The sequence below is a fragment of the Cupriavidus sp. CP313 genome, from assembly GCF_054072015.1.
The window spans coordinates 1-55,118 of the sequence record NZ_JBSVZB010000045.1 but is presented as its reverse complement, the minus strand read 5'-3'; the positions used below and the strand labels follow the sequence as shown (position 1 = coordinate 55,118).

The following is a 55,118-nucleotide window of genomic DNA, read 5'->3' as shown; positions in this document are numbered from 1 at the left end:
GGCATGGCACGAGGCTCGCAGGAAACGGTTCCTGCCTTCACTATAGACATGGTCACCATGTCAACGAGGCGCTCGTCTCCCTGGCGGTCGTACCTCAGCCAAGGACCATGCACCGTCGGCTTCCGGTCAACAGAAGTGGTCATTGGACATCAGTAGCTGGATGGTCGACAATCGCCGAACGTGCACCGCCGATCTGGCCGAGCCTGGACCACGTTAGTTGCCCAAGAAGGGAGCGCACCATGGCGACCCTATCCCTTTCGAGCGGTACAACAATCGACGAGATTGCGGACCGCATCTATCGCATCTCCACGCCAGTCGAGATCCCTGGTGGTGGCGGATTCAACCAGTACCTGATCGACGACGACGAGCCGCTGCTCTTTCATACCGGTCTGCGCAGGCTGTTTCCGGTTGTCGGGAAAGCAGTCGAGCGGATCATGCTAATCGATCGCTTGCGCTACAGACCGTTTGCACCGATACACCCAGTTCCCGCGCAATGACCATATTAGAGTGGCCTTCGTGCGCCCACAACGCGATTCGCGCGCGCATCACATCCCGAACGGGGGCGTATGCATGGGCTTGGGATGCTCAGAACTCGTTATCCAGTTCGTCGATCTCTTCGGGCTCCTGCCGTGCCGCCTCCATCCATTCCTGGATTTCCGGCAACGCCATGATCGTATGGCAATAGGTTTCCGAGACGTCATCAAGCTTGACCTCGTAGGTGCGAAATCGGGTCACGACCGGCGCGTACATGGCATCGGCCATCGTGCGCGTGCCGAACAGATAAGGTCCGCCGTAAGCCGACAGGCATTCGCGCCAGATGGCGGTGATCCGATCGATATCGCTCTGGGCGCGCGACCAGACCTTAAAATCGGAGCGGTGGGCGCGCAGGTTCATCGGCAAGGCTGCGCGCATGGAGTTGAACCCCGAATGCATTTCGCCGCAAATCGCGCGACAGTGGGCACGGGCAATGCGGTCCGCGGGTAGAAGCCGCGCCTCCGGCCGCACTTCGTTCAGATACTCGGCAATGGCCAGGGTATCGCAGACTGTCGCACCCTCGTGCTCCAGGCGCGGGACAAGGGTCGAGGGCGAAAGCAGCAAGAGTTCCGCGCGGCTGGCCGAGTCTGTCATCGGCACCAGGATCTCCTCGAATTCCAGCCCACTGAATTTCGCCAGCAACCAGGCGCGTAGCGACCACGCGCCATAGTTCCTGCTGTTGATGGTCAGGGTTGTCTTTGACATGGCGAAATCTAAGAGATAATGGAGTGACTGAGTGACATCGACGCAACGTCATGCATATCGCTGCGTGGCTGCCGATGTGCGTTCTGTGAGTCACCCCCATGATTTACCAGGCATATCAGCTGTTGGCCGACCTGATGGCACCACTGCAGGCGGCGACCGACTCTGCAGCCGCTTCCTGCACTGCCTCGTCAGGGCTTGCGTCCCGGCGACAATTCGCGCGGGAGTGGTGCGCACTCCTGGAATGGAGCGCACTCGTGCGGCTGCGTCACGAGCGCCCGTCCTTTGGCATCCACGCGGTCCGGGTCGACGGTGGTAGCGTCGCGGTGAGCGAAGAGGTGGTGCTCGCCACGCCGTTTTGCTCCCTTCTGCATTTTAGGAGGGACGTTGCGCCTGGACAACCGCGCGTGCTGCTAATCGCGCCCCTGGCGGGCCATTTCGCCAGTTTGCTGCGCGCAACGGCAGCCACGATGCTGGCCGACCACGATGTCTATCTCACCGACTGGCGTAATGCGCGCGATATCCCTTTGTCCTGCGGGCCCTTCAGCTTTGACGACTTCGTCGCCCAGTTGATCGGCCTTCTCCGCTGGCTCGGTCCAGGAACCCATGTGGTGGCGGTCTGCCAGCCGACCGTGGCCACCCTGGCCGCCGTCGCGCTGATGTCCGAAGACCGCGATCTCGCGCTGCCGCGCAGCATGACGCTGATGGCCGGGCCGATCGATACCCGCATCAATCCGACCCGCATCAATGCACTGGCGGTGCGCACTCCACTCGCGTGGTTCGAGGCCAACCTGATCGACACCGTGCCGACTCGCTTCGACGGGGCGATGCGGCGCGTCTACCCCGGATTCGTGCAAGTGTGCGCGTTCATGTCCATGAACCTGGATCGGCATATTGCTTCGCTGAACCATGCTTACCGGTACAAGCTGGAAGACGAGACAGCCAAGGCCGAGGCGATCCGTGCCTTCTACACCGACTATTTCGCGACGATGGACCTGCCGGCCGAGTTCTATCTTGAGACCGTGGATCGGGTGTTCCAGCAGCACGCCCTGCCGCGTGGCCGCTTGACGGTGGCGGGCCGGCACGTGGATCTGAGCGCCATCCGGCACACGGCGCTGCTGACGGTCGAGGGGGAAAACGACGATATCTGCGCGGTCGGTCAGACCGAGGCGGCGCAGGAGCTGTGCAGCAAGCTGCAGTCCAATCTGAAATCCCACTATGTCCAGACTGGCGTCGGACACTACGGCGTGTTCGCCGGCCAGCGTTGGGCGACGCAGGTCTATCCGGTCCTGCGCAAGCTCATCCACGAAACGGAACAGCGCTGCGTGGAGGCCGCCCGGCCGGTGCACGGCTGATGGCCATGCGTGAGCCGGTCCGCTCTCCCCGTCCCACATCAGGGAAGCGTCAGCCCATTGCAGGCCGCTAGGCGTATTGCTGGATTTGGTCGCGGACGATGGGAAGAACTTCGGCGCTCCGCTGCAAAAGTCGGATCCTGAAACGCAGCGGCTCCTCCGTCCGGGATTCGCCCCGTCGCTGCCCCATACTTGCCGCGTGGTTGGATAATTAAGCACCGCAGAAAGGCTGCGGCAACGGCAGGAGCCGCGGGACGGGACAAGAGGCCCCACGCGGCCGAATGTAAGCGGATGTAAGATCTCTATATCAGGCGGTACGTCTGGTGACTCCCACCGATCAGCATGGCCCACCAGCGATACTGCCTTCTCCGCCAACGCGATTCGAGCGACGCTGGCAAGCGGGGGACGAGGACATGCGCGCCGCCCTTGGCCACAAGGCTTGGCTCAGGTCCCTGCCTGCCGATACGGGCTTCGTGGTCCGTAAGATGGTGTGCGACCGAGACGGCAAAGTCCGTCCCAATGCCGCCACGTCGGTGACTCGGATCGTGACGCCCCGTCCGGACAGGGGGACGCCTCTGCAACTCCACGGCATCCTGCGCTCGGCTGGCGCAATTCCGCCGCGACGCCCCGCGGCTAAGGCGCGTGAGAAGATGGCCATGAGGCCCCGCCAGCGGCGCGGCGCTTGATGTTTGGCGTTGCAGCAATGCCTGTCCGACATATAGTGAAATTCTGGCCCGTTTATGACTGCACGCTCCGCCCGCGGTGACACCTGTTGCCATAGAGAGGCGCGGCAAGTCGAGCCCGGCAGCATGCCCATCGCCGTGAGCAACACAGGGCGGATGACGTTGCCAGCCGAATCGTGTGCGCGTTCCTCCGGGAGTCTTCATGCTGTACCAGTTCGTCGAGTATCAGCGCGCGCTGCTCGCGCCATTCACCGCATGGGCGGCGAGCGCAGCAAACGCATTCGTCGATCCGGCCAGCCCCCTCGCACATGTCCCGGGCGCATCGTGCTTTGCTGCTGGCTATGAGATGCTCCACCGGCTTGGCAGAACCTGCGAGAAGCCCTCGTTTGGCATCACCGCCATCCGGCGCGACGGTCGCGTCATCCCGGTGGCTGAGCAGGTCATCGTGGAAGGGCCGTTTTGCCGCCTGCTGCGCTTCGCACCCGACACGGCCGCGCTTGGCCCTTGCACCGCTCCGACGCCAGCGGTGCTGGTCTGTGCGCCGCTGGCGGGCCATCATGCCGTCCTGCTGCGTGAAGTCGTGCAGGCCTTGCTGCCGGAGCATGTCGTGTATGTGACGGATTGGAACGATGCGCGTCGCGTGCCGGCGGCCGAGGGACCGTTCCATCTCGATGACCATGTGGCCCACCTTCAGGCCTTTATCCGTCGGATCGGGGCGGAAGCGCTGCACGTGCTGGCCATCTGCCAGGCCACTGTGCCAGCGCTGGCTGCCATTTCCCTGTTGGCGAGCGCGGGTGAAGCGACGCCCAGGAGCCTCATCCTGATGGGCGGCCCGGTCGATGCACGCCGCAGCCCGACTGCGCTCGGACGTCTGGCCGCGCGCCACTCTCTCGCGTGGTTTGAGCGTAACCTGATTTATGCGGTACCGCAGTCCTACCCCGGTGCCGGACGCAAGGTGTGCCCAAGTTTTCTGCAACTTACCGGCTTGGCGGCGGCACAGCCAGACTGTCTGGGGGAGGCTTATTGGGACTACTGGCTGGATCTCGTTCGCGGCGACGCCGAGCGTGCCGAGGAGCACCGGCGTGCCTGCGATGCCTACCACGCGGTGCTCGACATGGCGGCCGAGTTTTATCTGGACACCATCCAGATCGTGTTCCAAGAATTTCAGTTGGCGCGCGGCAGTTGGCAGGTGCGGGGCGAGGCAGTGCGGCCACAGGACATCCGTACCACCGCGCTGCTGACCATCGAGGGCGAACGGGATGAGATTTCCGGCCAGGGCCAGACCCAGGCTGCGCACGATCTGTGCCGAGGCATCGCCGCATGCGACAAGCGGCACCTCACGGCCCGCCAGTGCAGTCACTATGATCTGTTCTGCGGGCCTCGCTGGTGCACCGACGTCTACCCCCGCATCCGCGATCTGACCGGGCACGACACTTAGCATCGCCAGCCCGTGGGCAGGCGCAAGCGATCACCAGTCAAGTGTCCGAGCTTCGCGCCCCGCGCCAACGATGCGGTCGCGCGACGCGTCAATTTACGCCCGCGGCATGTCGGCCGCCTCGCCATGCCTTTCGCTGCCATATATGACGTCCCTGACGAACGGGTAGATTTGCGTCGACCAGCGTCGTCCCTTGAAGGCACCATAGTGCCAGACACCGGTCTGCACATAGTGGGACTTCAGGTGGAGCGGCAAGCCGCTGCACAGCTCGTGGGCCGCCGCCGTCTGCCCAACCGCGCAAATGTCGTCCAACTCGCCTTCGACGGTCAGCAGCGCAGTGCGCCGGGTGGCACGCGGGTCCACGCGTCTGCCGTGTACCACCAATTGCCCCAGCGGCAGCGCGTGTTGCTGGAAGACCTTGCTCAAGGTGTCCAGGTAAAATTCCGCCGGCACATCCATGGTCGCAAAATAGTCCTCGTAGAAGGTGCGGATCGTCTCCCCTTTCGCTGTATCGTCCTGTACCAGGTACTGGTAGCAATTCATCAGCGAGCCAGCATGCCGCGCAGGATTCATGGACAGAAAGGCGGTCACTTGCAGGGAGCTGGGGTAGACACGCCGCCCCGCCCCGGCAAAGCGTAGCGGGACGACGTCGATCAGATGTTGTTCGAACCACGCCAGCGGGGTGCGCACCGCCAGTTCGTCCACCCGGGTGGGACGGATACGGGTATCGTTGGGGCCGGCCATGAGCGTCATGCTGCGCGGTTGCGCCGGGTGCCCGTCCTCCGCCATCAGGGCGATCGCCGCCAGCGTAGCCACGGTCGGCTGGCAGATCGCCACCACGTGTGCGCCCGGACCGAACCAGTCGAGAAAGTCCATCAGCAGGCCGACGAAGTCATCGAAGCCGAAGGACCCGTGCGAGACCGGCACATCGCGCGCGTTGTGCCAATCGGTGAGGTAAACGTCATGATCGGGCAGCATCGTGGCGACCGTTCCCCGCAGCAGCGAGGCAAAATGCCCCGCCAGAGGGGCGACCAGCAGAACCCGCGGTTGGCTGAGCGCAAGCGCCTTCCTAGAATGCAGAAGGGAGCAGAACGGCAGGCTGCGTTCGGCCACTTCGCTAACCGCCACCGCCTCGCCCTCGACCTGCACGGTGCGGATGCCAAACGGCGGCCGCTCGTGCCGCAGGCGCACCAGTGCAAGCCATTCATAGAGCGCACAGATCTGCCTGGCACCTTCCGGCGCCGTGCAGGACGCGGCGAGCGCGCCGGTGGCCGCCTGCAACGGGCTCTCCGCAAGGCGAAACCGACTCATGATAGCTAATTACGATGGATTGTCTTGCTTGATAGCGTGACATCCCGAGGAGCTGGAAGTTCGCCATGCCAAGGGCTCTTTGACCATCAACAGCAGGAACTACGGCGCCTGCTCGCTGCGCGGCTGCGGAGCAGACGTACTGATTGCATTTGCGGTTGCTCCTTGCTGCCGAGAACGGTCACGCCTGGCGCAGACAGCCTGGCGAGTGCCCAAGGCCTCAAGGCGGAAGGCAGGTGGAACGCAATGGCAGAGATGAAGACACCACGCAGTAACGCATTTTCGAACACAGGGCTGGCTTGGTCGTCGAGCGCCCTACACTGCGCGAACGAGCAGCCAGTTCACTCGCTTGCCACACCCGGCGAGCGGCTCGACCGCCTCGTGCGTGCCGCCGTCGCCGCTGCCACCGGCGGCGTCTCACCGGCGACGCTTTGGCTGGCCGGCCTGGATTGGGCCATGCATCTGGCGGTCTCCCCGGGAAAGCAAACTGCGCTAGTGCTTCAGAGTCTGCAGCGCATGCAGGACTGGCTGACGGGTTCGCCGCCGGCCCTCGCCGCGGCCGGCGACCCGCGCTTTAGCGAAGCGGACTGGGAACGCTGGCCTTTCGGCTCGCTACGTGACACGTTCTTAGGCATGCAGTCGTTTTGGCATGAAGCCACGACGGGCCTGCAGGGAGTTTCTCCGCATCATGAAAACATCGTCAATTTTGTGGCGCGACAGTGCACCGACATGCTATCGCCGAGCAACTTCTGGTGGCTCAATCCCGAAGTGCTGCGCGCTGCCGCCGAAACAGGCGGCGCCAATTTCGTCGCGGGGGGTGGGCAATGGCTGGACGACCAGCGGGACATCCTGGCAGGCTTTGCCCCAGGCACCTCTCGTCGGCGATGCCCCCCGCCCCTACGCGTCGGCAGGGACATCGCCACGACCCCGGGCCACGTGATTTTTCGCAACGCGTTGTTCGAGTTGATTCAATACGCGCCACAGACCCCGGCCGTGTGGCGCGAGCCGGTGCTGATCGTACCCTCGTGGATCCTGAAGTATTACATCCTGGACCTTTCGCCCCACAACTCCTTGGTGCGCTATCTGGTGGCGCAGGGGCACACGGTCTTCATGATTTCCTGGTGCAACCCTGGCAAGGAAGGCCGGGACCTCGGCCTGAGTGACTACCTGGAGCGTGGGCTGTTCGCCGCGATCGAACAGGTGCGCGGGATAGTCGCCAACGTGCCCATCCATGCCGCCGGCTATTGCCTCGGCGGAACGCTGTTGGCCATTGGCGCCGAAGTCCTGGGCCGCGACGGCGGCCCCAAGGCAGCCGAGCTTAAGACGGCGACGCTGTTTGCGGCGCAGACCGACTTCAGCGAGCCAGGCGAATTGGGCCTGTTCATCGATGCGAGCGAACTCGCCTATCTGGAAGCGCTGATGTGGGAACAAGGCTATCTGGACGGCCTCCAGCTGGCAAACGCCTTTCAGCTACTGCACTCGCGCGATCTCATGTGGTCCCGGTTGGCTAGTGAATACCTGCTCGGCCAACGCGCGCAAGCCACAGACCTGATGGCCTGGAACGCGGACACCACCCGCCTGCCTTATCGACTGCATAGTGAAACGCTGGAATATCTGTACCTCAACAACCGCCTGGCCGAGGGCAAGTACTGCGTGCACGGGCGTCCGGTGGCACTTGCCGACCTGAGTCTGCCGATGTTCGTGGTCGGCACGGAACGCGATCATGTGTCGCCCTGGCCATCGGTCTATAAGCTGCACCTGCTGACGCGCGCCGAGATCAGTTTCCTGCTCAGTTCGGGCGGACACAATGCAGGCATCGTTGCCGAGCCGGGCCATGAGGGGCGCTATTATCGCTTCCGCACACGCGGCGAGGGCGCCCCCTATCTGAGTCCGGCCGAATGGTTCGCGCAGACACCGGTCTCCGACGGCTCGTGGTGGCCGTGCTGGCAACACTGGCTGGCTGCACATTCCACTGAGAAAATCTCCCCGCCCGTCCTCGCCATGCGTGTGGGAGAGGCGCCGGGCAGTTACGTGCTCGAACCTTAGGTGATGACGCAGGCCTGAGGGCGGCTCGTAGCCGTAGCGGCGGATCCCGCCGCTGGACCTGCCCGCACACTACCGGTACACCAGCACAGCAATCGTGCAGTGCGTCAGCACCTTCTGTGTCTCGCTGCCCACCAGCAGTCCCACAAGGCCACGACTTTCATGTGATGCCATGAAAATCACATCGCAGCCGTGACGGTTGGCGGCCTCGATGATCTCCTTATACGGCGCCGTCGCCGCCGCCGTATCCGTTCTGCAGGCAACCCCGGCCTGCGCGGCCGTCACGAACTGATTCAGCCTCGCCCTGGCCTCGATCGCTGCGTGTTCCTCGAACGCCTTGCGGGTCTGGTGGCCGGCGTCAGCGGATGTCAGGAAGGGATACTCATCCATGCAAGTAAACGCCGTGATCTTTGCGCCAACCGCCGTCACCCCCGAGCCGCGCCGCAGTCCGCGACCCGGCCGAAAACGCCTCATGCTTGATGATTGGTCTGTCTTACCGAAAAGTGCCATCTTGATCCAGTCCCAACTGGCGGCTATCTTGCCACGGAGATGGCGTACATGTAACCGCGGTCGTTGAAGGGAGGCCCCAATGAGTGCAGGCTTGCAGATCCCTGGCTACCTCTATGGCACGTCCGCCGTGCCAAGCTCGCCCATCACCCTGGCGGAATTCGAGCTGATGAAGAAGAGCGTGCTGTTCGGCGACGATGACGTGCTATCAGTATGAGATTGGGCGCCGGCACCATCGAATCGCGAAAAACCGGACTGACGGTGTGGCCTCGACCAGTATCGTCCCGTTCGGGGATCTGTTTTTGCTGATCTATCCCATCACGTTCTCCCTCAAGCCGTTTCTTCAGAAGAAGGGCCATACGAGCGACGAGGTGGAGAAGATGCACGCGGCGTGGGTCAAATCCTGCCTGCTCCAAGTGACGCTGTGGAGTCAGCCGTATGTCAAGGACAAAGAGTTCTATTTTCGCCAACCCGTGTCCGCTCGCCGTTTCGTCAAGCCTGCTGCTATGACCCGCAGGGCGCCCCGGCCTCGCTAACGACTGATCTTCAAGCCCCAGCGGTTGAGCTTGCCGACGTCCACGGCTTCCAGGTCGGCCACCCGCAGTTTCCAAGCGCCTTCCAGTGGTTGGCCGCGCAGGGCTTGCAAGGTCGGTGTGTCGGCAACCCGGAAGCCGCGGACGAGATTGTCCTGGGAGCCGCCGCTGCGGTTGTGCAGCACCACCTGCGTGCCGGTGGGGGAGACCAGCGTGACCGTGAGATCGCCGATGTAGGTGTGGGTGATATCCACCGACACTTGCAAATCCTGAATCTGGCCGCTTTCGGTCGTGCTGAGCGTGCGTTCGATGCCGGCTGGATTGTTGTCGGGAATCGCTGCGCCCGGTGCCTCCTGGGCTTCGACCACGGTGCCGGCTCGAGTGGTGATTTCGAGTTCCCAGCGGTGCAGGGTGCCGCGATCGGAGGTGGCCAAATCCTGCACCCACAAGACCCAGTCGCCGTCAATGGGTTCTCCGGAGAGAGCCGAGAGGGCCGGGGTCGAGGCAGCGTCGTAATCACGCCGGATGTTGTCGGCAGAGCCGCCATTGCGGTTATGTAGCACCACCTGCCGACCCGAGGGAGAAATCAAAATGAGGCGCAGGTCGCCGATGAAGGTGTGGCCAATGTCCACACTGACTTTGATGGATGCCAGGCTGCCGGTATCGCCAATTTGGATGGTATCGCGCGTGCCGTCGATGTCGTTGTCTGGGATGGAGAGAGCCGGCGCGGAGGACTCGCGCACAGTTTTCCCCGTTGCGCCCTCCAGCCGACGCAACGCCTCGGTCACCGCCTGGAACGCATTCACCCGGCCGAAGCCGAACCACTGGGAATGCCCATCGCCGTTGTAGGTGCCGAAGCGGTTGCCAAGTTGCGGATCCGGGTTGTTGTCAAGGATCTTGTCGGCTGTGGCTTGCAATATGTCCCGCACTTCCTGCGCAGTCAGGAGGGGATTGGCAGAGAGGATCAAGGCGGCCACGCCGGCCACCGTTGGGCAGGCGCTGGAGGTACCGCCGAAATCGTGCGTGTAATCGGTGCTGGAGTACCCGCTCGGTCCGACTCGGTCGCTCGTGACGATGCCTCTTCCGGCGACCGGAACGGTGACTTGGGGATAGGTGCGCGGGGCTCTGTTGTTGCTCGGCGCGCTTACGGCGATTTCCCGGCCCCAGTTGCTGTAAGCCGATTTGGTTGCCAGGCTACTGGATGCGGCCACGGCGACGACATCCTGGTGGGCGGCGAAGCCGGCCAGCCATTGCGTTGGACCGCTCGGTTGGTTGTTCGGCCAGCCGGTCTCGGTCACCGTGCCCCTGACCGGACGGTTCTCGTTCCCTGCGGCGAAGACCACCACACAGCCTTTTCCGCCGCGCCCGACGGTGGCTACCCGGTGCAGAGCGTTGCGCATGCGCATGCTCAGGCTGAAATAGCGGGCGGCCACCCCCCAACTACACGACATGACGCTGGCACCATGGTCGATGACCCAATCGCACAGGTCTTCGATGGAGGTGTCGTCGATGAACCCGCTGGTGCGGATCGGCATGAGCGCGCAGCCCGGTGCAACGCCTACCACGCCCGTACCGGTTTCTTCGGCCACCGCGACACCGCAGCAGGCCGTGCCATGGTTGTCATCCTCCAGCTCCGGCAGGGGTTCGAAGTCCTGCCCGGCGAAATCCCGCGGCGCGACGATCTTGCCCGGCCCTTGGAAATCCGCGTGATTGAGGTCACAGGAGTCATCGGCCACGGCCACGATGACGGAGCGCTCGCCGCGGGTCAGGTCCCACGCATGCACCGCGTCGATATGCGCGGCGGTCGACAGCAATGGGCCTCCGGTGTTGAAGAGATGCCATTGGTCGGGAAATAGCGTATCAGCTGGTGCATAGTGGCTTCGGGACGCAATCGCGACATTCGGCTCGCTGACTAGCACCTTGTCGTTCTCCGCGAGCCGGTTGGCGATCTTGATCGGGTTTTCGGTGGCCTGAGGTCCGACCCGGAAGACATAGGCGCGGGACACGCCGCGGAGTTCCTTCACCAGTGTCAGCCCAAGGCCGGTGGTGATTGTCTGGATTTCGTCGTCGGAAACTTCCGGCTTGAACTGCACCGTGATCTGGTCGGTGAGATACAGCTTGGCCTGGGGGTCATCGGTGGGAGCGTAGACATGGGAGGCGAACTCCACATCGCTGCCGCGGCGCACCCGCTCCATGACCGCATCGCGTTCCTCTGCGTCCACGGAAAACTCATCGAGATTCTGCCGACGCAGACGGCGACGATGAGTGGTAGGGTAATCCCTCGCGACCTTCTCTTGGGCAATGCCACGTTTCATCCGCACAGTGAAACGGTCGGGCAACTGAGCGACCGCAATTCTCTCGCCTGCCCGCCAGAGATAACGGCCCAGTTCTTCGCAGGGGTTTTCTTCAGCCATGATGCTGTCTCCTCCATCTTACCAATGCCGTAGTGTCACTCTTCGCGCTTGGCGGAGCCCCCGTTCGGCCCTCATGGCGAGTCAATTCCCCAGAACTTCGTGATGTAGAAGCTAGAGCATATCCCGGCGTCTCGTATGAAGGACGCAACCTTGCCGCACTGGTTTTCCGCATTGCCTGGAGCGATCGGCGTGCCGTGCCCCATGCCGTTGACCAGCACCGATTCGACGAGGACCTTGCCAGTGCTGTCCTTGTATAGCTTGTGCTCATGGCCATGGATCGTATCCTGGCCATCCGGTGTCTGATCGATGCCCAGCACGTTGGTCCACTGATCCACCAGCTCTCTCTGGTCTACCGGGTTGACGGTGGTGTCGCTCGTGCCCTGCCAGATCGAAATGCTTGGAAGCCGTCCGTTGTGATTTGATGCATTGCGCACCAGATTGCCCCAGGCGGCGGGCGTCAAGTCCTTCATTGGCGCAACTTGGCCCGTTAGACTGACCCCGCATTGATCCAGCGCTTCAGACACATTATTCGCGCATTTGTATGGAATACCGGCGATGATCGCGCCGCCGGCGAACACTTCCGGATAGGTCGCCAACATGACTGCGGTCATGCCGCCGCCTGCAGAGAGGCCAGTGACATAGACCTTCTCCGGGTCGATGACGGCACTGGCCACGAACTTGCCAATCATGTTCCGTATCGATCGCGCTTCGCCTTTGTCGCGCTCGTTGTCGCCGGCCTCGAACCAGTTGAAGCATTGTCTCGAATTGTTGGCTTGCTGTTGTTGTGGCAGCAGCAGCGCGAAACGGTGCTTGTCAGCGAACTTGATCCAGCCCGTCTCGTCATCGTAATCTGCCGCCTGTTGCGAGCACCCGTGGAGAGCGACTACCAGCGGGCGAGATGCACCGAGATTTGGTGGCAAGTACGTGCACATCTTCAGATTGCCGGGGTTAGAACCAAACTCGGTCACTTCGGTCAACGGCTGACTGCAAGCTTTCGGACAAAGGAACGGGAACCAGCTGCAAAAAAACTGAGCGTGAGCCCTTATCGGCAGCGCCAACAACAGCACAAACAGGAGCGTGCCGAGCCGGCTGCTACCATTTTTTTTGCGGGGAGACACTTGAGACACAGCCAGAGTTGCATCCATCGTGAACTCCGCTCGAAGGCTTGACTGCCCTGGTTCTGGTCACGCAATGACAAGACTCGCCTTGCAGCCAATGGACAACTGGCGCAGGCGTTGGGCACGTTCCTGCCTAGCCTCCGTGCAACCAGAACTCTAATGTAGACGTGCAAATAGGGGGCGCAAGTAGAAGAACGTAATTTGAGAGTTGCAATATTCTTAATTTGTAACATTTATGATGCAGAGCAGACCAGCAGCTCTCTTTTAAGCGCACCACGGGCCTGGATGTAGAGGCTCCGATAGATTGTCTCGTGCGACACCTGATAGTCCTTGTTGACCGCATACACGTGCTTAAGCCAACCCGCAACACCTACGGCGTTCTCGAGCCATGCGTAGATCGCGCCAACACACACTGAAGACCGACGACCGTACGAACATCCGAGATGCCGTATCGATCCGTGAACGCCCTGCCACAGCAGCGGATCGCGCGATACCCGGGCACTGGGAAGGCGATTTGCTGTTCGGCAGCGCCAACAGCCAGATTGCAACACTCGTCGAACGCCGGACCCGGTTCGTGATGCTGGTAAAGATTGCCAGCAAGGACTCCGAGGCTGTAGTCAACGCCCTGATAAGGCACGCCGGCAAGCTGCCGCAGGAACTGTACAAATCGCTGACTTGGGATCGTGGCACGGAGATGGCTGGTCACAAGCGCTTCACTGTCGCGACCGACATCAAGGTCTACTTCTGCGATCCTCAGAATCCTTGGCAACGCGGCACGAACGAAAACACGAATGGGCTCTTGAGACAGTACCTCCCGAAAGGAACCGATTTCTCGGTCTATTCGCAAGCCAAGCTCAACGCCATCGCCAGGCGGCTCAACGAACGCCCGCGCAAGACACTAAACTTCGATACACCGGCTGAACGATTCCATCAAGCTGTTGCATCGACCGGTTGAATCCGCAGTCGGCAAGAGCCGGTGGCCGTTGAGGCGCAGTCCAGCGAATTCGCGCTTCGCGTCACGGCAGTCTCGCCATTTCCGGTTCTAATGCGGGCGAGGGCTAGCCGAGTTTGCTGCTAAGTCGTTGATTCTCCAGAAAACGCAGTCTCATGAATTCCGGTTCCTCACACTGTGCGCCAACGCACAGAAGTGTTCTCTGGCGAGATTGAAGATCGACGTTGGCCGGTCGACGAAGGCAGGCATTCATTGCCCCCTCCCGCGAAGCTCTCTGGGAGCATGCATTATGAATGAACGGCGAGTTATCATCGGGGCTATCGGGGGAGACAAGCAGAAAGGAGCAGCGCAAGAGTTCGGCCGTGCTGTCGCTCAGGCGGGGTGCATTCTGCTTACGGGAGGTGGTGACCAGGACGACGATGAGGTTGAGAACGCGACGGTCCATGGCGCACTGGCGGCACAACGAGACAAGTCGGCAGTGGCACGTGCAGTAGGGATCCTGCCGGCTGAAGGCGTTGCGTGGGATTGGCGCTCTCCGACTCATTTGCTCTTGTACACAGGGGCTCCTCACAACGTGCGCAACGTAGTCAACGGCGTAACACCTGATGTCTTGGTCGCCTTCGGCGGGAGCCGTGGAACGTTGGCCGAATTGGGTTTCGCCGCCGCCGCTGGCAAGCAGCTGTTCTTCTACGGCGGCCAGAAAGGCGGCGCAGTGGCTCGTCTAAGCCGAAATCTGGCGAAGTACTTTGGCGCCGGCAGTAACGCCGAGCACACTGATCTCTATCTTTGTCAGCCAATCGCTGCCTTTCCCGGAGCATGGTCGAAATCCTGGACGGCTGCGGAAGTTCTTGCACTGATCACGGGCGCTCTCCAGACAGCCAGTGACTGGCGCGGCAGCGTTCAGGATTTGGTGCAGTGCTGTGTGCAGCAAGTCAGCGTCAAGGGACCGCTGCTGGAAACGGGATTTCCTGGCTTGCCGGGACACCCCGAGGCCAGCCAACACTTTGAGGCCGCCATTCGCCAGATATCCGGAGCGCCGTGAGGGTAAGACGCAAAAATGAGTAAAACCGCCATTCGCGAGCCTCTTGACAAGGCATCGACGTATATTGCCGTCGTCGTGGCTATGATCTGGTTCGCTCTGAAGGATGGTAGTCTCCGTATACCGACCGGGCCGCAGGAGTTGTTTGCGATGGCAAGCGAAATTGTCGGTTTTGCTGCATCGGCCGTTTTTGCTTTTCGGTTCCTTTTCGAGAAAAGACTCTGGCGATGGCGAGTCTTCCGGGGACGGCTAGTGCGCTTTCCAGACCTCAGCGGCACCTGGTATGCGAGTTCGGAATCGCTGACTTACCGAGACCCACCTTTCCGGTCGATAGTCACTATCAAACATGACTTCGACCGACTTTATTATGGAGAGTTTCGCCTACGCGAGGGGGAAATTGTCAGCGTATCAGAGGTCGAAACGTGGAGCCTTGAGCGCATAGAGCAAGCAGATACTGTGCGTCTTTTCGTCGTCTACACGAATAAACCTGGCTTCGATAAGTACAAGGCGGAGCATGGCGCTATGCACCAAGGTTGCGTTGAACTTGACCTGCTGCACGAACAAGAGCACAAGAAAGAATGGATTCTAAAGGGGAAATACTGGACAACTAAGGAATGGGCCCCGCTCGCGAACGTTGAGTCAGCGCAGCAGCACTATGCGCGGTCGTCGGCACCGCAAATCGGTGGGACGCAAGGAAAGATCCAGATGCGATGGCGTCAGCCTGAATTGGCTTCAATGACGGATGAAGACGCGCTGATCTATCTGCGCGAGGATCCCACGCTGGCTGGCTCCGGACCTGCCAGCTCGTAGTCCGGGCACCGCGTAAGAGCGCCGGATCGTCGGGCTGGACCTTGGCTGCAACCCGCGACTGTCATAATGGCCGGCAAGCCGAACCTAATCGCCAGCCAGTTAATCGCCGTTTCCCCTCCGATTGCTGCCTTTCACAGCACTGATAGCTGAATGTTGCAAACGGGGGTCGCTTTGAGACCGTCACCCTACCCCGTGGATACGCGCAGAACCAAAAAAAGTTCATCGCCGATCTGCGGTTGACTGAGGGTCGCAGAACAACCCAAAGCGAGCGGCCTGGGCCTCGCTCTTGGCGGCCGTGGTGTGTTGCACCGGATTCGATTCCACTTCGCAGACAGGGACTCAGGTTTCGAGATCACGTTATAGTTCGAATTCGGGTCTCGTCATGTCAGCGAAGATTCTCCGTATTGAAGCGTGCTCGATCGCGTCGGTCTGCAGTTGCAAAGCGGCGCATAGAGCGCGTCAGTGTCTCGTGATGCGAGACGCAGTATTCAGGCTAATATCCGGCCGCGATTCAACATTGAGGATGGAGTACGAGAATGAGCGGGGACGTCCTCCAAGAGCAGAGTCCCGGTCGATGGCGTGCACTGGTGCTGCTCGCCGTCACGCTTGTCCTGTCCATGACGCCGTGGTTCTCGGCCGCCGCAGTGATTCCTCAACTGCGCGCGGAATGGGCGCTCTCCGTAAGTGCGGCCGCGTGGCTCACCATCGCGGTTCAACTCGGCTTTGTGTGCGGCGCACTGGTCTCGAGCCTACTCAACATCTCCGATGTCGTGCCGCCGAGGCATGTGATCATTGGGGGAGCGGTCGGGGCTGCCACAGCGAACGGACTGCTGGAGGTCGCAAGCGGAGCAGGCGTCGGAATCGCATTGCGCTTCGCAACAGGCTTTTTCCTCGCCGGCGTCTACCCGCCGGCCCTCAAGCTGATGTGCACGTGGTTCCGCAAGGGGCGCGGTATCGCGCTAGGGATTCTCGTTGGAGCAATAGTCGTCGGCCAAGCGATGCCCCATCTCATCAACGGACTCGGTGGACTGAACTGGCGGCTGGTCATCTACGTAACCAGCGTGCTGACCCTCGCGGGAGGCGTAATCACAGTGTTCGCGGTGAAGGAAGGCCCTTTTCCCTTCCCCAGGGCGAGGTTCGATCCCACGCAAACGTGGCGGGTATTCGCGAATCGCGGGGTTAGGCTCGCTTCGTTTGGATACTTCGGCCACATGTGGGAACTGTTCGCAATGTATGCGTGGTTCTTGGCGTTCTTCTCCGAAGCGCTGGTAGCCAAGGGAATCAGGGTTGGCCCGGCCGCGGCCTACGCGACATTCGCAGTTATCGCCGCTGGGGGGGTGGGCTGTTGGGTCGGTGGCATCCTCGGAGATCGGTGGGGCAGGACTAGGACGACCGCCCTCATGATGGCTATTTCTGGGACTTGCTGCGTGCTCATTGGGTTGTTGTTCGACTCGTCCCCCTGGCTGCTTTTCCTTGTTGGCCTAGTGTGGGGGTTCACCGTGGTCGCGGACTCGCCGCAGTTTTCTGCAATGGTGACAGAGCTTGCGGACCAATCTTATGTAGGAACAGCCCTGACACTGCAACTTGCCATCGGCTTCATTCTCACGGTCGCAACGATCTGGCTCATCCCGTTACTAGCGGGCGCCCTCGGGTGGCGATGGGCATTTGTGTTTTTGGCTCCTGGGCCTGCTTTGGGCGTGCTGGCAATGCTGCGATTGAAATCCCTGCCTGAATCAGCCCGACTCGCTGGAGGAATCGGCTAATGACCAGCAAATCGAGGCTTTTACTTCTGAGGACCCGAGCGCTCCAAGATACAAAATCCATATCCAGCTCGCCTTCATAAGTTTCGGGGCCAACCTTCAATGCTTCCTCACGCGCGCTTGCGTCACCTCGCTAGCGACACTCAAATCGGACTCGTGGGCTTCCACCAGAAGCCCCTCTGCCATGGAACGAAATGCTCCAGTATCCACGGCCGTCTCAGCCGGAAGGTCGGCTGGGAGGCAATGCAAAATGTGGACTTCCCACAATCGCAATACCCCTCGTTGGTGGAGAAGTGGGCACCATCAAGAATTCGCTATTGTACTTAGCCATTAGATCTAAGAGCCTCGACCAAAAGAGCCGCCTGACAGGCTCTGGTCGCAAATCCGTTGGGGAGCGTGCATGCTGAACGACCAATCTGATTGGGGATCTCTACGAGGCCGCCATTCGACAAGACGACTTCCTGGAAGTCCTGCAAAGTACTTCAGAGGCAGTCGGCGCGACCTGGTTCCAGATCCGGTGAATAACTGCCCGCGATTTTCGGTATATTCACCCGGGATCGACTGGGACCCGATCATCACGCGCTATGAGCAATACTATGGCGCGCTGGATCCAAGGCGGAGCTTGGTGGCGCGTGCACCCGCAGGGACGCTCGTCTGCTGCCAGGACCACATCAGCGAGCGTGACGTCGCACAAAGCGAGTTCTACCAGGACTACCAGATCCCGACAGCCGGGCTGCGCTATCTCATGGGAACCCGCCTTACCCGACCAGGCAGCAGCGAAACCCTCCTAGGTTTGCTGCGCGCCGCCGGTCGACGTCCCTACTCCGACGAAGAGAGGGAGACTGCCGCCAGCCTGATCCCACACCTGCACCGAGCGATCAATCTTTGGCAGGACGCCAAGGCGCTTCACCGGGACGCTGCGCTGGGGACCGAACTGATGGAGCAACTAGACCTTGCGATCTTCGCTCTGGACAAGGAGGGACGAGTCGTCTTTTCCAATCAGGCTGGGGAGGCGCTGCTGAGCGCCGGTACTGCGCTCAGGCTCAGGCACGGGGCGCTAGAGGTGGGCAGCCTCCCCAAGTGGCTGCACAGGTTCCCGACATTGGAAGCGGCCATAGCTGCAGGATGGGTCTTGGCGAGGCGTGAGAACGCCGAACTTCACATACAGCGCCACGATGGCAGCGTGCGCCTGTGCGCCGCCTCTGGCGACAAACAAGAACTCCTCGCATGACCTGTGCCCGCCCGAAAAGCCTGCCCTAAAGCTGACCTCAGGCAGATCCAGGGGCGCGACTTCTTTGGCAACGATCCGCGCGACAGCCTTGGTTGATGTACCGCTCATCGCCTGCTGCCGTTTGGAGAACCTTGCCGGAGACGTGCGCCTTCGCTCCGTGACCATCACAGAGACATAGCCATCAGCATGGAGCTCATCATGCAACCGGGATTAGCGGTCACGTGAAACATAAAGGATGACCTCGAAGACCTGGACGAAACGGATCAGGCCATCGAGCGCCTAGGAAAACGCCTTGACGCGCAGGAACAGCGGATTGCGCACTTGAAGAGGGATGGCATCGACAGCGAGACTGCCGAGCAAGTTCGATCGAATATACGCGACAGCCTCAAGGAACTAATCATGCACCGCGCGCTTATCATGCATGCCATTGCCCGCCGACAGAGAGTCAACGCCGTGCGCGCGTTGAGGGTATTAACGAACGACCCCGGAATCACCGGGTCATAGCCTGACCCCCTCCCGGCCGTCCCGAGCCCGCCATGTGCGGGTTTTTTATCGGACGACGTCCGATTTTGGCGCACTTCCACTTCAAGCCCTCGCCCACCCTGCAGCCGCCCATTCCCGTAGCGGCAAACAGTCAACACCGCCTCCTTGTCACCCGCGACCATGGTATAGCGGCTCCCCCTTGCATGGCGTCACTCAGCGAGAGCTTCCAGCACTTCTCGCCCAGTTCGAAGGCTATGTACAGCCGGCCGGTGATGGTCGCAGCAAAGGCCGAAAAGGCCAACGCAAAGGCAAAGGCGCTACGCGCGCGGGATGCGGCTTCGGCCCAGCCCGCAGAGCCTGTCGATTCGGTGGTGCACACCATCGCCAAACTGCAGAACACTTTCCCTAAGGCCCTTCCAAGAACCCTGCGCCCACGGTGCCGCTCAAGATTGGCATCTTCGAGGATCCGGTACATGTGAGAACTGATACGCCGCCCCCGCTACATCGGCAGCGCGGAGTGCGGAGAAGGGCTGGCGAGGGAACGCTTCGCGTTATCGCGAAGCCGTACCCGCTTCTTGGTCACGACCGTTCGACCGGGGCCAACGTTTTTCTCCGGGTGTTGGCCGCACCCCGTCTGTTTCCTCTGATCCTGCGCTTTGCCGTGCACTCCGCGTGCCGTTGTCCTATGGCACGGCCAGTGCGTAGTGAAGGACGAACGCGCCACCCGCCGTTCGTCCTTCCACCACGACTTCAAGGAGATGCACATGTCTACGCTGACCATCAACAACCTGCCACGCCTGCGCGAACTCGACCAGGCCGCCAGGGCCGCCCTGGCTGGCGGCAAGAGCTACATGGATTACGAGCCGCTGACCATCCGCAATCCGGACCCTGGCCTCCCGCCGGGACTGGCGCGGCTGCTACGCGAACTTCCTGGCGTTCCAGGCTACCAGCCACCAATCTTCTACCCCCTCTATTCGCCTGAGGCCTCCAAGGTGGTTCCACTCTGACCAGCAAGAGCTTCTGTCGCGAAGCTCTTGCTCTCTCAAGAAAGGCAGCCATGAAGACCAGGCTCGTCTATGCCTTCGGCGTAATCGCCGCCGCGCTCGCCGCAGCGTTCCTGATCAGTGAGACCAACACGTTTGAGGACAGTGCTGGAATGGGACCGCTCGGCGCATTCCAGCACAGCGCCTGCCGGTACTCGTGCTACCCGGCGGCGCTGGCACGCTTGCACGCATGAACTATCCCGGGCCCGGCAGACCATAAGCGCGGGCGTAGAATCTCACCTGATGACGCCATCGAGAGACGTCACGTCGTCGACATTCATTTGAGGAGATTCCGTTGAAGCTGTCGAGCAACCTCTTTGCTGCGCTGCTGCTGGCCATTGCCAGCACCGCCCACGCCGCCTACCCGGACCGCCCTATCAAGCTGATCGTGCCGTTCCCGCCCGGACAGGCCACAGACATCTTCGCGCGCGCGCTGGCCGAGAAGCTCGGCAAGCAACTCGGTCAGTCAATAGTGGTAGAAAACCGCGCCGGTGCCGGCGGCAACATCGGCATGGAAGTGGCCGCGAAAGCCCCGGCCGATGGCTACACGCTGGTCATGGGCGGCAGCGCCATGGCCATCAACCAGACGCTTTACAAGAAGATCAACTACGATCCGCGCCAGGACTTCGCGCCGATCTCGGGTGTGTTCTCGGTGCCGCTGGTGTTCCTGGCCACGCCCCAATCGGGCTTCACATCATTGCGTGACCTGATCGCCAAAGCCAAGGCCGCACCGGGCAAGTACAGCTACGCCAGCGCCGGCATCGGCGGCACGCAGCACCTGTCTGCGGAAATGCTCAAGGCACAGACCGGCGTGTTTATCGTGCATATTCCCTACAAAGGCAGCGGCCCCGCGCAGGCGGACTTCCTGGGCAACCAGATTCCGCTGATGGTCGATTCGGTAACCGCCGCCATGCCGCTGATCCAGACCAACAAGGCCGTGCCGCTGGCCGTAACAACGTCAAAGCGTGTGCCGCAGTTGCAGTCGGTGCCAACTGTGCGTGAAGAAGGCGTACCGGGCTTCGAAGCGCTTGGGTGGGCGGTGATGATGGCGCCCGCGGGCACGCCGCCGGCTATCGTCAGGCAGCTCAATGCGGAGACGGTGAAGGCGCTGCAATCGCCCGATCTGCACAAGTTCATGACCGATCGCGGATCGGAGCCGATTCCGATGACGCCGGTTGAGACGGGAAAGTTCGTCGATAGCGAGATTCGGAAATGGGCGACGGTAGTGAAGCGGTCGGGCGCGACGGCGGATTGAAGGCCCGGTGGGTCTGTGCGTCGCCGGTTGGCAGCCATTCCGGGTAGCCTTTCGATAAACGGATGTGACTCGGAAGGATCACATCCGTGACGGCCTTTCTTCAGATCGCAGTGTCCGGGGCCAATGCAGCCCATGCGAGTGCGCTGCACCAGGCGCTGACTCCACAGCCCTGGCCCTAGGGTAAGCCCCAAAATCCCCGCCCTTGCAAGTTCTCCCCGAGGGTTCTCGATGACTTCGCCGAAGGCCTTGCTGGGCACGTTGCTGCCGCTGAAAATCTCGAACCCCGCCGCCGCCCACGCCGCCGTGCTGCCGGTGAGCACCGACACGTTGCGCCAGCCCAGGCGCAGCAGCTTGGCGACCGCTTGATGCGCCAGGCGATCGCCGTCGTCGCCGCCATCGGTCAGGATGATGCGCGTGTCGCGGCGCGGCACCAGCTTGTCGAGCAACAGCTCCAGCCGCCAAAGCGGCGCAGAAGCCGCAAGTAGCAGATGCCCGCGCACAAAGACGCCGGTCTCGCGCACGTCCAGCGGCGCGATCTCGTCGCCGTCGGCCAGCGCCGCCTTCAGCGCTACCGCATCGACGGCGGCATGGGCGATATGGCCTGGGCGGCCCGAAATGCCGGTAGCTGCCACAGTGGCGCTTTCAAATACCACGCGCCGGCTCAGGCGGTCCAGCGCCAGTCCATAGAAATGCAGGTGCAGGCCGGGCTCATTGCCGATCAACTCGATGGTATGGACGTCCCATGCGAGCGTGTCCCCACAACCGGTGGCCCTGAGGGCCTGCAGTGCGGGAACGCGCCTGGGGCCGCGCGCATCGAAATGCCCTCTATACCCCCACCGGATTGCTGGCGGGGGCGTCACTGTGCCACGATGCGCAACCCGCGAGTCTGTGCCCAGGGCGCGACATAGCTGATCGTACGTACAAAGCGTATGCAGGGGCCGCTTCCTCGGGACGACTCCTCGCATCCCGGGCAGTCGTAGGATGCGCGAACTCTTGATCGATCAGCATTCTTTGGATCGGCCAGATCTCGCACGATTCACCCTATTTGCCACTACCCTCCAGCGCCTTCATCACGTCTTCGGTAATGTCGATGCGCGGATTCACGTAGACCGCTTCCTGTATGACCAGGTCGTACCTGCGCTGCTCGGCCAACTGGCGGATCACGCGGTTGGTGCGCTCCAGCACCTGGGACAGCTCCTCGTTGCGGCGCCGCTGCAGGTCCTCGCGGAATTTTCCCTGCTTACGCTGGAACTCGCGGTCCAGGTCGGCCACCTCTCGCTGGCGGCGCTGACGGTCGGGATCGGCCAGCATGGGTGCGTCCTTGTCGAGCTGGTCGGCCAGGGCCCTGATCTTTTGGGCCATGTCCTGCAGTTCACGGTCGCGCTTGGAAAACTCCTGTGCGAGCTTGCTCTGGGCCTGCTTGGCGGGCTGCGAGTCGCGCAGAATACGCTCGGAATTGACCGCGGCGATGCGCGCTCGCTGCGCCTGCGCCGGTGCTGCCGCGCACAGCGCGGCGGCCATAGCGGCAGCGGTCAGGGATCTGAGCAGTGGAGTTGACGTTTTCATCAATTGGAATCTCTATCGGAACGCCGTGGCAATCTGGAACCGGAAGTGCTGTATGTTGCCGCTGCCGATGTGTGTACAGCCACGGTCTTCTCCCATGTAAATTTCGTTCTCCCAAAGAAAAATGCTTGAATCGCTGACATCCTCGCCAGGCTGACACGGCGAGGCTGGCCAAACGAGCCGCAACCACTATGGTGCCGTGCTGGTTGCTCTTCGTGACTGACGCTTCCCCTTGCCTCCAAGAGGCCTCGGGTAATCGTCCGAATCGCTCAACTTCCCGAGCTGCTTCGACCGGTCCCGGCATTGCAACGGATGGCGAAATAGCCTGATGTGTTCTCAACCCGGGGCGAGAGCGTCCAATTCGTGGCGGTTTGGCGCTGGTCGTATGCGGGCCCGCTTGCAGCGACTTGGCGACACTCCGCGGATTTCGCTACTCACGGGACGTGCAAATCGCTGATTGAGAAGGACTTCTAGTAGCAATCCGCCAGATTGTTCGAATGATCGGCCCGACACACCCACTGCCGTCGGCGCACCAACGGTCGCCGCCCCTAGGGCGAACTTCCCACGAGTGTCTTATCATCGACACAAAGAATCGATGCCCCAGCGCTAATGGACACAAGCACGCTCCCACTGGGCATCGGCAGGTTATCCGCGTTTGCGGGTCTCTCGTGTACCAGCCGATCTGCCCGCTGCAGGCGGTCGCTTGCACCGCCGCCGCCTGCACCGCGTCGCCAAGCGCGGCGTCCGGGCAGAGCGCCCGGCGGGGAGCTTTGGGCTTTCGCCGTTCTGCTCGCTTTTCCATTTTAAGAAGGCCGTTCCACTGCGGCAACCACGGGTGCTACTCGTGGCGCCACCCGCGGGACAGTGCGCTACCCTCCTGCGCAGCACGGTCGTCACGATGCTGCCCGAGCACGACGTCTACCTCACCGACTGACACAATGCGCGTGCCGCTCTTGCATGGCCCCTTCGGGCTCGACGACTTTGTTGCCCTGCTGATTGAATGTCTTGAGCGGCTCGGTCCGGGCACGCACGTGGTGGCGGCCTGGCAACCGACCGTGGCAACCTTGGCGGCGGTGGCGCTGATGGCCGAAGACGGACACCCGGCACAGCCGCGCAGCATGACGCTGATAGCCGGACCGAACGATACAAGGATCGCCCCCACCCTGGTCGACGAAATGGCCGTGACCACGCCGCTTACCTGGTTCGAACAGCATCTGATCGACCGGGTCCCGCTGCGTTTCGGCGGGGCCGGCCCGCCCGGGCTTCCTGCAGGTGTGCGGCCATGAATCCGGCGCGGCACATGGGTGCACTCCTCGACGGCTACCAGTATCGCGTGCGGGGCGAGACCGCAAAGGCGGAGGCGAGTGCCTTCTATGTGGACCATTTAGCGACGATGGACGTGCCGGCCGAGTTCTATCTCGACACCGTCAGCCGGGTGCCCCAGCACGCCCCCGCCGCGTGGGCAGTTGACAGTCTCGGGCCGCCGCGTGGACCCGCGCGCCATCCGGCGCACCGCGCTGCTGACCGTTGAGGGTGAGCTGGACGACATTTGCGCGGTTGGGCAGACAGCAGCGGCCCACGACCTGTGCAGCTGCCTGCCGGCCCCTATCGGAAGCATCATTACGTGCAGACGGGCGTCGGGCATTATGGGGTCTTCGCCGGCCGGCGCTGGGCGACGCAAATCTACCCGATTGTCATCCACGCCAGCGAGCCGCGCCACCATGGCGCCGAGGCGTGACCGCGACGTTTGGCGGCAGCGTCGTGGCCGGCAAGGCGGTGCTTCAGTCAGCTTGGTTTCCTGTCCGACCTGAGCTTTTTATGCGGGGGCATGGGCGTGCTGGTGGCACTCGGGCGGTGGGTTTGCTTCAATGAAGGCAGATCGCCATCGCGGAGACGTCCCATGCGCACCTTCCTGACGCCGCTTGCCCAGTCCCGCCACCGGCCGGCCCATACAGTGCCGCCGATCGAGGAGCCGCCGCCCCCGGGCATTCCGCCGGACTTGCCGCCGATCGAGCATCCACCGCCACCGGCGGAGCCGCCAGTGGCGGTACCGCCGCCATCCTACGAGGAGCGCAGCGCGCGCCGGTATTGAATCGCTTCGCCCACGTTGGCGGCCTGCAGGATCGCGGCGCGGTCGAGATCCGCAATGATGCGGGCGATCTTTAGCACTCAAAAGCCTGAGGACGCGGGGCAACCACCTGCCATGAGAGGTATCCTTACGTTTCACGCAAGCTACCGATGAGAGCCTGTTGCAGGAGCCGGTAGCGGACGAGGCCTCGGTCGCCCGCTTCAGGCGCCATCGTGTGCCACGGGCGATCGATGCAGTCACCCTCCCTTCCCTACTGGCGTCCTCGGTGTATTGAGTTGCAAAATCGGTTCAAGCACGAGCGTCGCTGCTGTCATGCACACCCGATCCCGCGAGGTCGCGCTGCTAAGTGCCTTCAACCCGGCCGCAGGCATGGGCGCGCCCTGCCGGGCGCACCCAAAGAAAAGGCAGAAGCGAACGCTTCTGCCTTCCCTCGCTGACACACTCCACCGGCCCGGGATGACAGCCCTTGCCGGCGGCAATGCCAATGCTTAGACGTGTTCGCCCAGGACGGACGCGGTCACGTCGACCGCCACGTCAGTATGCTGCGCAACGCTGACCTGGTCGCCCACCAGCTTCAGCGGGCCGTTGGGCAGGCGCACCTGGGCCTTCTTGACTGTGAGCCTTGGGTGCCCTGGGCTTCGGCGATGCCTGCGTTGGTGACCGAATCGAACAGGCAGCCGCCCACTGGACTTCCGGTCAGGCCGTTCAGCTTCTCGCCTTCGGCCTGCACGGGCGGCCAGCTTCTGGGCGGCAGCCTTTTCCAGTTCGACGCGCTTGACTTCGAAATCGCTGATGGCGGTTTGCGTAGCGCGGCGGGCCTTCTTGTTCGGGATCAGAAGTTACGGGCGTAGCCGTCCTTCACGCCGAACGATGTCACCCAAGCCCCAAGCAGCCCAAGCTGATAATTTTTTCCTTGCATCGTATTTTCCTTAACGGCCTGGGCAATCAGTGCTTGTGCAGGTCCGTGTAGGGCAGCAGCGCGAGGAAGCGCGCGCGCTTGATGGCCGTATCGAGCTGACGCTGATAGTGCGCCTTGGTGCCAGTCAGGCGAGCGGGCGTGATCTTGCCATTGTCGCCGATGAAATCCTTCAGGGTGTCCAGATCCTTGTAGTCGATCTGTTCCACGCCACCCACGGTGAAGCGGCAATAGCGCTTGCGCTTGAACAGTGAGCTTTCCCTTTTGAAAGGCTTCTTCTTTTTGTCGCTACGTTTGATGAATGCCATGATTCGATCCCTTACCGATGCCTTACATATCAGCGATATGGAAGACAAGAGCCTTGCCGTTGCGGCGCCTGCGAGCCCGCGGCGGTCAGGCCAAGTGCGAAGCGTGAGCGCAGTGCGGGGAAGCCCAGGCCAACTTACAGTAATACGACTCCCATTGTGCCCGATCGTGGCCGCCATGAAAGCCTGCGCCACAACACTGCTTGATGCTCAGGCCGCTACCGGGGTTTCCCTAATGCGTCTTTTGCTCTGACGCAGGTCTCCACGGTTCAACTCTTCCGTGTGCAGTACTATCGGGACTCTGACTCCTGCCAGCGTTCACCTCGCCGGCAGGTCTCCCCGCTTGCTTCGTGCCACCGTCCCATCGTGGATTGGCGCCGGCAGAGTGTTCCTCGCTTGATGTCAGATGGCTGCCAGTTTGGCTACCTATGCCTACGCGCGCTCCCGACTGGATTGGTCTTGCTTCAGGAGGCAGTGCCGCTGCTCCTCTGTTTCACGGCTGAAACAGGACTGCGCGCTGCAGCAAACCGGCCGTTTTGATGCGCAATTTTATTTCAACGAAATCAAGCGCCTACCATGACTGGCACCGTTTTCGCTTGAATCAGCTAGTTCGTTCGCATATGCCTGGGGGCTAATCATGAACACTAATAAGCAAACTCTCCTCACTGCGCTCGTGCTCCCAGTCCTCTACATCGTCTCGGCATGCGCGCCCCTGACGTCGGCGCACAGAGCTGAACTCCTCGGAAGCCCAGCCCCTGTCGCGACGGCAAGTCGAGCGATTGCCCTGACGCCAGGGGTGAAATATGTGAAGGTGGATTCCGGTGAAACTGTTGCATTCAAGGCGGGAAGCCGGACGGTGGCATGGACGTTCCTGGAGTCAATCGACGGCGCGTCGTCGAAGTTGAGTGTCATTCTTCCGGACGTGCCTGAAGCGAGTGGAATCATCCTCTATATTGAACGGAGCAAGCTTTTTACCGCTGGCTAATCGAGCGGAAACGGCTGGCGTCCATCTCCCGGTGGCCCGGCCTGTTTTCACCCCCGCGTAACTCCTGGGTTCGGGGGCTTCGCGCTATCGCAAGCACCTTGCTGCGAGATTCGCTGCCTGGCACGAATTCACCGAAGTGGCCCAAAATCCGTCAACTGCTTTTTGAGCGGTGGACCTGCGTGCCACTGCCTTGTCTCGCTATCGGCAAGTTGACAGCGCCCCCCGTAGTGGCCGGAGGTGTGATCAGGCTTTTGGTTTGGCTGCTGCGGCGGTGGCGTTCTCGCCTTAATACAAGACCGACGGCAGGAATGAACCTTCCGGCTGCTGGTATAGCCCGATGCTCATCAAGGTCATCGGCTGCACAATGCGCAGCCCGCGTTCCAGGCACCAGCGCAGCAACTCCCCATTGCGCGTGGGCAGAAGGAATCCGGGGCCGGCAAAGGCGGGGGCGGCGCCGATCAGCGCTTTCATGCCCGTGTTGTTTTCAGCGACGGCGTGCCCGAAGAATCCGATGGCGGTCGCGTAGGCCACAATGCGTCCGTCGTGTGCAGCCACACTCGCCGTTCCCTGGCCGATTGCATCGCGCAGTTCGCCCGCGCGCTCATGTCCGTGAACCTGCAGGCATAGGCGGTTGCAGGCGTCGAGGTCTGATGGTACAGCCGCCCGCACTGGGTAGCCAGGGACTTTTGCATTCACTGCGCTGCCCTGCAATACTGAAAGCGGTTCCCGCGCTTCGAAGCCAAGACGGGCGTAAAGCGACAACGAGCGATTGTGATAGGCCGCCTGGACGAGTCGAATGCCGGCGGCATTCCGGCTGCGGCCGCGCTGCAGTACGTGCTCCATCAGGGCGTGTCCAACTTTCCTGTCTTGAACCGAGGGGTCGATGGTGATGGGGCCAATGCCGACGATTGGCCCACCTTCCCACAGAAAATTGCTGCCTATGACGTCGCCGTCGATTTCGGCTACGACGGAGAAGACATCCTCGCGCGAGAACAAGTCAGCCATCAGGCCAACCGCTACATCGGGCGAAGGAAAATCCGGCGGGAAGGCATGTGCCTGGGCAATCGCCGCGAAGGCGCTGAAACAGATGGCGCCGCATCGCGCGGCGTCTTCCGGCTTTCCTGATCTGAGTTGCAGCGTCATCAAGGTTCTCTTTTTTTCAAGGGCCCAGGCAACCGAAAACCATATTCCACAAAATCAATGCGTTACGCATGGACTTCACAGCTTAGAAACCGAACTGGCAATTTCAATTCGCCATAAGGCGAATTGACAAACCGGGGCGTCTTCGCTGTAAACCTCCGATAGCATGGCCCGGTGTCGAACTAAGCACGTGTGGATAGCGATCATGAACTCGGAAATTGCGAAAGTGTCGCCCGGCGCCGGGCGACCACGAGGTTGTGGCGCCGTTCGCGCAGAGTGGCGATCACGTCCGCCGGCAAGTGCGACTCGACGTTGACCATCGGCCCATGCTCGATCCGCAAGCGCGGGGCATCGCTCATGGCCTGCGGGAATCGCTGATCAGTAGCCGCTGAGCGGAGCGTCAGCGCTTGTTTGACATCGACTTTCACAATTCGGGAGAGTGGGAGTGGTTTGAGCCCGATTTGGGGCCGAATGGCACCCATTTCGCGCCATTTCTGGCGCAATCTTCGCACTCAGGACGGACTGCTCCCCTGCAGCGCCAACAACGGATTTTTGGCGAGCCCCAGATTTGCCAGACCGAACAGGCTGAACAACTGCGCCGTGTTCTTGGCCAGCCGCCCACAGAACCGTGCGTAAACCTCTCGATTTACACGGCTCGTCCCAGCCGTTCTCCTGCCACCTTGCGGCGGCAGATCGACGCGGAAGATCAGGGCTCATCCCGGTTTCCCGGTTGGCGGCGACCTTCTTTGTGTTCTTTGGAGACCGCGCCAAAATGGGGGCTGACTAAGCGGCAAGGCGGTGGTCTTCTTCTCCGGCGATGGAGGGATACCATCGTTCAACGTGCGGTCGGAGCTGGTCATTGAGCACGGCCGTCCGGTGGCCTGGCAGGCCGGCGTCGGGCTGAACCTGGCCGCCGGGCTGGCACAGATCGCGTTCGCCGCGGCGTCGCGCCGGCGGCCGCCGGCGCTGGCGGCGACCTAGATTCCTGAGATGCGGGGTGGTGCCATGCCTTGGCACATCGGCTTCGGCTCGCTAGGCTTTTAAGGGTGACCTTCCAGCGGCGCGCACCGGTGCGCACGGCGGCTGGTCCCCGAGGCCAATCTGCGAGACTGGATCGATGGTACACGCGCGAAACGTCATCCGCAGCATCATCCTGCTCCTGGCTGGATTCATCCTGGCAGCCTGTGGCGGCAGCGTGGACGTTGTCATCACCAGCGGCGGGTCGTCACGCGGCGCGCTCTCGGTGGTGATCTCGGGATTGCCCGCCGGCACGAGCGGCGATGTGACCGTGACCGGCCCCGGCGGCTTCCGCCAGCGCCTGGGCGCATCCGCCACGCTGACCAATCTGGCAAGCGGGGCTTACACGGTGACGGCTGCAGCAGTGCTGACCGGCAGCACGACGCTGACTCCGCAGCCCACCACCCAGCAGGTGGCCGTAGGCAGCACAACCGCGACAGCCACGGTGACCTATACGGCCGCCCAGTCCTTCAGCCTCGCGCTGCGGGAGGTGGCTTCCGGGCTGGCTGCGCCAGTCTTCCTGACCGCGCCGGCCAATGACACGCGGCTGTTCGTGGCCGAGCGCGCCGGGCGCATACGCATCGTGCAGAACGGTGTGCTGCTGGCGACGCCATTCCTGGATATCTCGAACCTGACGACGATGGACGGCGAGCGCGGCTTGCTCTCGCTGGCGTTCGATCCGGCATATGCCGCCAACGGCCGCTTCTACGTCTACTACACCGACACCGCAGGCGATATCACGATCGCCCGCTACCAGGTGTCCGCGGCAAATCCCAACGTGGCGGACACGGCCGGGACCATCGTGCTGAGCATCGCGCATCCGACCTTCAGCAACCACAACGGCGGGCTGCTGGCCTTCGGCCCCGACGGGATGCTCTACCTTGGCACCGGGGACGGCGGCGGCGCAGGCGATCCGTCCGGACACGCGCAGGACACCGGCTCCCTGCTGGGCAAGCTGCTGCGGATCGATGTCAGCCGCGCCGGCAGCCAGCCGTATGCCATCCCGCCCGACAATCCCTTCGCCGCCCAGGCCGGCCGGCGCGGCGAGATCTGGGCCATGGGCCTGCGCAATCCCTGGCGCTTTGCCTTCGATCCCGCCGAAGGCAATCTCTATATTGCCGATGTGGGACAGAACCAGCGCGAGGAAATCGATGTGGCGCCATTGGCCAGCGCCGGCCTGAACTACGGCTGGAACCTGACCGAAGGCTCGTTGTGCTTGGCGTCCGTGCCGTGCAGCACACAGGGCTTTGTCCTGCCCCAGCTGGAATACGGGCACGACGCCGCTGGCGGATGCGCGGTGGTGGGCGGCTACGTCTACCGCGGCAGCGCCATGCCGGCACTGCGCGGACGCTACCTCTATTCGGACCTGTGCAGCGGCTGGCTGCGCAGCTTTGCCTACCGGGACGCGGCGGCCGAGCAGCTGGACTGGGGCGTTGCCATCCCGGACAGCGTGTTCTCGTTCGGCGCGGATGCGCAGGGCGAACTCTACGTGCTGGCCGATACCTTTGCGTCCGGCACGAGCGGCAGGGTGTACCGCATCGTCGAGCGCGGCGCGCCCTAGCGCCTGACGCAGTGGACTAATGTCAGGCGCTGCCCACCTGGATGTAGAAGGCTATTTTTGCCCATCCGCCGAAAACTGAAAATCTCCCGACAGCCATTAACAGGCAAGGCTTTGCGGGGTGCCATTGACCTTGAAAGTGGGCCGAACGAGCCCTTCCCGGCCATCGAGCCTGTATTGTTCGGGGGAACTCAGTCGGAGGACGCAGCCGGCGACAGTGAGAAGCTCAGAAGCTGTAATGTTGGTCGCACCAGTAGTGCCAGTCTGAGACAGCAAGTCGCGTACTCTGGCCGGCGCGAACCGGGACGAGTTGGGCAAGGGCACGACGATCTCGCGCTGGTTGTGCTGCACTTGAACAAAGATGGAGACGCGGCACAGCTGGTCATGAGCGGGCCCAGTGACGGAGACTCGTTCGCCGGAGCGAAGCGGGGAAGCGGCCATAGGATGCCGTACCCGCGCTTCGAATGGGAAGCTCAGGCTGTCCTCGAGATGGCAGTACCACGCCATCGCAAATTCCTCTTCGGTGTACGCGTCGACAACGATCTGCGCTGTTCACGTTTGTTGTCGATTCCAGGCATTGCCATGCGGGGTGTGGTGGTCAGACGTCGAGAATGCGTTGCAGCAAGGCCATTTTATGTTCCCGTCCTGGTACGAGACCGCGACTTCGTCGCAGGCACGACGGGTAGTGCAGCCGGGATCGGCTCAAAGAGCGCCTCGAAGTCTTCGGCGGAGAACTTGACGGCGCCGGCGGCATCCTCCGACAGGATCGCCTCGGCAAGCGCCGCCTTCTGCTCCTGCATCGCGACGATCTTCTCCTCGACGCTGCCGGCGGTGATCAGCTTGTAGACGAACACGGGCTTGTCCTGGCCGAGACGGTGAGCGCGGTCCGTGGCCTGATTTTCAACGGCAGGGTTCCACCAGGGATCGTAGTGAATGACGGTGTCGGCCGCGGTCAGGTTCAGACCGACACCGCCGGCCTTCAGGCTGGTAAGAAGCGTTCATGTCGGGGAGGCCGGGCTGAAGCTGGCAGCCCAGGTCGGCAAGGCGCTTGAGCAGGCGTTGGATGGTTTTGCTGGCATCCGGTCGACTGAAGTAATCGAAGCCGAGATCTGCATACTCATCGCCGTTGGAGAGCATGTGCCAGGTGGCCGTAAGCACTGAGGCGGCGACCGCGAGGATGGCCTTCTTTGGGCCGCGTCTTGCCTTGATGCGCAGGAACTGGGCATGCAGGTAGCTGCTCTTCACCCGCACGGCGGCCCATGCGGCGGTGACGAGCGCGGTTTTCAGCCATGTGCCGCTCTTGCGCACGCGGGTGCTGCGGCGTTTGCCTGCACTCTCGTCGTTACGCGGACATAGGCCCGCCCAGGAGATCAGGTGGGCGGCATCGGGGAAGCGCTTCATGTCGGCGCCAACCTCAGCCAGGATAACCTGCGCCGTCACGTCACTCACGCCGGGAATGGTGGTCAGCAGGTGGACGCATTGCCGGATCGGCGCCAGCGCTTTTCCCAAGGTCGCGTCCAGTTCAGCGAGCGTGTGCTGCAGTGCCTTGATGACGTCCAGGTGAAGCTTGAGCAGGGTCCGGTGGTGAGCAGTCATGCGGCCGCGCAGTGCCTCGCGCAGTTCGAGTGTCTTCTTGCGCGCGTTGCCTTGGGCCAGCGCGGCTAGCCGCTCGGGATTGTCTTCGCCGGCAACGATGGCATCGAGCATGGCGCGGCCACTGCAGCCGAGCACGTTTGACAGCACGCTGCCGAGCTTGAGATTGGCATCCTCAAGGACCTTCTGGATACGCAGGCTGTGCTGGGCGATCTCGCGCACGAGTTGTTTGCGCGTGCGCGTGAGGTCGCGCAATTCCTGTGTCGCAGCGGGCGGCACGAAGCTGGCGCGGATCAGGCCATGCGCCAGCAGGCCGGCGATCCACATCGCGTCATTGACGTCCTTCTTGCGTCCGGGGACGTTGCGGATGTGGCGGGCATTGGCAAGAACCAGCTCGAACTGGCCCTCGAGGATGTGCCAGACCGGTTTCCAGTAGATGCCCGTCGCCTCCATGCCGACGTGCGTGCAGCCGTGCAGAGCCAGCCAGTCAGCCAGCGCGAGCAGCCCGGCCGTCGTGGCAGCGAAGCTGCGCACTTCGCGATGCTGGGGGGCGGACACGCAGCGCACGCAGGCCACGATGGTGTCCTTGTGCACGTCCAGTCCGGCGCAGCGTGGATAGAGAACCTGCATGTTACCTCCTGCCAGATTAATGGCAGCGGCAGCAGCCCTCGTGATCGTATTCTGGTAAGCGTGCTTGTGGGCATGACTGCCCGTCATCACAATCCGGGGTGCGCGCAGGGCTGCGGGTCCAACTGTTAAGCGGGCTCGGGGCACCATTCCCTAGGCCGACCTCGGTCGCCGCTGCGTGCCCATGTTACCTCTGGCGTCGATGGGGTGCCCGCCACACACGCGCGCTTCATCCTTCGGGGTCGGGCCTCGACATCCTGGTGAACAACGCCGGCATCACGCGCGACATGGCGTTCAGGAAGATGGACAAGCCGAACTGGGATGCCGTGATGAGGACAAACCTTGACTCGGTCTTCAACGTGACCAAGCCGCGTTGCGATGGCATGGTCGAGCGCGGCTGGGGCCGGATCATCAACATCTCTTCGGTCAACGGTTCCAAGGGTGCTTTCGGCCAGACCAACTATGCCGCGGCCAAGGCGGGCATGCATGGATTCACCAACGCGCTGGCGCTCGAAGTCGCCAGAAAGGGCGTGACGGTCAACACGGTATCGCGGGGCTACCTGGCCACCAAGATGGCGACGGCCGTCCCGCAGGACATCATGGAAAACAAGAACCTGCCGCAGATCCCGATGGGGCGCCTTGGCAAGCCGGAAGAAGTGGCGGGGCTGACTGCCTTCCTTTGCTCGGAGGATGCGGCCTACGTGATGGGTGCGAATATCGCCATCAACGGCGGGCAGCATATGCACTGACCTACCGGCAGGGCAGTACGTCGGACATATGTCATCGCACTGCGCTGGGGGATCGCAGATCGTCGGACGCTGGAGTCGGTCGCGGGCGTCCGCGTCGGGCCAGACGATGCGGCCTCCTATGCCCGATGACGACCCGAGTCCAGTTTGAGAGGGTCCGGGAGAGCTTCGACTCGGCTCGGATCTCCAAAATTCACAACTGACGTTTGGAAGGTGCTGTAGCAGCTCAGTAGGCGGCGGCTATTGCGTCGCGACATTGCAGCACCAGGCGACAAAAAAAGGAGGGCGAGAATTCCGCCACGGGCAATGGCACGCAGCAGCCAGCGGATATTGAATCCCACCGCACAGAGCATTGGGCGCAGCGCGTCGCCGATTTGCCCTTTCAGCCAGCACCTGCGCATGCCATGGTTGTATGGCCGATGAGGCTCGACAGCCTGGCGACGTTTGAGCCAACGGCGTTGTTCTGCATCGAGCGATGACCGCCATACGGGTTGCCGGGGAAGCTGCGCGCGCCCCACGATCCGTCCCTGCCTGGCGGTGATCGCCAGGCAGACCTTGACGCCGAACTCATAGGGCTGACGCGCTTTGCCCTTGCCGATGCATTCAACCTCCGGCGCATGCAGCGCGTACAGCTTGTTCTTGTCTTTGGGCGGCTGGCGGTCGAGGCGCCAGGCGCGCTCGATCCACACCTGCAATCCCTGTCAGCATAGTGACCCTCGCGCGCCGTTTGGCGATCGCCCTGTGGCGCTATCTGAAAGATGGAGAGAGGGCTTGAGTGTTGCCCCGAGCGGAATCTCTCCCGGGCCATTCTACCGAAGGCTTACTGCAACACAGCCACGCAAGGGGCAAGGCCACCTCTCGCGAGGAAGCCGCTCGTCGGCAGCGGAACGGTTCACGCTCGCCGCCTGATCCCCGCGCATTGGCTGGATGGAAAGCGTTTCCCTTGCCGCCCCCAAGTACCGCTGCGCCGAAACCGCTAGAGCCGCCTACGCCGCGGTTGCCGCCGTCCGTGGGCGTCGTGACGAAAATTTGAGGTTTGTGCGACGCAAGCGTGAGCCCTGTTTCTCATACTGCAGCACAGAGACAGCTACCCCTCCTGTCCATCCAAATCTGATGTCGGGGTATGGATCATGAAGAGAGAACAGATCAGCCGCAGTGCCAATGCAACCATGCTGGCGCTGTGCATCGCCGACGCTGCCACGCAGGTACTTGCCGCGCTAGGCGACGGCGAGAAAAGTGATGGCATCGCCAAGGTCGGTAGCTCCGGCCCCAGTAAGACTTTATGGGCCGCCCTGGCCAAGGGCGCCCATGACGCTGAGCCGTGGATCCTGGTGCCGATGGGCACCTGCAAAAGGACTTTGAGCAAGCCTAGCATGTGCGCACGGTTGCACTTTCGCCCCGCCGCCTTGACAGAATGGCTCCAAGCCCAACTGGGGTGCGAACGGTTTGTACAAGGATGGCAAGTCGCCAGCGAGCAAGCGATGAAGGGTAGCGAGGCAGGCTGGCAGGCGCCGGTCGCGCAGTGCGAAGCGGCAGGCGAGCCGCCGCTTGGCGCACACTTGGTCACGCAGCGTCGCGGCTACAGCCACCACGGCATATATGTGGGCAACGGCCGCGTGCTGCACTATGCGGGCCTTTGCCGTGGGCTGCACACCGGGCCGGTGGAAGAGCTGAGCCTGGAACACTTCGGCGCCGGCCATGGCATCGAGGTAAGAACCGAGTCGCTGCCGCGTTTCACCAGCGACCAAGTGGTCAGGCGAGCACGCTCGCGCCTGGGCGAGAACCGCTATCGCCTGCTGAGCAACAACTGCGAACACTTCTGTACCTGGTGCCTGTATGGCGAAGCCCGCAGCGAGCAGGTCCGCCAATGCGCCATCCACCCCGTGCGCATACTCCGCGTGCTGAGCTCCCTGCTGTCAGTTTGGTGGAATAGCCGGCCAGCCCATGCGCTGCTTGCAGCCGGCTTCAATGATCGCTCTTTCCCTAGAGCATGACCTTTCCGAAGGCCTATTCGACTAAGCCGTTGATTTATAAAAAGGCAGGCGCTGGCGCAAGGGCACCAGGTTGCTCTCGACCAGGCTGTCATAGAGACGCCGGATACGGTCGGCGAACCGAATCTCGAAAGCTTGTCGCACCGAAGCATCGATCTGGCGTCGTCTGCGCACAGTCTCGACAGGCATCAGTAGCAGCACACTGGCCACGTGCGCGACGGCGTCGTCAAGCGCGCCTTACTGTACCCGATGCCCGTGGCCTTCAAAAAGAAACACCCCCGCAAGGGCATCCTCCGGGGGCGGGCGACTCGCAAATGGACGCATAGAGGGCGCGCCCATCTTGGAGTACTTCTTCAAGTCAGTCGGCAATTACTTTTGTGAGCTCTCTTCAATGTACCCATCGCGGTTGGTGATTCTTGCGCCATCCGTAAACACATCCCGTCTATCGGTGATTGATCTGCCACCATTGGTATAGGGGTCTCGCGACCCCATCACAGCGCCATCGGTATAGACATCCCGCATCCCGATGCCGGCATAAGCGACCCCGACACCGAGCGCGGCACTCGCCGCAACGAGCAATAAGACATTCTTTAGCATTTTCCACATCCTTTTCAGGCGGTTACATGGTTCTGTTCAATATGATTTGTGCACTGCAGCTTAAGCAGTTGAGTAGACGATTCGGGATGACATAGCGTTTCCTCTAGGAATAAAGAGGGGTTGAGCCGGGCCGGGGAGCATTCGGCGAGCGAACTTCGACATTTTCATGACGGCCCACGACGGGTTTAGACTCGGACAGACAGATTGTCTGTCCTTGGTACGTAGTGTGCGCAACAGAACTCACGCCTTTATCCGTTAAAGATCAAATTTTCGTCACGGCGCGCCATTGAGTACCTATTTGTCCCCCGCTATCCATGCAGAAGCGATGAAGCCAGCTGCGTCACGTTCTGATGGTTAAAGCCGACACCCCATAAGCAACTAGTCAAGACGCAACCGATTGGGCTGTCATGCGACGTAAGAGTGGGACGGTGGCAAGAACGGATTCGTGATTTCTCATGTGGGCTTCGCCGTGCTCGATCGCGTGCGGGCGGAAACGCTGCATCGGGCGGGGACGTCTGATCTGCTGGCGCCGCGCATCGCGCCATGACGCGTCAGGAGGCGACACATGGCGTGGCCGACAGGCGGCTTTCTCGTGCCGCCTGTCGCTGCGCTACCCGGCACCGGGCGCTGCCTGCGCGCGGGTCAGGTGTTCGAGAATGGCCTTGCGCTCTATCTCGGCTGCAGCGCGCGCGGTAAAGATGCGGTACACGTAGTCCATCAGGACTTCTTCCTCCTTCATCTTTCGAATGTTGAGGAAGGCCATGTGCCCGATGACCTTGCCCCGGCTGTCCTGGATCGGCAAGCCGTAATAGCATTCGAAGCCCTGCTCGCGCGGAAACAGCTTGCCAATCCCCTCCGGGTAGAACACCGGCAAGCCATGGTCGAACACCGCCTCGCAAGGCGTGCCGGCCAGGTCATACTCGACGTTGTCGCGGAACTCGTCCTTGAACCAGAAGGCCAGCGTGTGGACCCGCCGTGGCGGCCACGCGGTACATTCCGTGACGAAGGCGCATGGGACGTCCAGCGCCGCAGCGAAGTGGCGGACCAGTGCGCGAAAGAATTCGTCGCCACAGGTGCCGGAAGTCCCCTCGACGATGTGCTTGAGAATGTCCTCGATGCGCTTGATACGGGTCACATCGGTATCCAGGCCGACCAGCCGCAATGGCTTGCCGTTGGCATGGCGAATGGCGCTGCCCAGGGAATTGACCCACCGGTAGTGTCCGTCCCTGTGCAGCAACCGGCACTGCTGCTGATAGCGCGGGCTGGCACCTTCGACGTGCCGTGCCATCGCCTGCTCGACGGCGATCAGGTCGGCGGGATGTATCCTTTCTTTCCAGGCCTGCAGGCTGTCCGGCAGTTCGTCTTCTTCAAAGCCGAGCATGGCCTTCCAGCGTTGCGACAGGTGGAATTCGTTGGTCTGGAGATTCCATTCCCACAGGCCGTCATCGGCGCTGCGCATGGCCAGGGCATAGCGTTCTTCGCTGGATCGCAGCGCGATTTCCTGCTGTCGGCGCTGTTCCGCCGACAACTCCAGTGCGCTTTGCGAGGACTCGACGCGTGCACGCAAATCCGTGACGACCTGGCGAATCTGCTCGAATTCATCAGGGGGCTTGCCGCGGCCGGCGACATCGTTGCGTGATGCCTGGGATGTGGCGCAACTGCGCAGCAGCGCGCTAAGCGGACGTCCCCAGAAGGCGTGAATGGCAAGGGCGAGGACGCCGAGCAGCAGCGCCAGCCCAACCGCCGCCACCAGTGCGATGCTCGTGCGTGTGCCGGGCGCGCCCGCGCCAGGCACCCAGCCGAGCAGGAGGTAGGCAATCAGCACCAGGCCGATCAATGCCGGCGGCAGCAGCAGCTTTGCTCTCAGGCCCATCTCGATTCTCTTTCTGGTCCGCCCCGTCGGTACAGACGCGCATCACAACAAGTGCCCTTTACTTTACAGCTTGCGCAGCTGTGGAGGATGCCACGTCCGCACCACCCTCGCGTGACACGCCGGCGCGAGCCCTTCCTAACATAGCCCACGATCTCCCCACCAACCAGTACAGCAGAATCACGCCGGCGCCTGCCCATAGTGCTAATCGGCGGACTTAATTGAAGGCCGCGTGAGAATTTCGTGATCTTTGTCGGCCAGAGTGGCACTGAGGGAAATCGCCACTGACAGGACTTCCGATGCTATCCACCAACCCCCACCCGAATCTGGGAGCCGCCGTCCCGCCCCGGGCCGGGATCGGCTTGCGCCCGCCACATTATCGCCAGGTCCTGTCGGAAACACCCCCCACAGGGTGGTTCGAAGTCCATAGTGAAAACTACTTCGGTGATGGCGGCCAGCCCCTGCACTACCTCGCGCAGGTGCGAGCCTCCTACCCGCTGAGCCTGCACGGCGTCGGCCTGTGCCTGGGCGCCACGGACCGGCCGGATCGCGCACACCTGCAGCGCCTGGCTGCCCTGATCCGGCGCTTCGAGCCAGGGCTGGTATCCGAACACCTGAGCTGGGGCCGCATTGGAGACCGCTACCTCAACGACCTGCTGCCGCTGCCCTACACCGAGGAATCGCTCGCCATCGTGTGCGAACACGTGGAGGAAGTACAGGACTACCTGCAACAGCAGTTGCTGGTGGAGAACATCACCAGCTATCTCCGGTTCAGCCACTCGACGATTGCCGAGCCCGAGTTCATCGCGGCGCTGGTGGCGCGAACCGGTTGCGGCATCCTGCTTGACGTCAACAATATCTACGTCAACGCGGTCAACCATGGCACCGATGCATCGGGCTATATCGATGCGATCCCCGTGGGCGCGGTGAACGAGATCCACCTGGCTGGCTTTGACCACAGCGGCGGCATGCTGATCGACACCCATGGCCAGCGCGTGGCAGAGCCGGTATGGAGCCTCTATCGGCATGCGCTCGCCCGCTTTCGCCCGGTCCCCACCCTGATCGAATGGGATACCGACATTCCCCCGCTCGAGGTACTGCTCGAAGAAGCCCGCAGGGCCGACCAGATGCTGGAGACCGACGATGCCTTCATTGCATGAGATCCAGTGTCGCTTTGCCCGGGCGGTGCTCGAGCAGGATCCGGCTGCACTGTCAGACCATATCGTCGGCGGCGCCATGGACGCGCAGCGGTGCGTCGGCCTCTACGCCGGCAACGTGCGCCACAACTTGTGTGAGGCCCTGCGCGCCGTATTCCCCGTGATCGAGCGCCTGGTGGGCGAGCCTTTCTTCGATGCCACGGCGGGTCGGTATATCCAGGCCTGCCCATCCACCAGCGGCGACATCCAGCGCTTTGGCAAGAGCTTTCCGGAGTTCCTCGCGCAATTCGGACCGGCCGCGGGCTTGCGCTACCTGCCCGATGTGGCAAGGCTCGAATGGCTGATGCATGAGGTTTTCCATGCGGCAGACGCCGAACCGCTCGCGCTGAAGCGCCTGGGCGCGCTCGCCGAGGCCGATGCCGCATGCCTGCGCCTGACGCTGAATCCGGCCTGCCGGTTACTCGCGACGCCGTTTCCTGTGTTGCATATCTGGCGGGCCAACCAGCCAGATACTGCGGACGATAGTGAGATCGACGCCGACAGCGGCGGTGACTGGCTGCTGGTCAGGCGCAGCAGCTTTGTGGTCGAAGTGCAGTCCCTGGATGTCGGGGAATACGCCATGCTTGACGCACTGGACGGCGGTGCCGCGCTCGAGCCGGCGTATCAGCGGGCGCTGCGAGCTGCGCCCGGTTTCGCACTGGCTGGCTTTGTCCAGCGACGCATCCTGGACGCGACGATCATTGATTTCGACGCTTGCGCCGCCGGCCTTATCCCCGCGCCAGGTCGATCGTAAAGGCAGTGCCCTTGCCGAGCGCGCTGCGCACACGGATCTCGCCGCCGTGCAACTGCACGATGCGCCGGCTGATGGCCAGCCCGAGACCGACGTTGCTGCCATTGTCTGATTCCGTGCGCTCCACCCGGTAGTAACGGTCGAACACACCCTGCACCTGGCTCGCGTCTATGCCCTGGCCGGTATCGCGCACGGTCAGTTCGACGCGCTCCCCGGCGGCCTGGACATCGACGCTGATCTCTCCGCCGGCAGGCGTATAGCGCATGGCGTTCTCGATCAGGTTCTCCAGCACCCGCTCGATCATGCCAATATCGGCGCTCACCGGCGGGCAACCGGGACCCGATGTCGCCAGCAGGGCCAGCCCGCGCTTGTTTGCCGCCAGGGCGAATTTCTGGACCACGTCCTGCGCCAGTTCCGACAACGGGAAGCTCTCCAGCCGCGGCTGGACTTCCCGGGCTTCCAGCTTGGTCAGGTCAAACAGGTCCTGCACCAGCTTGCCTAGCCGCTCGCAATGCCTGGTAGCCACCTGCAGGTAGCGATTGCGGTCTTCGGGCGTCATCTCTTCGGCCTTCAGCAGCAGCATTTCCAGGTAACCCTGCATCGATGCGAGCGGCGTACGCAGATCGTGGGAGACATTGGCAAGCAGCTCGCGTCGTTGCTGGTCCACCTGTGACAGCTGGGCGAGCTGCGTGACGATACGCTCGGACAATTCCTCGAAGGCCGTGCTGAGCTTCTGGATCTCGTCGTCCGCACGGCCGTCTTGCGCGAGTCGCACCGGCGTGGAAAAACCGCCCGCCCGGAATGCCTCGATGGCCTCCGACAGCACGCGCAGCCGCACCGTCAACAGCCGAAACACGATCAGCGCCGCCACCAGGCTGAAGGCCACCGTACCGATAATGAGGTCGGTCGCCAGTTCGATCAGGCGCTGCGTCTCGATCATCTTCTGGGAGGCCAGGATCATCAGCGCGCCGATGGTAATGAACACCGCCATCAGCACCACCGCCAGCCTGCCGTAAAGGGTGCGGAACATGGAATCCCCTTTCCCTTCCCCTATTGCGCCCTATTACGTATTGCAGAACTTGTAGCCCACGCCCCAGACGGTCTGGATGTACTCAGGCTCGTTGGGGTCGAGTTCGATCTTGGCGCGCAGCCGGTTGATATGCGAACTTACCGTGTGCTCGTAGCCACTGTGGCTATAGCCCCAGACCTGGTCCAGCAACTGGGCGCGGCTGAAGACGCGCCCCGGATTGCTGGCAAAGTAGAGCAGCAGCTGGAATTCCTTGGCGGTGAGGCAGATCGGCGTGCCGCGCACGCTCACTTCACGCTTGTCGATATCGATGTGCAGGGCCTTGACCTGCACCGTCCTGGGGCCATCCGCTGGCGGGTTGGCCAAGGTGTCGACCAGCCGGAAGATCGCCTTGACCCGCGCGGTCAGCTCCAGCACGCTGAACGGCTTGGTCAGGTAGTCGTCGGCGCCCATCTCCAGCCCCAGCACCCGGTCCAGTTCGGTGGAGCGTGCGGTGAGCATCAGGATAGGGGTATAGCGCGGTTCCGCGCGCAGGCGCCGGCAGATCTCCAGCCCGTCGGCACCCGGCAGCATCAAATCCAGGATGACCAGGTCATAGGGACGGCTCAGCGCCTCGTCCAGTCCCGCCCTGCCATGGTTGATCACCTTCACGTCGCAAGACAGGCCGCTCACCTGCAGCCGTACCAGCTCGGCGATATCTGCGTCGTCCTCGATCACCAGAATCTGGCGCGACATGGCTTTACCTCATCTTGAAACATGTGGGATGTCGGCAAGACCGTCCTTGCCTGCCCGGTTTGCGGCCGGGGAGCCACTGAACCATTCTAGAACGCATTTCGTGGATGGAAAGCCATCCGCCGGCGTGGCTGACGCCCCGGCCCGTCACCACCCGCGCCCGCGTGAAGAAAATTTGAAATTTGAGCGAAACAAGCGTGAGATCGCCTTTCCATACTGCAGTCCAGAGACAGGTATCCCTCCTGTCCTGAACCCAACCCGAATACGGAGTGTGCATCATGAACAGCGATCAAATCATCCGCGGCGCGATTGCAGGCATGCTGGCGCTTGGCATTGCCGGCGCCACCTCCCAGGCCATCGCAGCGGCAGGCAACAACGAAAAATGCGCGGGCATTGCCAAGGCCGGCAAGAACGACTGCGGCACCAGCAAGAGCTCCTGCGCCGCCACGGCCAAGGTCGACCGCGACGCGGAAGCCTGGATCCTGGTGCCCAAGGGCACTTGCGAAAAGATCGCGGGGGGCCGGCTGCAGACGTCGGAGTTGGCCAAGCCTGGCGGCAAGAGCGGCGAACTCAGCCCGGCCGCCAAGGCGGCCCACCCGGCCTGAGCGGCACCCGAGCCTGCAGTGGAACGCCGTGACACGTGGCCGCGTCACGGCTGCCCGGCGCGCCCCAAGTCCTTGGCCGCTTCGCGAGGTAGTCCAAATGAAATGCACCACCCCCCTGTCGTCCGCGCCGCTGGATGTGTCCGGCGCAAAGCCTTCGCGCATCATCGCCGCCGGGCAGGCGGCGATCCGCCTGCTGGAAATGCTGGCTCCCGTGCTCGATCTCGGCATTCGCGTACTGATCGGGCTGGTGTTCTTCCAGTCCGGGCTGACCAAGCTCGCCAGCTGGTCCACCACGCTTGCGCTGTTCGAAAGCGAGTACGCCGTGCCGCTGCTGAACCCGACGGTCGCCGCCTATCTCGGTACCGCCGCGGAGCTGTGCCTGCCGGTGCTGCTCGTGCTCGGGCTCGGTACGCGGGCGGCCGCGCTGGCGTTGTTCGTCTTCAACATCGTCGCGGTGATCTCGTATCCGGGATTGGGCGAAGTTGGCCTGAAGGACCACCAGTACTGGGGGCTCCTGCTGCTGGTCACGCTGCTGCACGGCCCCGGCCGGCTGTCGCTGGACCACCTAATCGACCGCTTCCTGCTGCGCAGCAAGGGCAGCCACTAGCTCGAAAGCCCCAGGCGCCGTGCCAGGGCGAAAGGAACCGTCATGCTTGCAGAGAACAACATCGTCATCATCGGTGGTGGATTCGCCGGCACCACGCTGGCCCAGGCGCTGGAGAAGCTGCTGCCGACGACTCACCGGCTGATCCTCGTCAGCGACGAAAGCTACACCACCTTCAACCCGATGCTGGCCGAGGTGGTGGGTGCCTCGGTCTTCCCTGAACACGTGATCGTGCCGATCCGCCAGATGCTCAGGCGGACCCAGTTCATCATGGGCACCGTGCAGGACGTCAACTACGCCCAGGGCAAGCTGTCCTGCACGACCCTGGCGGGCCTGCGCGAGATGCCCTTCGACCATCTGGTGTTTGCCTTCGGCACCCGGGCGAATCTCGACCTGGTGCCAGGCATGGCCGAGCACGCCCTGCCCCTGAAGCTTGTGGGTGACGCCATGTTTATCCGCAACCGCGTGTTGCGCCAGCTGGCTCGCATGGAACTGGAGTCGGATCCAGTCCTGCGCCGCCGGCTGGGCCATTTCATCGTCGTGGGCGGCGGCTTCTCGGGCGTGGAGGTTGCCGGGGAACTCGCCGACTACCTTTGCAGCATCCGGCGCTTCTACCCGCGCGTGCAGCGCGAAGAGCTGGCGGTGACGCTGCTCCATGACACCGGGCAACTGCTTCCCGAGTTGCCCGCCTCGCTTGGCATGGCCGCGGCACGCCATATGACCGCGCGCGGAATCCGGTTCAGGCTCGGTACCCGGGCCGCCCGCTTCGAAGCCGACACGGTGGTGCTGGCTGACGGCGAAAGGATCGAAGGTGCAACGGTGATCTGCACCGTCGGCACCAAGCCGAATCCGCTGGTCGCCACCCTGGAGCGCAATCTCGCGCTGGCCACCCGGCGCGGACGCATCGAGACCAACCCGGATATGTCGGTGCGCGGCATGCCCGGACTGTGGGCCATCGGCGATTGCGCACGGGTGGCCAACGCCGCCACCGACCAGGATTCGCTGCCAACCGCGCAGTTCGCCGTGGCCCAGGCGCGCCAGCTTGCCCATAACCTCGCCGGCCACCTCGAACAGCGTGAGAGCAAGCCGTTCTCGTACCAGAGCAAGGGAGCGATGGCCAGCATCGGGCATATGAAGGGCGTTGCCCAGGTCTATGGCTTCAGCTTCTCAGGCTTGCCGGCCTGGCTCGCCTGGCGTGCTCTGTACCTGATGCGCATGCCGACGCTCGGGCGCAAGCTGCGCCTCTGGGCGGAATGGACTTTGTCCATGTTCTTCCCGACTGACATTACCCACCTGCGCTTTACGCGCACCAGCGAGGCAGACGAATTACCACGCGAGACACTGCCACCCCACCGCCCACAAGCGCCGGGGGCATCGGCCGCCCCCATCGCAACGCATGACCTTTCGGGGATACCGCGGGCGCGCCACGCTACTCCCGCACCCACGCTAACAGGAGATCACCATGCTTGAAGGAAAATCCGCCATCGTCACCGGTTCCAGCAGCGGTATCGGGCTTGGCATTGCGCGCGCCTTTGCCGCCCATGGCGCCGATGTCCTGCTGAACGGCTTCGGCGATGCCGAGCAGATTGAAGCCACGCGCGTAGGACTGGAACGCGAGCATGGCGTGCGCGTACGCTATTCGCCGGCGGATATGAGCCAGCCTCGCCAGGTTCGCGAAATGGCCGAATTTGCTGCATCCGAGTTCGGCAAGGTTGATGTCATCGTGAATAACGCGGGCATCCAGCATGTCGCCCCGACCGAAGAGATGCCGGACGACAAGTGGGACGCCATCGTTGCCATCAACCTGTCCTCGGCGTTCCACCTGATCAAGGCCGTCCTGCCCGGCATGAAGGCCAGGCGCTGGGGCCGCGTCATCAATATCGCCTCCGCCCATGGCCTGGTGGCGTCGCCGTTCAAGGCGCCGTATGTCGCCGCCAAGCACGGGCTGATCGGCCTGTCCAAGGCTGTGGCGCTGGAGACGGCCGAGTTTGGCATCACCAGCAATACGATCTGCCCCGGCTATGTCAAGACGCCGCTGGTGGAACAGCAGATTGCCGACCAGGCGCGCGCGCACCAGATCTCGCCTGCCGACGTCGTGCGCGATGTCATGCTGGTGCACCAGGCGCGCAAGGAGTTCGTGCGGATCGACGAACTTGCTGCCCTGGCCGTGTTTCTGGCCTCGGACAATTCAGCCTCGATGACCGCCACTGCGCTCGCAATGGATGGTGGCTGGACCCAGCACTGAGGGCGAGCCATGTCGACCGATCCTGGAATGCGAGATGCCGGCGAAGCCGGCCAAGCCGTGAAGCCGATCACGCTGGCGTTGCAAGGCGGAGGTTCCCATGGTGCCTTTGCCTGGGGCGTGCTGGACCGACTGCTCGAAGACGGCCGGCTTGCAATCGAGGGCGTCAGCGCCACCAGTGCCGGCGCGATGAATGCCGCGGTGCTCGCCTACGGCCTGCTCCAGGGCGGGCCGCCGCGCGCCCGCACCGCCCTGCACGATTTCTGGCGGGACGTTGCCAGCGCTGCGCGCGCCAGCAGCCCGTTCCGCAAGCTGCCATGGGAGAACTTGCTGCACAACGGCTACGGGCTCGACTACTCGCCGATGTACCTGCTGACGGACATGATGCTGCGCGTGCTGTCGCCCTACCAGTTCAACCCGCTCAACTTCAACCCGCTGCGCGACGTCCTGGCCCGCCATGTCGACTTTGACGCGCTTAACCAGCACTGCCCGATCCATCTTTACCTGTGCGCGACCAATGTCGAGACCGGCAAGGTACGCGTGTTCTCGCGCGACGACATCTCCCTGAAGGCGGTGCTGGCTTCTGCCTGCCTGCCGTTCCTGTTCCAGGCGGTGGAGATCGACGGCGAACACTACTGGGACGGCGGTTATGTCGGCAACCCCGCCATCTTCCCGCTGATTTACAACTGTGGCGCGCGTGACGTGGTGATCGTCCATATCAACCCCATCGTGCGCAAGGGTGTACCGAAGACCGCCGCGGAGATCCTCAATCGCATCAACGAGGTCAGCTTCAACTCCTCGTTGATCCGCGAACTGCGCGCGATCAGCTTCGTCACCCGGCTCATCGAGGATGGCAAGGTCAGCCGCGGGGAGATGAAGAAAATGCTGATCCACTCGATCCGCTCGGACCAGACCATGATGGCGCTCGGCGTCTCCAGCAAGCTCAATGCCGACTGGGACTTCCTTTGCTACCTGCGCGATCAGGGTCGGGACGAGGCCGGGCGCTGGTTGCAGCAGAACTACAGCGCAATCGGTGAACGGTGCAGCGTCGACCTGCACCAGGAATTTCTTTGATCCAACGCAGCGCCCACGAAGCCGTCGGCGCGGATTCCTCAACCCACGGAGACCAGGACCATGACTACCACCAAGCAAGCCGTACCCGTCTGGCATCGCGTCGTGCGCGGAGCGATCTTTACCGCCACCCTGTCCCTCACCTCAATGATGGCCTACGCCGGCCAGTGCCCCGCCGACAAGCGCGTCGCGGACGGCCAGGGGCAGCGGCCGGGCGCGACGGTACCCAAGGGCGTTACCGATACAGTGCGCGCCTCGACCGATCTTTCGAAGGAGCCGGCAGCCGTAGCGGGACGCCTGCTGCGGCTGCGCCAGCTCGACGTGCAGCCCGGTGGCATCGTGCCATGGCACAGCCACAACAACCGTCCGGCAATCATCTATATCGTCTCCGGCGAGATCGTGGAGTATGCGAGCAACTGCGCGGTCCCGATCATACACCGCGCCGGCGACGTGACCGCGGAGAGGAACGGGACTTCCCACTGGTGGAAGAATGAAGGCAGCAGCCCAGCAGTCTTGCTGTCGTCCGATCTCTTCCCGGTCGAAATGAAGATGGACCCGCATACCATGTGAACCGGTGTGGGGTCGGCTACCTGCGCATGCCCGAGGATGAAGCGCCCATGAAACTCATGCTGCTGAGTCTCGCCTTTGCCGGCGCCCTGCTTTGCGCCGCCGTGATGGGATTCGCCATCCAGCGCGGCGCAACGTGCGCGGTCGCCGCGGTCAGCGAGATCACGTCATCGCGCAGTGGCAAGCGCCTCCTTGCCATGGCAGAAGCGTCGCTGTACGTGTGTGGCGGACTGCTGATCGCGCAATGCTTGCATCTGCTTCCGGTCATGCCGTCCGGCTATCCGGTCGATGTCCTGACCGTCGCGGGAGGCGCCCTGCTCGGGCTGGGCGCCTTCATCAATGGCGCGTGCGTGTTCGGCGCCGTCGCCAGGCTGGGCAGCGGGCAATGGGCGTACGCTGCCACGCCCGTCGGATATTACGTGGGCTGCGTGGGGCTGCTTGCGCTGTGGCCGCAAGCGGAGCGCCCGGTGCTCGCAGCCACCTCGCCGGTATGGCGGGCGGCGCCGCTGCTGACGGTGCTTTTCCTTCTCTTCGTCGGGTGGCGGCTGCTCCGTCTGTGGCAGCGGGCGCGGCGCCATAGCGCTCTTGCAAGCCTGGAGCAAAGATGGCATGAACGCGTTGGCGCCCGGATCTGGTCGCCGCGCCACGCCACCACGGTGATCGGCCTCACCTTCCTGTTGCTCCTGTTGCTGGCAGGGGCGTGGTCATACACGGAGGTGCTGGCCGAACTGGCGCGTGGCAGCGCTACCATGCTGCCGGCACGGGCATTGCTGTCGCTGGGGCTGCTCGCTGGTGCCATCCTCGGCGGGATGAGCGCCGGCCGCCGCGAAGGTCCCGCGACTTCCATTGCGCAGTGTCTCCGGTGCTTCACGGGCGGTGCCATCATGGGCTGGGGCAGCATGCTGATTCCGGGCGGAAACGATGGCCTGCTGCTGGTCGGCATGCCACTGCTGTGGCCGTATGCGTGGATCGCCTTCGGGACGATGTGCGTCACCATCGCGCTCGCGCAGTGGCTCCAGCGCCGGCTTGGCCAGGCCGTTGCGACCCCGGGCGCCCCGCAACCATAGGCTTGGCGAGCAGGACCAGTCGTGGTGCACCGCTGACAGCCTGAAGGAGGAAGCATGAGCCACCATGTCAAGAACGCACTGGTGATCGCGGCCGCGCTCGCTGCCGTCGGGCTTGCGATCGAGCAGAACACGCATCTGCTGGCCGGTTCCCCGGCAAGCTTTGCCCTGGACCGTGAACGGTGCTTCGGCGTAGCCAGGGCAGGCAGGAACGACTGCGGTACCGCGCTGCACGCTTGCGCGGGCCGCGCCCGCCACGACGCCGCCAGCGACGAATGGCTGATGCTGCCGGCCGGTACCTGCGCCCGGATCGCGGGTGGCAGCCTCAAGTCTGCCGCCCCCTGAGCGACGCCTGTGGGACAACGCAATGCAAGAGGAAAGACAGGCACTGTCGGCGCCGCACCGGCAGCAGTCGGAACGTATCGCGGCAAGCATGGCAGGTAGCGTCGCAGCGGGGCTGGCAGCGATACTCCGCGTGTTGGGCCAGGGGATGCAGCTGCCGCCACGCGTACGGCGCGAGCTGGAGCGCGAACAGTATCTGAGTGAGTTGCTGGTGACGTCACTGCAACTGCTGGTGCTGTTATTGTTCGCGGCCCTTTATCTCGCCACGCCCCCAGGGTTTTCACCCGACGCGCCTGTACGCGCGGTGCCGCTCGGCATCACGCTGTTCGCGGTGCTGGCGTTGGTGCGGCTCTACCTTGCCATGACCGGACAACTGGCCAACTGGATGGTGGGGCTGAGCGTGATGGCCGAAATGGCGGTCCTGATCTTCGTCATCTGGGCTTATCACCTGCAGTACGAGCAGCCAGCCCAGATGTACCTGAAAACCACCGAATTCGCCTATATCTTCAGCCTGATCGCCTTGCGTGCCTTGCGCTTCGAACCGCTCTGGGTGGCGCTGTCGGGTCTCACGGCCGCGTTGGGCTGGCTGCTCCTGCTGCACTACGCGCTGACACACGCGAGCGGCAACTCGGTCACCTGGGACTATGTCACCGCCTTGCGCTCAACCCAGATTCACTACGGCGCAGAGTTCGACAAGCTGCTCTCCATCCTGGTCGTCAGCGCCGTGCTGGCACTGGCCCTGGCCAGGGCGCGCGGCTTTGTGGTCAAGGCCGTTAAGGGCCAGCAGGCGGTCACGGACCTGTCGCTGTTCTTTGACGATTCCGTGGCCCATCGCATCACCGGCTCCGAAGCAGACGTCATGGCCGGCCACGCCGAGCTGCGCGAGGCGTCGGTCGTTTTCCTCGACATGCGCGGCTTCACCCAGGTATCCGCCATGCTGCAGCCCTCCGCACTGATCCAGTTGCTGGGTGAATACCAGAGCCTGGTTGTGCCAATTGTCAAAGCGCATGGCGGCAGCATAGACAAGTTCATGGGCGACGGCATCCTTGCCAGCTTTGGCGCCGTCACTGCCGACGATCGGCATGCGGCAAATGCCTTGCGTGCCATCGATGCCATCCTGGAAGCGGTTGACCAATGGCGGGCCCGGCGGCGGTCCAGCGGCCAGCCGGCACCGGACGTCGGCGCCGGGATGGCAAGTGGCCCGGTGCTGTTCGGCATACTCGGGCATGGCAGTCGTCTTGAGTACACAGTGATCGGTGATACGGTCAATCTTGCGGCCAAGCTTGAGAAGCAGAACAAGTCCCAGGGCACGCGAGGCCTCACCACGCGCGCCAGCTATGAGCAGGCTCGCGTGCAGGGCTATCCTGGCGAGAAGCACGTCCTCCCCGCGCAGTCCGTCGGCGGAGTAAGCGGCACGATGCAGCTGGTGGCCCTGGCACTGGCATCGGATGCCTGATTCAAATGCCATGCTGTATGTTCGCGCAGGCCACTCCTGGCACTTGCCGTAACCGCCCATCATCAGCAAGCGCCGGCACCTTGCCTCGGCTCGTCGGCCTTTGCCACCAGCTTGCCGTCCCCCGGCAAGCATGGGTTGGCCGCGCCTGACTGCTGGTTTGCGCCACAGCACCACACCAGTAAGTCGAAGAACACGGGTGCGCACCTCCCTGGGCTCGGGGTACTCCGAAACATGCAGGGGAAGTACCTCCATATAAACACGCCGCCGCACCTCGTAGCTAAGCGGACCCTTCGTGTCACGGCGAATCAACTCTGCGTGCGCCACCTGCAGATGCAGGTACAGCGCACGAAGGACCAAGGCAAAAAGCTGTGCTGCTGCTATCAGCATCACGATGCTCGTTAGTCGCTACGGACATCAGTCGAGACGACGGCACATGTAATGCGTCCTTGCACCAAAGCGCCGAAGGAATTCCTTCGATAGCTGCATCTCCTGCGGCATGTCGTCCAATGCGGTGAGCGTGAACCCGAAGCGGGCAAAGAACGCGGGATGCTCGGCCGTGAGCACTGCAGCCCTGGTGCAGCCGCTGGCGCGGGCGCGCATCAGGATGGCCCTCACAAGATGCGTGGCGACCTGGTGGCCCCGGTACTCGTCGAGAACCGCAGCGGCATGGACGATGACCGTCTCGCCATGCATTTCGCCGCTGGCGCAGCCTATTACCTTCTCACCTACGACGGCCAGGCTGTAGAGGCGGGACGAGGGGTCTATATTGCTGCCGGGCAAACCGCAGGAATGGAGCACCTGCGAGATTGCCTCCACGTCTGCCGACCCGGCTGCGCGAATTCGCACATCTTTTATCATTCTTTTTTTATCCTGCACATGCAACACTTTGAGGCAGTATGTCGCAAGAGTACGAGGCATGCCATCGGCTATATGAATGAGTGCCAATCACTTCAAACGCAATCTCCGCCTGCGCTACGCTTCGCCTCGTGCCCAACGCCAGTAAAAATCCAATCCACTTAATTCTGATATGAATGATATTTAATTCATCCATGTAAAGTCCTGGTTCCATCACAAGCTAGACGAGTATTCATTCACGCGCCAGTAGTGGCTGCCTTAGACCCGAGCCTTCCAGGCTCCATCCCTGCGTCATGTCCGGCATGAGGTCCGCAGGTTGCCCCATCATGTTATGACACATACTCGTTTGGACGGCAGTGACCTTGCTCGTTTTCGTGGACGGACGCATCGCCGCCGACGGCAGAACATCACGTCCACTGGGCCGCGACAAGTGCGGTCTGCTTGGGTGCGCCGGCATAGGGGAATTCGACGGGCGTGTCGGGCTGCTCCGAGGGCTCGCCGCGGCTGTGCGTGAAAAAGGGGGGGGACTACCTAACGAAACTGCTCAATCGTCTACCCCTTCCACGTACGGGCAGGACTTATGCTACCCCTCTTTGGTGCGGGCTGTATTCTTGCTGGAGTAATATACATCTCACATTATGATGGTTTTCATGGCGCGCTACACACGCATCGGCATTCAAAGTCCTTCGTGACTTCAAGCGTGGAGATTGGCGCGGTCTGCGGGGGGTAATTGGTGGATGAGAACTACAAGCCGTGGAGACAACGCTGGCTGCAATGGCACGCCCGGTCCCTGCTGGCTAGCGTCGTTGCGCTAGCCGAGGCCGAACGGGAATCCTACCTGGACAGAATGCGAGCGGCATACTGCGACCTTGGCGACTTTCCCGAGAGCGAGATTGATTTCATATTTCGGCGCGTGTCGCGGGGCATAAGAAAGCTAGGTCCATGTCCTGGTGTTTTCGAAGTTTCGCCGCTCACTCAGCTGCGCATCCGGGCACAGGGGCTGCGGTTGATGGCAGACGCATACAGGCTCATCCCCGAGGAGCTTCCCATCGCCGAAGGTAAACCCTAGCGAGGGAGCGCTTGGCGGTAGGGCGATGGCACGATATGCTAAGGACACAAAAAGCTGCCGGCAGCGAAGCCTGCGCCGGAGCTTCAGCGTCTTGACTACTTTCCTTGCATGCAGGTTTGCATGCTTTTGGCTTCGAGGATGAGATGGCAACAGGTACCGTGAAGTGGTTTAACAGCGAGAAGGGCTATGGCTTCATCACGCCGGACGACGGCGGCAAAGACCTGTTCGCGCATCACTCGGAGATCCAAGGTAACGGATTCAAGTCGCTCGATGATGGCGCGAAAGTAGAGTTCGAAGTCACGCAAGGCCAGAAAGGCCCACAGGCATCAAAGATTCGCAAGCTATAGGCGCGCGCGGCCCAGTAGTCCAAATATAAAGGCCCTTCGTCACTGCGAAGGGCTTTGTTGTTTCCGGCTCTCCTCTTCCGCCGCTTCCCACTAGACCTTGGGAACAGCCGGTGGCTCTGTCCAGCGTTCTTTTTAGTCAAGAATTTGCGGCGATTCTTTCTGGCCACGCTGCAGCGCGACCGCGACCCCAAGCAGGGTTGTGCCGCACTGTCTGGGCACGGGCAATCCAGCTTACTGAAGATGCTGCCCACCGTTGATGGCAATGTTCCCGCCGGTCAGGAAAGCGGCTTCCTTGGAACAAGGGTAGATGACCAGCGCCGCGACTTCCTTGGCCTCGCGAGACGGTCATCAGGAATATTCGGAAGAATTATGGTGTCCAGAATTTCAGATACATTTCGTCGCTAATTTTTAGCGGCGAAGTGGCCGCACACCGTTGCCAGGAACGATTTCAAGCGGTAGCATGCCGCCCCACGCGATTGCGCGGAGAGATTCGTCGTGATTGTGAGCAACATATAAGATGTGTCGCGGGCTTCGTGGAGCCACGTCGATCACTAGCAAGAGAGACAGCATCATGCCGCCGTACCTTCACCTCCGTTTGGCCTCCCTAGCCGATTTGCCTCAAATAGCCGCATTGCTCGAACAATGCCGCCTAACCACAGATGGCGTAGCGGAGATTATTGACAGCTTCCACGTCGCGCATAGCGACAGTCGCATAATTGGCTGCGCAGCGGCAGAGCGTCATGGAGAATCCATCGTCATCCGCTCGGTAGCCGTTGAACCCGCCTCTCGGGATAGAGGTGTCGCTACTCGCCTTGTCGACGCCCTCCTGATGCGTGCACGCGGCACCGATGTACGACATGCAGTATTGCTGTCGGAGTCGGCTCCCGCCTATTTCGCGCGGTGGGGCTTTTCGCTCATTCCTGCCGACAAGGCGCCCACGGACGCTAGAGCCTCGTCGGAGTTTCAAGGCGCCACACCAACCTCAGCGCTGTGCATGCATTGCGAATTGAGATAGCCCGGTCACTGTTCACACAGGCCGACGCTACCAGCGCGGAGGGGAACATCCTGCGGCCCAGCAGCCAGAGCGTGCGTGAGATTAATGGCCACGTGCGCCTCTGGCATGCACTTTGCATCGGCGAATGGCAGAGAACGGACTAATCTAAAAAAGCCCAATTCAGCGCGGCAACTTGCCCTAGGTAGTACCGATGAAACCCATAGTTCACTATTTTCATTCGCACCCGCCCCATCATGGGGCCCGCTATTACTGGGCTCTGGCAGCCGGCCTTCTAGCGGTAGGCCTCCTGTATCTCGCGTGGGCGGTGCTTTTGGCAGCGCGTTAGGGCGATGCTGACGCCCTAAGCGAATGGGAAAATTGCGCGTCGCGGGCGTACGAGTGCCACGGGGCCAACTTTGTACCGGTGGCATTGGCCCCAAGCATCAAACGACACAATCTCGGGCGCCCAACTGAGAGCCAGCAGGCGCCGTATTTCCACCCCTTCAACGACGAGGCCACCAGGGGCGACCGTCACACTGTCGCAATCCAGACGATACTCGGTCCTACCGCGAGGGCCGCACGTTGATTCGAGAAGGATTGATGCCGGGTGGTGCGTCATTGTCGGCTCACGGAAATCTCCTCACCACGTTTGTTTTTGCCATTCCGATGCACTATGTCATGCCTAAGTTGAACCGCATCGAGTAGTCGCTGTGTATGCTCGCGCTCGTTAAAAATCGAAACGTTGAACGCGTGTTTGTACAGTGGTTGGACGTTCTCTAGGTTGTGATATATCTGGTTGCTTAGATAGTGCTGGACTTTCTTGTGGACGACAAATGAATCGTTCAAAGCCTCACTCAAGGACGTTGTCATCTGCTTGAAAGCCGGGTGGTTTTCAACAAGTTGCGTCATGAACGCGCGATGGCCTGTCACCGATCCCATCAAGGTGTCACTCAGAAACGCCTCAAGAGCGCTAATGGCTGAGGCGTACACCATGCGGTGGATAATCTGAGCGGAGTGGCGCAATACACCTTCGCCTCCCGCCCCGTATTCGTCGAGGATGTCAGAAAGATGGTTGTTCGTGGAATTGAAAATTTCGAATGGGCTGGCTGGAATAAAGTCGTTCAGCCACTCATCGGTAATTTCGTCTGGTAACGTCGCGAAAAGTAAGGCATCTGCGATGACTTTAACTCGAGGGTATTCGTGTAGATTTACTACGCAATTTGATGGTGAGTTTGTAACTCTGGCCTCGAACGGTACGCTGCAATGGGGGCATTCTAAAACAATGTCTTCCTGGGAGTAGTTGGCCGGCGGCACATCCGCAATTACGCTAATTCCTTCTCCGCATTGAGGACACCTAAAGCGAATGTTCGTAGTTACACGATGAGCGTCCATTCTTCGGAATACTGGCTGTTTTTTGTGTGGAGACTTTAACAGACGTGCGCTGGGCGGGCGAGGCAGAGGGTTGAGCGGGATTCGCACAATATCCGCCACATCCTCTGCAAGCCTATGATTGAAAAGAAAATTCATCGCTTGCAGCAACCGAGCTTAGTTTAGTCGGTCCGGAAAAACTCCACACTCTGCCCCGCATTGACCGCCCGCCGCAGCCAGTCGGGCATCTTGCCCTGCCCGTCCCAACTCTGCCCCGCGGCGTTGCGGTAGCAGACCACTGGCGCTGGTGCGGGTGGTGGCGGTGGCGGCGGCGGATCGAAGCACCCCGCCGCTTCCAGCTCCTCCATGGTCAGCCCGTAGTCGGCCATCTCCGCCTGAATCCAGCGGATCGCCGCCGCCCGCTCAGTTTTTGCTGTCATTGCTGTCGTCACTGCTGTCGCTGGAGGCGGCCGTCGGCGCGCCCTGCTTGTCGTCCTGCTCTTCGTCCAGTTTTTCGCCTGGCGCCTCCTTGTCGGTCGGCGCCGGGCCGCCGGCCTTGCGCCGCCGCCCGCCACCACTCTCCCCCCGCCCGGGTGGCGCCACCCGCAATTCTGCCAGCAGCTGGCGCG

51 protein-coding genes and 15 pseudogenes (1 of these 66 running past the window's edge) are annotated in these 55,118 nt (G+C 62.4%); 37 read left to right on the top strand and 29 right to left on the bottom strand.

The genetic code is table 11. The features are described 5' to 3' along the window. From ACW4E8_RS37060 to ACW4E8_RS37050, 3 genes are all read right to left on the bottom strand, one after another. Positions 1-5, bottom strand: partial view of an SRPBCC family protein gene (locus tag ACW4E8_RS37060; protein WP_456809031.1) — the 5' portion only. It extends 538 nt beyond the left edge of the window; the window shows 5 of its 543 coding nt (coding positions 1-5); the start codon lies at positions 3-5; its stop codon lies beyond the left edge, outside the window. A 427-nt stretch (positions 6-432) separates the two neighbouring features. Beyond that, positions 433-546 carry a helix-turn-helix domain-containing protein gene (locus tag ACW4E8_RS37055; protein WP_456809030.1) on the bottom strand — a complete coding sequence of 38 codons (114 nt, stop codon included), beginning with the start codon at positions 544-546 and terminating at the stop codon, positions 433-435. A 39-nt stretch (positions 547-585) separates the two neighbouring features. Further along, on the bottom strand, positions 586-1,239 hold the full coding sequence (locus ACW4E8_RS37050) for a glutathione S-transferase family protein (RefSeq protein WP_456809029.1): 654 nt from the start codon (positions 1,237-1,239) through the stop codon (positions 586-588). Positions 1,240-1,337: 98 nt separating this feature from the next. Here ACW4E8_RS37050 and ACW4E8_RS37045 point away from each other — a divergent pair, with 98 nt between their 5' ends. Continuing rightward, a complete protein-coding gene (locus tag ACW4E8_RS37045) occupies positions 1,338-2,591 on the top strand; it encodes a polyhydroxyalkanoate depolymerase (protein WP_456809028.1) in 1,254 nt (417 codons plus the stop codon). An 882-nt stretch (positions 2,592-3,473) separates the two neighbouring features. Then, positions 3,474-4,709 carry a polyhydroxyalkanoate depolymerase gene (phaZ, locus tag ACW4E8_RS37040; protein ID WP_456809027.1) on the top strand — a complete coding sequence of 412 codons (1,236 nt, stop codon included), beginning with the start codon at positions 3,474-3,476 and terminating at the stop codon, positions 4,707-4,709. Between the two features lie 93 nt (positions 4,710-4,802). Here the strand turns inward: phaZ (ACW4E8_RS37040) and phaZ (ACW4E8_RS37035) are convergent, their stop codons facing one another. After that, complete coding sequence (phaZ, locus tag ACW4E8_RS37035) at positions 4,803-5,987, bottom strand: polyhydroxyalkanoate depolymerase (RefSeq protein WP_456809026.1); 1,185 nt, start codon at positions 5,985-5,987, stop codon at positions 4,803-4,805. A 273-nt stretch (positions 5,988-6,260) separates the two neighbouring features. On the opposite strand from phaZ (ACW4E8_RS37035), the gene ACW4E8_RS37030 reads away from it, so the two are divergent. Beyond that, the gene (locus ACW4E8_RS37030; protein WP_456809025.1) at positions 6,261-8,060 is read left to right on the top strand and encodes a PHA/PHB synthase family protein; all 1,800 of its coding nucleotides are present in this window, start codon (positions 6,261-6,263) and stop codon (positions 8,058-8,060) included. Positions 8,061-8,129: 69 nt separating this feature from the next. Here ACW4E8_RS37030 and ACW4E8_RS37025 read toward each other — a convergent pair whose 3' ends face one another. Continuing rightward, the gene (locus ACW4E8_RS37025; protein WP_456809033.1) at positions 8,130-8,531 is read right to left on the bottom strand and encodes a universal stress protein; all 402 of its coding nucleotides are present in this window, start codon (positions 8,529-8,531) and stop codon (positions 8,130-8,132) included. A 115-nt stretch (positions 8,532-8,646) separates the two neighbouring features. Between ACW4E8_RS37025 and ACW4E8_RS37020 the strand changes: the two genes are divergently transcribed. Together ACW4E8_RS37020 and ACW4E8_RS37015 are read left to right on the top strand one after the other, a co-directional pair. After that, a complete protein-coding gene (locus tag ACW4E8_RS37020; protein WP_456809024.1) occupies positions 8,647-8,781 on the top strand; it encodes a hypothetical protein in 135 nt (44 codons plus the stop codon). 46 nt (positions 8,782-8,827) lie between these two features. Beyond that, a complete protein-coding gene (locus tag ACW4E8_RS37015) occupies positions 8,828-9,100 on the top strand; it encodes a protoglobin domain-containing protein (protein ID WP_456809023.1) in 273 nt (90 codons plus the stop codon). Here the strand turns inward: ACW4E8_RS37015 and ACW4E8_RS37010 are convergent. The 3 genes and pseudogenes from ACW4E8_RS37010 to ACW4E8_RS37000 all read right to left on the bottom strand — a co-directional run. Further along, positions 9,097-11,511 (bottom strand): proprotein convertase P-domain-containing protein, encoded by a 2,415-nt coding sequence (locus tag ACW4E8_RS37010; RefSeq protein ID WP_456809022.1) that lies wholly within the window; start codon positions 11,509-11,511, stop codon positions 9,097-9,099. The two genes, ACW4E8_RS37015 and ACW4E8_RS37010, sit on opposite strands and share 4 nt — an antisense overlap. 71 nt (positions 11,512-11,582) lie before the next feature. Beyond that, on the bottom strand, positions 11,583-12,656 hold the full coding sequence (locus tag ACW4E8_RS37005; protein WP_456809021.1) for an extracellular catalytic domain type 1 short-chain-length polyhydroxyalkanoate depolymerase: 1,074 nt from the start codon (positions 12,654-12,656) through the stop codon (positions 11,583-11,585). 227 nt (positions 12,657-12,883) lie between these two features. Next, a pseudogene (locus ACW4E8_RS37000) lies at positions 12,884-12,997 on the bottom strand (IS30 family transposase); the annotation flags it as partial. Between ACW4E8_RS37000 and ACW4E8_RS36995 the strand changes: the two are divergent. The 9 genes and pseudogenes from ACW4E8_RS36995 to ACW4E8_RS36955 form a co-directional block, all read left to right on the top strand. Beyond that, positions 12,994-13,584, top strand: a pseudogene (locus tag ACW4E8_RS36995) (IS30 family transposase); the annotation flags it as partial. The pseudogenes ACW4E8_RS37000 and ACW4E8_RS36995 overlap by 4 nt on opposite strands. A gap of 286 nt (positions 13,585-13,870) precedes the next feature. Then, a complete protein-coding gene (locus ACW4E8_RS36990) occupies positions 13,871-14,623 on the top strand; it encodes an SLOG cluster 4 domain-containing protein (RefSeq protein WP_456809020.1) in 753 nt (250 codons plus the stop codon). Positions 14,624-14,638: 15 nt separating this feature from the next. Next, entirely contained in the window at positions 14,639-15,430 is a 792-nt protein-coding gene (locus ACW4E8_RS36985; RefSeq protein WP_456809019.1) for a hypothetical protein, read from the top strand. Positions 15,431-15,966: 536 nt separating this feature from the next. Continuing rightward, positions 15,967-17,193: an MFS transporter gene (locus tag ACW4E8_RS36980; protein ID WP_456809018.1), complete on the top strand. Its 1,227-nt coding sequence runs from the start codon at positions 15,967-15,969 to the stop codon at positions 17,191-17,193. Positions 17,194-17,590: 397 nt separating this feature from the next. Then, the gene (locus tag ACW4E8_RS36975; RefSeq protein ID WP_456809017.1) at positions 17,591-18,421 is read left to right on the top strand and encodes a DUF2188 domain-containing protein; all 831 of its coding nucleotides are present in this window, start codon (positions 17,591-17,593) and stop codon (positions 18,419-18,421) included. Positions 18,422-19,668: 1,247 nt separating this feature from the next. Then, positions 19,669-19,911, top strand: coding sequence for a hypothetical protein (locus ACW4E8_RS36970; RefSeq protein WP_456809016.1), 243 nt, complete (start codon positions 19,669-19,671; stop codon positions 19,909-19,911). Between the two features lie 50 nt (positions 19,912-19,961). Continuing rightward, positions 19,962-20,141, top strand: a complete 180-nt coding sequence (locus tag ACW4E8_RS36965; protein ID WP_456809015.1) for a hypothetical protein — start codon at positions 19,962-19,964, stop codon at positions 20,139-20,141. A 101-nt stretch (positions 20,142-20,242) separates the two neighbouring features. Further along, on the top strand, positions 20,243-21,202 hold the full coding sequence (locus ACW4E8_RS36960; protein WP_456809014.1) for a Bug family tripartite tricarboxylate transporter substrate binding protein: 960 nt from the start codon (positions 20,243-20,245) through the stop codon (positions 21,200-21,202). Between the two features lie 228 nt (positions 21,203-21,430). Then, positions 21,431-21,568 carry a hypothetical protein gene (locus tag ACW4E8_RS36955; RefSeq protein ID WP_456809034.1) on the top strand — a complete coding sequence of 46 codons (138 nt, stop codon included), beginning with the start codon at positions 21,431-21,433 and terminating at the stop codon, positions 21,566-21,568. Here the strand turns inward: ACW4E8_RS36955 and ACW4E8_RS36950 are convergent. After that, a pseudogene (locus ACW4E8_RS36950) lies at positions 21,550-22,167 on the bottom strand (rhodanese-like domain-containing protein); the annotation flags it as partial. The gene ACW4E8_RS36955 and the pseudogene ACW4E8_RS36950 overlap by 19 nt on opposite strands. A gap of 76 nt (positions 22,168-22,243) precedes the next feature. After that, complete coding sequence (locus ACW4E8_RS36945; protein WP_456809013.1) at positions 22,244-22,768, bottom strand: OmpH family outer membrane protein; 525 nt, start codon at positions 22,766-22,768, stop codon at positions 22,244-22,246. 935 nt (positions 22,769-23,703) lie between these two features. Here ACW4E8_RS36945 and ACW4E8_RS36940 point away from each other — a divergent pair. The 4 genes and pseudogenes from ACW4E8_RS36940 to ACW4E8_RS36925 all read left to right on the top strand — a co-directional run bounded on the left by ACW4E8_RS36940 (position 23,704) and on the right by ACW4E8_RS36925 (position 24,503). After that, entirely contained in the window at positions 23,704-24,051 is a 348-nt protein-coding gene (locus ACW4E8_RS36940) for a hypothetical protein (RefSeq protein ID WP_456809012.1), read from the top strand. After that, a pseudogene (locus ACW4E8_RS36935) lies at positions 24,048-24,152 on the top strand (hypothetical protein); the annotation flags it as partial. The gene ACW4E8_RS36940 and the pseudogene ACW4E8_RS36935, both read left to right, overlap by 4 nt. Before the next feature lie 100 nt (positions 24,153-24,252). Continuing rightward, positions 24,253-24,309: pseudogene (locus ACW4E8_RS36930) on the top strand (hypothetical protein); the annotation flags it as partial. Positions 24,310-24,350: 41 nt separating this feature from the next. After that, positions 24,351-24,503: a hypothetical protein gene (locus ACW4E8_RS36925; protein ID WP_456809011.1), complete on the top strand. Its 153-nt coding sequence runs from the start codon at positions 24,351-24,353 to the stop codon at positions 24,501-24,503. Between the two features lie 323 nt (positions 24,504-24,826). Here the strand turns inward: ACW4E8_RS36925 and ACW4E8_RS36920 are convergent. From ACW4E8_RS36920 to rpsR, 3 genes and pseudogenes are all read right to left on the bottom strand, one after another. After that, a pseudogene (locus ACW4E8_RS36920) lies at positions 24,827-24,934 on the bottom strand (magnesium chelatase subunit ChlI family protein); the annotation flags it as partial. 408 nt (positions 24,935-25,342) lie between these two features. Next, positions 25,343-25,735: pseudogene (gene rplI, locus ACW4E8_RS36915) on the bottom strand (50S ribosomal protein L9). Positions 25,736-25,799: 64 nt separating this feature from the next. Next, the gene (rpsR, locus tag ACW4E8_RS36910) at positions 25,800-26,078 is read right to left on the bottom strand and encodes a 30S ribosomal protein S18 (RefSeq protein ID WP_456809010.1); all 279 of its coding nucleotides are present in this window, start codon (positions 26,076-26,078) and stop codon (positions 25,800-25,802) included. Positions 26,079-26,712: 634 nt separating this feature from the next. Here rpsR and ACW4E8_RS36905 point away from each other — a divergent pair. Continuing rightward, complete coding sequence (locus ACW4E8_RS36905; protein WP_456809009.1) at positions 26,713-27,060, top strand: CzcE family metal-binding protein; 348 nt, start codon at positions 26,713-26,715, stop codon at positions 27,058-27,060. Positions 27,061-27,136: 76 nt separating this feature from the next. After that, a pseudogene (locus ACW4E8_RS36900) lies at positions 27,137-27,226 on the top strand (IS6 family transposase); the annotation flags it as partial. Positions 27,227-27,345: 119 nt separating this feature from the next. Here the strand turns inward: ACW4E8_RS36900 and ACW4E8_RS36895 are convergent. The 3 genes and pseudogenes from ACW4E8_RS36895 to ACW4E8_RS36885 form a co-directional block, all read right to left on the bottom strand. Further along, the gene (locus ACW4E8_RS36895; protein WP_456809008.1) at positions 27,346-28,203 is read right to left on the bottom strand and encodes a GNAT family N-acetyltransferase; all 858 of its coding nucleotides are present in this window, start codon (positions 28,201-28,203) and stop codon (positions 27,346-27,348) included. Positions 28,204-28,403: 200 nt separating this feature from the next. Next, the gene (locus tag ACW4E8_RS36890) at positions 28,404-28,559 is read right to left on the bottom strand and encodes a hypothetical protein (protein WP_456809007.1); all 156 of its coding nucleotides are present in this window, start codon (positions 28,557-28,559) and stop codon (positions 28,404-28,406) included. Between the two features lie 153 nt (positions 28,560-28,712). Next, positions 28,713-28,814: pseudogene (locus tag ACW4E8_RS36885) on the bottom strand (IS5/IS1182 family transposase); the annotation flags it as partial. 184 nt (positions 28,815-28,998) lie between these two features. Here ACW4E8_RS36885 and ACW4E8_RS36880 point away from each other — a divergent pair. After that, entirely contained in the window at positions 28,999-29,181 is a 183-nt protein-coding gene (locus ACW4E8_RS36880; RefSeq protein ID WP_456809006.1) for a hypothetical protein, read from the top strand. Between the two features lie 136 nt (positions 29,182-29,317). Next, the gene (locus ACW4E8_RS36875; RefSeq protein ID WP_456809005.1) at positions 29,318-30,778 is read left to right on the top strand and encodes a PQQ-dependent sugar dehydrogenase; all 1,461 of its coding nucleotides are present in this window, start codon (positions 29,318-29,320) and stop codon (positions 30,776-30,778) included. 96 nt (positions 30,779-30,874) lie between these two features. On the opposite strand, the gene ACW4E8_RS36870 is transcribed toward ACW4E8_RS36875, so the two are convergent. The 3 genes and pseudogenes from ACW4E8_RS36870 to ACW4E8_RS36860 form a co-directional block, all read right to left on the bottom strand. After that, positions 30,875-31,282: a calcium-binding protein gene (locus ACW4E8_RS36870; protein ID WP_456809004.1), complete on the bottom strand. Its 408-nt coding sequence runs from the start codon at positions 31,280-31,282 to the stop codon at positions 30,875-30,877. Between the two features lie 125 nt (positions 31,283-31,407). Further along, a pseudogene (locus ACW4E8_RS36865) lies at positions 31,408-31,767 on the bottom strand (helicase-related protein); the annotation flags it as partial. 37 nt (positions 31,768-31,804) lie between these two features. Further along, positions 31,805-32,998: pseudogene (locus ACW4E8_RS36860) on the bottom strand (IS110 family RNA-guided transposase); the annotation flags it as partial. A gap of 245 nt (positions 32,999-33,243) precedes the next feature. On the opposite strand from ACW4E8_RS36860, the pseudogene ACW4E8_RS36855 reads away from it, so the two are divergent. Further along, positions 33,244-33,744: pseudogene (locus tag ACW4E8_RS36855) on the top strand (SDR family oxidoreductase); the annotation flags it as partial. Positions 33,745-33,860: 116 nt separating this feature from the next. On the opposite strand, the pseudogene ACW4E8_RS36850 reads toward ACW4E8_RS36855, so the two are convergent. Next, a pseudogene (locus ACW4E8_RS36850) lies at positions 33,861-34,430 on the bottom strand (hypothetical protein); the annotation flags it as partial. Positions 34,431-35,222: 792 nt separating this feature from the next. On the opposite strand from ACW4E8_RS36850, the gene ACW4E8_RS36845 reads away from it, so the two are divergent. Further along, a complete protein-coding gene (locus tag ACW4E8_RS36845) occupies positions 35,223-35,735 on the top strand; it encodes a lecithin retinol acyltransferase family protein (RefSeq protein ID WP_456809032.1) in 513 nt (170 codons plus the stop codon). Positions 35,736-36,101: 366 nt separating this feature from the next. Here ACW4E8_RS36845 and ACW4E8_RS36840 read toward each other — a convergent pair whose 3' ends face one another. Continuing rightward, positions 36,102-36,329 carry a hypothetical protein gene (locus tag ACW4E8_RS36840; RefSeq protein WP_456809003.1) on the bottom strand — a complete coding sequence of 76 codons (228 nt, stop codon included), beginning with the start codon at positions 36,327-36,329 and terminating at the stop codon, positions 36,102-36,104. 610 nt (positions 36,330-36,939) lie between these two features. After that, positions 36,940-38,166: a PAS domain-containing protein gene (locus ACW4E8_RS36835; RefSeq protein ID WP_456809002.1), complete on the bottom strand. Its 1,227-nt coding sequence runs from the start codon at positions 38,164-38,166 to the stop codon at positions 36,940-36,942. A gap of 332 nt (positions 38,167-38,498) precedes the next feature. Here ACW4E8_RS36835 and bufB point away from each other — a divergent pair, with 332 nt between their 5' ends. Together bufB and ACW4E8_RS36825 are read left to right on the top strand one after the other, a co-directional pair. Continuing rightward, positions 38,499-39,359 carry an MNIO family bufferin maturase gene (bufB, locus tag ACW4E8_RS36830; RefSeq protein ID WP_456809001.1) on the top strand — a complete coding sequence of 287 codons (861 nt, stop codon included), beginning with the start codon at positions 38,499-38,501 and terminating at the stop codon, positions 39,357-39,359. Then, positions 39,343-40,149, top strand: coding sequence for an HvfC/BufC N-terminal domain-containing protein (locus tag ACW4E8_RS36825; protein ID WP_456809000.1), 807 nt, complete (start codon positions 39,343-39,345; stop codon positions 40,147-40,149). The genes bufB and ACW4E8_RS36825 overlap by 17 nt, the downstream gene beginning before the upstream one ends. On the opposite strand, the gene ACW4E8_RS36820 is transcribed toward ACW4E8_RS36825, so the two are convergent. Further along, complete coding sequence (locus tag ACW4E8_RS36820; RefSeq protein ID WP_456808999.1) at positions 40,124-41,176, bottom strand: sensor histidine kinase; 1,053 nt, start codon at positions 41,174-41,176, stop codon at positions 40,124-40,126. The two genes, ACW4E8_RS36825 and ACW4E8_RS36820, sit on opposite strands and share 26 nt — an antisense overlap. 33 nt (positions 41,177-41,209) lie before the next feature. Then, positions 41,210-41,908 (bottom strand): response regulator transcription factor, encoded by a 699-nt coding sequence (locus ACW4E8_RS36815; protein WP_456808998.1) that lies wholly within the window; start codon positions 41,906-41,908, stop codon positions 41,210-41,212. A gap of 275 nt (positions 41,909-42,183) precedes the next feature. On the opposite strand from ACW4E8_RS36815, the gene ACW4E8_RS36810 reads away from it, so the two are divergent. The 9 genes from ACW4E8_RS36810 to ACW4E8_RS36770 all read left to right on the top strand — a co-directional run bounded on the left by ACW4E8_RS36810 (position 42,184) and on the right by ACW4E8_RS36770 (position 49,856). Further along, positions 42,184-42,510, top strand: coding sequence for a BufA1 family periplasmic bufferin-type metallophore (locus ACW4E8_RS36810; protein ID WP_456808997.1), 327 nt, complete (start codon positions 42,184-42,186; stop codon positions 42,508-42,510). Between the two features lie 97 nt (positions 42,511-42,607). Beyond that, on the top strand, positions 42,608-43,117 hold the full coding sequence (locus ACW4E8_RS36805; protein ID WP_456808996.1) for a DoxX family protein: 510 nt from the start codon (positions 42,608-42,610) through the stop codon (positions 43,115-43,117). 42 nt (positions 43,118-43,159) lie between these two features. Further along, positions 43,160-44,584, top strand: coding sequence for an NAD(P)/FAD-dependent oxidoreductase (locus ACW4E8_RS36800; protein WP_456808995.1), 1,425 nt, complete (start codon positions 43,160-43,162; stop codon positions 44,582-44,584). Further along, positions 44,577-45,359 (top strand): 3-hydroxybutyrate dehydrogenase, encoded by a 783-nt coding sequence (locus ACW4E8_RS36795; protein ID WP_456808994.1) that lies wholly within the window; start codon positions 44,577-44,579, stop codon positions 45,357-45,359. The genes ACW4E8_RS36800 and ACW4E8_RS36795 overlap by 8 nt, the downstream gene beginning before the upstream one ends. 9 nt (positions 45,360-45,368) lie before the next feature. Further along, positions 45,369-46,430, top strand: a complete 1,062-nt coding sequence (locus tag ACW4E8_RS36790) for a patatin-like phospholipase family protein (RefSeq protein WP_456808993.1) — start codon at positions 45,369-45,371, stop codon at positions 46,428-46,430. Positions 46,431-46,490: 60 nt separating this feature from the next. Continuing rightward, entirely contained in the window at positions 46,491-46,997 is a 507-nt protein-coding gene (locus ACW4E8_RS36785) for a cupin domain-containing protein (RefSeq protein ID WP_456808992.1), read from the top strand. Between the two features lie 47 nt (positions 46,998-47,044). Then, positions 47,045-48,061: a YeeE/YedE thiosulfate transporter family protein gene (locus ACW4E8_RS36780; RefSeq protein WP_456808991.1), complete on the top strand. Its 1,017-nt coding sequence runs from the start codon at positions 47,045-47,047 to the stop codon at positions 48,059-48,061. A gap of 54 nt (positions 48,062-48,115) precedes the next feature. Beyond that, positions 48,116-48,403, top strand: a complete 288-nt coding sequence (locus ACW4E8_RS36775) for a BufA1 family periplasmic bufferin-type metallophore (RefSeq protein WP_456808990.1) — start codon at positions 48,116-48,118, stop codon at positions 48,401-48,403. 22 nt (positions 48,404-48,425) lie between these two features. Beyond that, positions 48,426-49,856: an adenylate/guanylate cyclase domain-containing protein gene (locus ACW4E8_RS36770; protein ID WP_456808989.1), complete on the top strand. Its 1,431-nt coding sequence runs from the start codon at positions 48,426-48,428 to the stop codon at positions 49,854-49,856. A gap of 414 nt (positions 49,857-50,270) precedes the next feature. On the opposite strand, the gene ACW4E8_RS36765 is transcribed toward ACW4E8_RS36770, so the two are convergent. Continuing rightward, on the bottom strand, positions 50,271-50,774 hold the full coding sequence (locus tag ACW4E8_RS36765) for a GNAT family N-acetyltransferase (RefSeq protein WP_456808988.1): 504 nt from the start codon (positions 50,772-50,774) through the stop codon (positions 50,271-50,273). 1,149 nt (positions 50,775-51,923) lie between these two features. Between ACW4E8_RS36765 and ACW4E8_RS36760 the strand changes: the two genes are divergently transcribed. Beyond that, complete coding sequence (locus ACW4E8_RS36760; RefSeq protein WP_114132399.1) at positions 51,924-52,127, top strand: cold-shock protein; 204 nt, start codon at positions 51,924-51,926, stop codon at positions 52,125-52,127. A 231-nt stretch (positions 52,128-52,358) separates the two neighbouring features. Here the strand turns inward: ACW4E8_RS36760 and ACW4E8_RS36755 are convergent. Further along, positions 52,359-52,513 (bottom strand): annotated as a pseudogene (locus ACW4E8_RS36755) (beta-ketoacyl-ACP reductase); the annotation flags it as partial. Between the two features lie 131 nt (positions 52,514-52,644). Here ACW4E8_RS36755 and ACW4E8_RS36750 point away from each other — a divergent pair. Further along, complete coding sequence (locus ACW4E8_RS36750) at positions 52,645-53,142, top strand: GNAT family N-acetyltransferase (RefSeq protein WP_456808987.1); 498 nt, start codon at positions 52,645-52,647, stop codon at positions 53,140-53,142. Positions 53,143-53,736: 594 nt separating this feature from the next. Here the strand turns inward: ACW4E8_RS36750 and ACW4E8_RS36745 are convergent. The 3 genes and pseudogenes from ACW4E8_RS36745 to ACW4E8_RS36735 form a co-directional block, all read right to left on the bottom strand. Further along, positions 53,737-54,648, bottom strand: a complete 912-nt coding sequence (locus tag ACW4E8_RS36745; protein WP_456808986.1) for a hypothetical protein — start codon at positions 54,646-54,648, stop codon at positions 53,737-53,739. A gap of 23 nt (positions 54,649-54,671) precedes the next feature. After that, positions 54,672-54,929, bottom strand: a complete 258-nt coding sequence (locus ACW4E8_RS36740) for an H-NS histone family protein (RefSeq protein ID WP_456808985.1) — start codon at positions 54,927-54,929, stop codon at positions 54,672-54,674. Then, a pseudogene (locus ACW4E8_RS36735) lies at positions 54,913-55,118 on the bottom strand (DNA-binding protein); the annotation flags it as partial. The pseudogene ACW4E8_RS36735 and the gene ACW4E8_RS36740, both read right to left, overlap by 17 nt.

Coding starts and splice junctions, on each gene's coding strand:
- ACW4E8_RS37055 (WP_456809030.1), bottom strand. CDS start 546: ATGCGCGCGCGAATCGCGTTGTGGGCGCACGAAGGCCACTCTAATATG.
- ACW4E8_RS37050 (WP_456809029.1), bottom strand. CDS start 1,239: ATGTCAAAGACAACCCTGACCATCAACAGCAGGAACTATGGCGCGTGG.
- ACW4E8_RS37045 (WP_456809028.1), top strand. CDS start 1,338: ATGATTTACCAGGCATATCAGCTGTTGGCCGACCTGATGGCACCACTG.
- phaZ (WP_456809027.1), top strand. CDS start 3,474: ATGCTGTACCAGTTCGTCGAGTATCAGCGCGCGCTGCTCGCGCCATTC.
- ACW4E8_RS37030 (WP_456809025.1), top strand. CDS start 6,261: ATGGCAGAGATGAAGACACCACGCAGTAACGCATTTTCGAACACAGGG.
- ACW4E8_RS37025 (WP_456809033.1), bottom strand. CDS start 8,531: ATGAGGCGTTTTCGGCCGGGTCGCGGACTGCGGCGCGGCTCGGGGGTG.
- ACW4E8_RS37020 (WP_456809024.1), top strand. CDS start 8,647: ATGAGTGCAGGCTTGCAGATCCCTGGCTACCTCTATGGCACGTCCGCC.
- ACW4E8_RS37010 (WP_456809022.1), bottom strand. CDS start 11,511: ATGGCTGAAGAAAACCCCTGCGAAGAACTGGGCCGTTATCTCTGGCGG.
- ACW4E8_RS37005 (WP_456809021.1), bottom strand. CDS start 12,656: ATGGATGCAACTCTGGCTGTGTCTCAAGTGTCTCCCCGCAAAAAAAAT.
- ACW4E8_RS36990 (WP_456809020.1), top strand. CDS start 13,871: ATGAATGAACGGCGAGTTATCATCGGGGCTATCGGGGGAGACAAGCAG.
- ACW4E8_RS36985 (WP_456809019.1), top strand. CDS start 14,639: ATGAGTAAAACCGCCATTCGCGAGCCTCTTGACAAGGCATCGACGTAT.
- ACW4E8_RS36980 (WP_456809018.1), top strand. CDS start 15,967: ATGAGCGGGGACGTCCTCCAAGAGCAGAGTCCCGGTCGATGGCGTGCA.
- ACW4E8_RS36975 (WP_456809017.1), top strand. CDS start 17,591: ATGCTGAACGACCAATCTGATTGGGGATCTCTACGAGGCCGCCATTCG.
- ACW4E8_RS36970 (WP_456809016.1), top strand. CDS start 19,669: ATGTCTACGCTGACCATCAACAACCTGCCACGCCTGCGCGAACTCGAC.
- ACW4E8_RS36965 (WP_456809015.1), top strand. CDS start 19,962: ATGAAGACCAGGCTCGTCTATGCCTTCGGCGTAATCGCCGCCGCGCTC.
- ACW4E8_RS36955 (WP_456809034.1), top strand. CDS start 21,431: ATGACTTCGCCGAAGGCCTTGCTGGGCACGTTGCTGCCGCTGAAAATC.
- ACW4E8_RS36945 (WP_456809013.1), bottom strand. CDS start 22,768: ATGAAAACGTCAACTCCACTGCTCAGATCCCTGACCGCTGCCGCTATG.
- ACW4E8_RS36940 (WP_456809012.1), top strand. CDS start 23,704: ATGCGCGTGCCGCTCTTGCATGGCCCCTTCGGGCTCGACGACTTTGTT.
- rpsR (WP_456809010.1), bottom strand. CDS start 26,078: ATGGCATTCATCAAACGTAGCGACAAAAAGAAGAAGCCTTTCAAAAGG.
- ACW4E8_RS36905 (WP_456809009.1), top strand. CDS start 26,713: ATGAACACTAATAAGCAAACTCTCCTCACTGCGCTCGTGCTCCCAGTC.
- ACW4E8_RS36895 (WP_456809008.1), bottom strand. CDS start 28,203: ATGACGCTGCAACTCAGATCAGGAAAGCCGGAAGACGCCGCGCGATGC.
- ACW4E8_RS36890 (WP_456809007.1), bottom strand. CDS start 28,559: ATGAGCGATGCCCCGCGCTTGCGGATCGAGCATGGGCCGATGGTCAAC.
- ACW4E8_RS36875 (WP_456809005.1), top strand. CDS start 29,318: ATGGTACACGCGCGAAACGTCATCCGCAGCATCATCCTGCTCCTGGCT.
- ACW4E8_RS36870 (WP_456809004.1), bottom strand. CDS start 31,282: ATGGCGTGGTACTGCCATCTCGAGGACAGCCTGAGCTTCCCATTCGAA.
- ACW4E8_RS36845 (WP_456809032.1), top strand. CDS start 35,223: ATGAAGGGTAGCGAGGCAGGCTGGCAGGCGCCGGTCGCGCAGTGCGAA.
- ACW4E8_RS36840 (WP_456809003.1), bottom strand. CDS start 36,329: ATGCTAAAGAATGTCTTATTGCTCGTTGCGGCGAGTGCCGCGCTCGGT.
- bufB (WP_456809001.1), top strand. CDS start 38,499: ATGCTATCCACCAACCCCCACCCGAATCTGGGAGCCGCCGTCCCGCCC.
- ACW4E8_RS36825 (WP_456809000.1), top strand. CDS start 39,343: ATGCCTTCATTGCATGAGATCCAGTGTCGCTTTGCCCGGGCGGTGCTC.
- ACW4E8_RS36820 (WP_456808999.1), bottom strand. CDS start 41,176: ATGTTCCGCACCCTTTACGGCAGGCTGGCGGTGGTGCTGATGGCGGTG.
- ACW4E8_RS36815 (WP_456808998.1), bottom strand. CDS start 41,908: ATGTCGCGCCAGATTCTGGTGATCGAGGACGACGCAGATATCGCCGAG.
- ACW4E8_RS36810 (WP_456808997.1), top strand. CDS start 42,184: ATGAACAGCGATCAAATCATCCGCGGCGCGATTGCAGGCATGCTGGCG.
- ACW4E8_RS36805 (WP_456808996.1), top strand. CDS start 42,608: ATGAAATGCACCACCCCCCTGTCGTCCGCGCCGCTGGATGTGTCCGGC.
- ACW4E8_RS36800 (WP_456808995.1), top strand. CDS start 43,160: ATGCTTGCAGAGAACAACATCGTCATCATCGGTGGTGGATTCGCCGGC.
- ACW4E8_RS36795 (WP_456808994.1), top strand. CDS start 44,577: ATGCTTGAAGGAAAATCCGCCATCGTCACCGGTTCCAGCAGCGGTATC.
- ACW4E8_RS36790 (WP_456808993.1), top strand. CDS start 45,369: ATGTCGACCGATCCTGGAATGCGAGATGCCGGCGAAGCCGGCCAAGCC.
- ACW4E8_RS36785 (WP_456808992.1), top strand. CDS start 46,491: ATGACTACCACCAAGCAAGCCGTACCCGTCTGGCATCGCGTCGTGCGC.
- ACW4E8_RS36780 (WP_456808991.1), top strand. CDS start 47,045: ATGAAACTCATGCTGCTGAGTCTCGCCTTTGCCGGCGCCCTGCTTTGC.
- ACW4E8_RS36775 (WP_456808990.1), top strand. CDS start 48,116: ATGAGCCACCATGTCAAGAACGCACTGGTGATCGCGGCCGCGCTCGCT.
- ACW4E8_RS36770 (WP_456808989.1), top strand. CDS start 48,426: ATGCAAGAGGAAAGACAGGCACTGTCGGCGCCGCACCGGCAGCAGTCG.
- ACW4E8_RS36765 (WP_456808988.1), bottom strand. CDS start 50,774: ATGCCTCGTACTCTTGCGACATACTGCCTCAAAGTGTTGCATGTGCAG.
- ACW4E8_RS36760 (WP_114132399.1), top strand. CDS start 51,924: ATGGCAACAGGTACCGTGAAGTGGTTTAACAGCGAGAAGGGCTATGGC.
- ACW4E8_RS36750 (WP_456808987.1), top strand. CDS start 52,645: ATGTGTCGCGGGCTTCGTGGAGCCACGTCGATCACTAGCAAGAGAGAC.
- ACW4E8_RS36745 (WP_456808986.1), bottom strand. CDS start 54,648: ATGAATTTTCTTTTCAATCATAGGCTTGCAGAGGATGTGGCGGATATT.
- ACW4E8_RS36740 (WP_456808985.1), bottom strand. CDS start 54,929: ATGACAGCAAAAACTGAGCGGGCGGCGGCGATCCGCTGGATTCAGGCG.